Genomic DNA, 54,981 nt, shown 5'->3' with positions numbered 1-54,981 from the left:
ATCCGGTGTAAGACCTGGACGTGTTGCCGACGCTGCTCCTGAGCCGTGATATCTCGTGCCTCAAATACCAGGAAGCTAAGCTCCCCGTGCTGGCTTGAGATCGGCTTGACCGAGAAGTCGAAGCCGGCGAGTCCATCAACGCCTTCTGCTTCCACGTTGAACCGAACGAATGAACCCGAAGATGCTTCAGTAACTGCCTGTCTGATCTGAGTTTGCACTTCAGACGAATGCGCGAACAGAGGACACTCCCAGAGCGGTGTGCCTCTGTTCTCCTCCACTTGCATGCCGCCGAACTCCGTGAGGGGGTCGTTTAGCTCAAGGACTTCACCACTCTGGGTCATCAGTCCCGTCAATTGGAACGTTTGATTGAATACGGATTCGAACTTTTTTGTTTGTTCTCTGATATCACTGATGTCACGTATATATAACAGAAACCCACCAATTGCTTCATCGTCAAAGAGATCCCGTCCACGTGCCTCTACGGTAATCCACTCGTCATCCGCATCCCTTGCTTGGAACTTTAGCTGAACGCTTGAATCGGAATCCTCCACGGCGGCGAAAAACGCTTTCATTACACGTTCCCGATCCTCAGGATGGACAATATCAAAAACACTCTCTTGATTCAGCTGAGTTGGATCATATCCGAGAACCCGTTCGGCAGAGCCACTAAGATAGGTGAAACACCCATCGCGATCTAAGATAGACACGACGTCGACTGATTCCTCAACGAACCGCTCTGTTCTGCGCTGCTGTTGACGCTGGTTAGTAAGATCTCTGATGACCATCCCGTATCCCAGGAACACCCCATCTTCGCTTTGAAGCGGGACGTATGAGACTTCTGCAGGAAACGACGATCCATCCCGACGGATTCGTTGTCCTTCGTGGGCACTTTCTCCCGCGAGTGATGCCTGTGTTAATAGCCGATCAGCAATCCCACGCTTTTGCTCCTGTTCAGGGTGTAACTCCGCTACTGGCATACCAATTGCAGTTCCTTCGTCATATCCAAAGATGTCGGCTGCTCCGTCGTTCCAGCCGTCGATCCGTCCATCGTCATCGAGTAGTACAAAGGCATATTCTTCGAGACTTTCCGAGAGAATCTCAAATCGCTTCCGCTCCTGTTGAATCTGCCGAATCCGTCGTTTTTGCTCCGTTATGTCCGTGGCAATCGCGATCAGCTTCCGTTCACCTTCGTCATCGTGTCTCAGAACAGCGTCCGTGTGTACCCATCGTGTTTGTCCGTCCGTATCAATGACCCTGAACTCCACAGATAAGCTACTGATGTCACCGAGTTGGTCCAGTAAATCACGAACACGGTCCCGATCTTCCGGCGCGACAGTCCGCAAGAACTCCTCTTCGTTGTCCGGATCGTGGCCAAATAACTCGACAAGCGTTTCGTCGAATGACATCCGATCCGTCTCAAGCCTCCACTCTGCAATACCAGTGCCCGTTCCAGAAAGAACCAATTCGAGTTTCCGGTTCTGTTCTGCCAGGCTCCGAGTCCGTTGCCTCCGGCCTGTTACGTCCTGCTGTATGCCAATAAACTTCGAAAGCGCCCCATCTGCATCAGTGACTGGCGTAACAGACAACCGATTCCAGTATTCACTCCCGTCCTTTCGGTAGTTTTTCAGCTCTACCGTCACCGGTTCACCGGCCGCAATCGCCTCTCGAAGTTTCGAAAGTTCGTCTGGGTCTGTCCCGGGCCCCTGGAGGAAACGTGGATTACGACCCAAGGCGTCGTCCTCCTGGTAGCCGGTAATGTCAGTGAACCCGTCATTTATGTACTCGATCGGGTTGTCTTCTCGCTGTGAGTCGGTGATCATGACCCCAACGTTCGACGAGTCGATCGCTTGCTCCTTGAGTTCGAGTTCACGCTCCCGTTCTCGTTGTGCAGTCCGATCGCGCACAGTACAAACGAGGGGACCATCGTCGATGACGCTCAAAGAGAGATCAGCCGGGAATGTGCTCCCGTCCGGTTGGGATCCGGTTACCTTCCCCCGCCAGTGGCCCTCCGACTCAAGCGCAGGGAAGACTTCCGACTCGAGACGCTCTACCTCATCTTCGTCATAGAGCATCCGCCAGGAGTTCCCGAGGAGTTGGTCAGTATCATCGAATTCATACATATCCACGTGTGTCTCGTCGATGTAGGTGTATTCTCCATCCTCGAGGATAGCGAAGCCGTCTCTCGCATCCTCGACAGCCTGCTGGAACGTCTCTAGTTCGCGACGGCGCTGCTCACGAGGAGTTATGTCACGACCGGAAACAACGAGCGATTCGACCCCTGATTCCCCTGCCACGGGACGGATTGTACCCATAATGAACCGACTGTCACCGTCCTGATCCGGGTGTTCAGCTTGATAGCTGATATACTCGCCAGCAGCCGCTCGTTCGATCCAGTCCTTTAGATCTTCCTGTAGGTCCGAGGAATGCGACCACCAGTCTCCTTCCCAGAACGGCTCCCCCAAGATATCGGATTTGTCGTTCGAAGCGTAGTCGAGTGCCGTTTCATTGATATCGATCACTCCGCCATCAGTTTCTAATAGGCCCACCAGCATCTCAGGATCTTCGAACACCGACTCGAAGCGCCGCTCGTTCTCCCGAAGTTCCGCCTGACGCCGATATTTTTCGGACACGTCACGGACGACACAGACGATTCGGTCGTCTTCCAAGCGTGTCAGCGATAGTTCGGTCGGAAATTCTCCCTTGCCTTCTGGAGATGCAGTTACAGTGCCTCTCCACTCTCCATCAGATCGGAGCGCTGAAAGCGCCTCATCCTCTATGCGCTCGACCTCGACGGGATCGGTGTACAACTCATGCCAAGTCTGCCCCAGTAACTCATCTTTGTCCTCGAACCCGTACATTTCGGCATGCGTTTGATCAACGTACGTGTACTCCTCGTTCTCCAAAATAGCAATCCCATCACTCGCGTTCTCGATAGCTGAATTAAATGACTCCAGACGACGCCGGCGTTCCCGCTGTTCCGTCACATCTCTCGCAACGGTATGCATGTAGGCCGTCCCATCGCGCTTGATCCGACGGTTCGAGAACTCCACATCAATCTTACTGTCGTCGCTCCGAAGCAGTTTTGCGTCAGTGGTTGCTGGTTCGCCAGCTAAAATTTGGGCGTGGTAGTCCCGATAGGCATGTAAGTCGACCCCTTCGTGAAGATCGGGAATACGCATCGAAAGGAGTTCCTCTCGCTCATAGCCAGTTAACTCGCAAGCAGCCTGATTCACTCGGACGAAATTCGCATCTGAATCACTAATGAAAATGGCATCGTTGGAGCCTTCAAACAACGTGTGTGTCCAATCACGTTCAGCCTGTAACTCCTCGAAGTGTCGGATTCGTGAAATTACAGGTTCGAGATTCGAGACGACGAGTTTCGCCAGTTCTGAGTCTTTCTCGGTAAACGCATCCACTTCAGTGGCTCCGACACTCAAGACGCCGAAGTCTGAAATTGGCACGAGAATTTCGCTCCGAATCGGGGTGTCTGAATTATACGTGCCGTCGGCCTCGTGGACATCGTCGAACGCTTCCGGACGATTCTGTCTGTACACACGCCCGGCGAGAGAGTCAACTGGAAGGATAGGTGCATCGCCGATCACCTCTTGTGCCTCAGTTGATTCGGCGATTGGGTGGAGTTCGTTTCCCTCCTCATCGTATTCCCAGATCGCCGAAAGAGGCGCATCAAAATTGAGATCCAACATTCGGACAGCAACGACAGAGACGCTCTCGATAGAATCAGCTTGATTCAGTTCCGAAGACAATTCGAGAAGTCCCGCGGGGGTATGTTCCGTGTACGCGTCTCCATCGCTCATACATCCGATGTTGCTGTTCCGCTGTATTATGTTTTCGCTTAGAGAACCATTTCATATCGGCCCCAATAGAATTAGGCCGATAAATATAGGGTACAGTTATTCAGCACTGAGAATCAATTGTGGTAACAAGATGTCGACGGAAGCAGTTGAGGTACTCGGGCAGAAATACAGCGTAGATATACTGCGGGCGGCGAGGCAACCGCGATCAGTTAGCTGGCTGAGTCAAGAGCTAGATATCCCGATTGCCACCTGTTACAGACGTGTGAAGGAACTCTCTGAGAATGTGTATTTAGAAGAGATCACTGCGGACGAGAGCGGGGATAGAACACAGTACTGTCGAACGGCGGATAGTATTGAACTCAACCTTGCATCTGACGTATTACTTAGGGGCTCTCGATCTTGGGAAACTCGAGAAGTACCAAGAGATACAATACCGTTAGATTCCGTTACGCTTGATGAGTTCTCCCAAACGATTGATACTGTCGAAGCCTACTTCGGGAGTCTGATCGACGATGTTGCTGTTCATGCATCCATTTCACGCCGGCAGCTTGTGGCGGTGCTGGCACGCGCTCAGTTCTCGGGTCGTCAACTCGACACCGAGGGACTGACCGGTAACGGCGACATCGTCCACCAGTCGAACGATGAGACACTCTTTTGGCTTGACGGTGATTTCTGGACGGAGCTGGGCGGGCTCCACTACCTGAGCCCGGACGAGGGACGAGCAGCCAGAGAAGTTCATCGCCGACTCATCGAGGCGGTCGCCGGAGACGTCGCCGACTCCAATCGCGAGCGCGATCCGTTTATTCTCATCACGCAAACTCCCAGGTGTTGATATCGTTTTATCCGTTCCGTTCAATGCTCAGTGTATATTGTAAGCTTCGGCGGCTACCGACCGTAGTATGTCGGATAGAACAAGTCCTCGGTTGGGCATCATCGTTCTCACTTCTTGACGAGGTGATTGGCGTTACTTGTGGAAGCGTCGGACTCACTGTTTGAGAAAGACCACTTCGTGCGGCTTGAGCAAATTCGAGTCGTGTCTGTCGAGAACCGAATCCATCCGGTGGCTGGCAGTCTCGACGACTCGACAATGGGCGAGATCGACGACGCGCTCAAATTAACTCACGGGCCCGACTGATCGAGAGACCCTGTGTAAAGAAATCAGTGTCAGATCCGTATGCATTGAGACAACCAGTCTCATCTTCTGGCGACCTGATTTGATATTGCGCTATGCGGTTTATAGGTGCCGCGACGAGGTCGACGACGAGCGCTGGACCGACGAGCGGTGGATCTACGAGGGATCGGCGGAATCGGGTACGATCTGTCGGCGCGGGTGGTGGCTGGACGACGAGAACCTCGAGCCCACGTCGACGATCGGGGACACCTACGGCGATACGGGCTTCCGGCTGTTTTTCAACCACATGATCCGCCGGACGGGGTCGTTCAGCCGCGGGACGCTCACCACCGGTTGCGCTCCTCGATGAACGTCCCGCTGCGCGATGAGTTCCACCGACTGTACAACAGCGATCGGTGGCAGCGGGAACTGCAACCGCTGTTCGAGGCCCGCGACATAACGAACAAGGGCAACAAGCGGGACTACTTCATCAAGACGTACGACGTCGATCAGTCCGGGCTCCCGGAGAGCTACTACGGGACGATCGCGACCGCCTTCGAAGAGTACCTGCCCGTCGTCGGCGTGATAGACAAGATACTCGACGAGGCGCTCGAAACCCACAGCGACGGTTGAAGCTCCCTCCGGAGCGTTCCCCGACGTTCGGCGAACGCGCGGTTCGGCCGACGGTGGCTCCGCCGAGTTCCGCCTCGCCTCCGGTGGGTTCCGGGCGCGCCCTCACTGTGAGGCCACCACCCGAAGCGAACCTCCGTGGGGCCCCGTGGGACGCGATCAACACAGCGTCCTACGGTGTCCGACCGGAGGGCGGCCGGCCTCAACCGGAGGCCGCAGACCGAACGCGGGCCTACCCCCGGTTCAGCCCTCTATCGAGGTGTCGATCCCGTTGATCGTGACGAACCCGTACCCGCAGTCGGTGCAGTGCCACTTCTGTTTCGTCCCGAGTTGGACGCGCATGCTCGCCGCCTTGTAGAACTCCGACCCGTCGCACTCGGGGCAGTCGGCCGTCTTCGAGAGCGCCATGCGCGGTACTGGCGTTCCCAGGGGATTGTATCTTTCTGATAGCGCCGGCCGTCGCGGCCCGGACCCGCATGATAAACCGTATGCCGAGATACGAAACCGGAACGTCCCTCCCGCGGCCCCCGGCGGGCCTCGCTCAGCGGAACTCGTCGAGTTCGGACTGACTCGGCGGCGGCCCGGGGTCCGTCGCGTCCGCACCGAGCAGCCGCGGAAGCGCCGTATCGGCGAAGGTTAGCCCCAACACGAGGACGATCGGAGCGAAAAACAGCCCGTAGAACCCCAGCACGACCGGACCGAAGATGTACGCGAGCATCAGGAGACCGACGTGGGTCCGCTTGCCACTGAGGTAGGGCCGCAAGACGAGATCCGGGATCGTGTCGACGACGACGACCGACAGAAGGAGAAAGCCGGCGACGTAAGTCAAAAGCGCCGGGTCCCCGCCGAACGCGACCGGGACGGCCGCGACCGCCGCGAGCGGGAGGTACACGATCTTCATGCCGACGACCGGGATCAGGCTCGCCACCCCCGTCAGCGCCCCTGCGAGCGCCGGGTAGGGCACCTCGGCGGCCGACGGCGCAACGGTGTTGTACCCGATGAACGCGACGATCGCGATGATCGAGATGACGATGACGTTCAGCAGGTTCCCGAAGAGCACCGCCTCCAACTCCTCGTCGGCGGCCTCGAAGTACTGCCTGGCGATGGCGTCGTCGTCAAACCGCAACAGCCACGAGCGGAACTTCCCGCCGTCGATGAGGAGGTAGTACGTCACGACCGCCACGATGAGCACGTTCAACAGAAACCCGGTGACGAGGCTCGTCAGGAAGGCGGCGTGCTCCCGTACGAACCCGATGAACGCGTCGAAGTCGCCGCCGCGATACGCCTCTAGGAGCCCGGTGATCGACAGCTCGGGGAGCTCGCCGATGCCGTCGAACCACGCGACGCTGTTCGGCGTGGCCTCGAACACCGGGTACGTCTGTATGAAACTCCGGGCCTCGACGGCGACCAACACGAGCGTGTAACTGAGAAGGACCACGAGCGGAACGGCCAACACCGATATGGTGAGCACCGCCCGGACCCGCCTCGGCAGCCGAAACCGGCCGAGCGCGTTGTAAAACCGCCGCGTCGAGTAGTACAGAAAGACCGACACGGTGATCGCCGCGACGAACCGGTAGGCGAGATACCCCGCGATGACCGCCACGAGAAGCCCGAAACACGCGACGACGAAGCGTTTCTCGTCCATACGCTACCCTCTAATGGCGATCAAATAAACGCCTCGGCGCTCGTCCGTCCCTGAAACACCCCGCCTTTACACCCGCCGGAGCACCCACAGCCCGGCGAGCCCGCCGACGCCGACCACGAGCCAGTAACTCGCCAGCCGATAGAGCGTCGTAACGGCCAGCGAATCCGCCGTCGTCATCGCGGTCAGCGCGGTCAAAAGGGCGACCAGCGTGCCCTCGATCGCCGCCAGCCCGCCGGGCAGCGGCGTCGATCCGGCGACGACGCTGACGGGGACGAGAAAGCACACGAGCGCGAACGCCACCGGCGTTCCGAGCGCGAGCCCGGCGAAATACAGCGGGAGCGCAAAGAGGATCCACCCGACGTAGGCGTACGCGATGGCGGCGGCCAGCGCCCGGCGGGACCCGGCGATGATCTCCATCGACTCATACAGGCTGTCGATCCGCTCGCGGGCGGACTCGAGGCTGACCCGGTCGCTCCGGCGCGAAACCGGGGCGAGCGCCCGAAGCACCCACTCGCGGAGCCGCCCCCGAAAGGACCACCCGAACACGACGAGCAGCGGCAGCCCGACGGCCAGGGCGATGAGGAGGTACGCGAAGCGCTCGACGCCGCCGGGCAGTTCGGTCCGCAACAGCACGTACCCCGTCCCGACGCCGCCGGCGGTGAAGAACGGAAGCAGCCTGATCACGTCGCTCGTCACGACGCTCGCGAGGCTCTCCTCGTAGGTCGCACCCGTATCGCGGGCGAGCACGTACGCGACGAACGGCTCCCCGCCGGCGTTTCCCATCGGCGTCACGTAGTTCGCGAACGTCGCGGCCAGCGTGGTCACGAAGAGCCGTCGGTACTCGACGGAGACGTCGAGCGCCTCCAAGACGACCTGCCAGGACTTCCCCCAGGCGGCCAGGCAGGCGATCGTCGAGAGACAGGCGGCCCCGACCCACGCCAACCGCGCGCCCCGGAGCCGCTGGAGCGTCCGCTCCCAGCCGATGACGGCGCCGAGCGCGTAGATGAGCCCGATCGCGACGGCGAACCCGATCGCCGTCTTCAGCGCGGTCGTTCGCCCCGGGCGGAACGATCCGGACGCCTCGACCACGGCTCAGGCGCCACTCTTCGTCACCTGGTACCACTCCCCGTCCCAGGTGAGCGCGTACTCGAAGAGCGCCTTCGCGGTCAACAGCCCGTGGCCCAGATAGACTAACGGCGCGAGCGCAACGGTCCAGGCGAGCAGCCCAACCCGGCCGTCGTAGGCGTCCTTGCTCCAGACCCCGAGTATCAGCCCGAAGATCGCGGCGAGCGGAACCGCGGCGGTCATGACGCCCAGAACGGACAACAGGAGGACGTGCGCGCTCAACACGACCAACACGCCGCCGGCCACCATCGCGCCGACGGCCCGCCCGACCGCGACGAGGTCCTGCGGCGTCGGATCGCCGCTGAGCGCCTCGCGGATGCGGAGGTGCGACACCTGCACGTGGCCGATCCGCCACCGCTTGCGCTGTCCCCAGAGGTCCCGCAGGCTGTGCGGCGCCTCCATCGTGCTCGTGCAGTGGCGGTTCCGCGTCACCGTCAGCCCGGCCTCGTAGCACTGGTGCGAAAAGTAGATGTCCTCCGTCAGCACGTCCGCGTAGCCCCCGACCGTCTCGAAGGCGTCGCGCGTGAACCCCGTCGCGGAGCTCTGACAGTGGGTGAACCCGGCGAGTTCGCCGAGCAGGTAGCCGGTCTGGACGACGATGCGCTCGCAGTACGCGAGCGTGTCGATCGCCCCCGAGGGCCGCGGGACCCGCCGCCCCTGAAACACGTCTGTCTCTCCGGTCAACTCCGCCATCGCTCCGGCGACGAACGTCTCGGAGGCCCGCTCGTCGGCGTCGAAGACGACGAAGTACTCCTCCTCGCAGCGCTCGACGGCGCAGTTGATCGCGTTCGCCTTCGACCCGGGCCGCTCGTTGATCAAACACTCGACGGAGGCGTACCGGCCGGCCAGCTCCATCGCGCGTTTGCGGGTCGGCTCGTCGTCCGGCTCGACGACGACCGTCACCCCAAGGGGGGAGTACTCGTTGGCGAGGAGGCTCTCGACGCTCGCCGCGACGACGTCCGCCTCGTCGTACGCCGGCACGATCGCCCGGACCGGCGGGCCGGCCGTCGGCGCGGCCGTCCGGTCGGTCGGCCGCCAGATGTCGCCGACCAACAGGAGTCCGGAGACGCCGATGACGAGGCTGAACAGCCCGAGATACACCTGGCCCTCGAAGAACGCGATCGGCGCAACGATCGGGGTGACCGTCAGCGTCCAGATGTCCATCCCGGTCACGTATCCCACGAACAGCAGCCCGACGATCCCGGCTGCGGTGGCGACCCGTTCGGCGATACGGCTCCGATCCGGCAGTTCCATACCAAGAACGCTCCCGCGCTCCCAAATCAACTTTTCTCTTGTGGACGATACCGATAAACCGTTACGTCGGTGGCGCGTCCGGGGGGACGATGGGACTCGACGACTGGCTTCGCACCTCCGCGAAGAAGGTCAGACAGCGGGGGATCGAGGGCGCCAGCGACGTCGCGTACGACCTCTACACCGGTCTGTGGTGGCTCGCGTGGCCGCTCTCGCTCGGGACGAACGTCTACGAGCGCGAGTGGGACCTCCTCGTCGTTTTGGACGCCTGCCGCGTCGATCTCCTCCGATCCGTCGCCGACGAGTACGCGTTCCTCGACGGCGTCGACCGGATGACCTCCGTCGGGAGCATGTCCAAGGAGTGGATGGGCAAAACGTTCACCGATGAGTACGCGCGCGAGACGGCGAACACCGCCTACGTCACGGCGAACGTTTTCTCCGAGCGGATGCTCGCCGCCGATCGCTTCCGGGACCTCGATGAGGTGTGGCGCTACGGGTGGGACGAAACGGCCGACACGGTGCCGCCGCGACCGGTCACCGATCGCGCCATCCGGACCGCCCGCGAGACCGACCCCGACCGCCTGATCGTCCACTACGTCCAGCCGCATCACCCCTTTATCGGCCTGGACGCGGGGTTCGACGCCGACCCGTTCGGCCCGGCCGTCTCCGACACCGTCGTCGACGCGCTCCGGAAGGACCGCATCGACGCCGAGCGGTTCTGGGAGGCCTACCGCGACAACCTCCGGTTGGCGCTCGACGACGTTGAACTCCTCCTGTCGAACGTCGACGCCGACCGGGTCGCGATCACGGCCGACCACGGCGACGCCCTCGGCGAGTGGGGGATCTACGATCACCCCGTCGGCTGTCTGCACCCCTCGGTCCGCTCCGTGCCCTGGGCGCGCACGACGGCGACCGACGGGCGGACCTACGAGCCCGAGACCGACCGCGACGGCGTCGACCCCGACATCGAGGCGCGGCTCCGGTCGCTCGGGTACGTGGGCTGATCGCCCCGGTCGGCGCCCGACCGAGCCGAACGACCCGCCCGGCGCTCCCGACGACCCGTCAGGCCTTTCTTCGGTCCGGGTCGACATCACGTATGGACCGAAAGCGGGCGATGACGAGCGTCGACCTCGCCGCGTTGGTCGGCGAGTTGCGCGGCTACACCGGCGCCGTCGTCGACAAAGCCTACCTCTACGACGACGATTTCGTCCGGCTGAAGATGCGCGACTACGACCGGGGCCGCATCGAGCTCGTGATCGAGGTCGGCGACCCCAAGCGCGCACACGTCGCCGTCCCCGAACACGTCCCCGACGCCCCCGGCCGACCGCCGAACTTCGCGATGATGCTCAGAAACCGGATCGCCGGCGCGAACCTCGAGGGCGTCGAACAGTACGGGTTCGACCGCATCCTCACCTTCCGGTTCGAACGCGAGGACGCGACGACGCTTCTCGTCGCGGAGCTGTTCGGCGACGGCAACGTCGCGGCGCTGAACGAGGACCGCGAGGTCATCGGCTGTCTCGAGACCGTCCGGCTGAGCTCCCGGACCGTCGCCCCCGGCTCGCAGTACGGCTACCCCGACGAGCGGTTCAGCCCCCTCGACTGCGGGTACGACGCCTTCGCCGCCAGGATGGACGAGTCCGACTCCGATCTCGTCCGGACGCTCGCGACGCAGCTCAACTTCGGGGGGCTGTACGCCGAGGAGCTCTGCGCCCGGGCCGGCGTCGAGAAGACGACGGCCATCGAGTCCGCCACCGACCGCCAGTACGAGGCGCTTTTCGACGCGCTCGAACGGCTCAGGACCCCGATCCTCGAGGGGCGGACCGACCCCCGGCTCTACGAGGACGACGGCTCCGTGGTCGACGCGACGCCGCTGCCGCTCGAGGAACACGAGGCGGCCGGCTACGACGCGACCGGCTTCGACAGCTTCAACGGCGCGATCGACGAGTACTTCTACCGCCTCGATCGGGACGCACAGGCGGCCCCCGACGCCGGACGCGACCGGCCGGACTTCGAGAGCGAGATCGAAAAACACGAGCGGATCATCGAACAGCAGCAGGGCGCGATCGAGAAGTACGAATCCCAGGCCGAGCGCGAACGGCGGAAGGCGGAGTCGCTCTACGGCCACTACGACCTCGTCGACGAGATCTGCGCGACGGTCCGGGAGGCCCGACGCGAGGACGTCCCCTGGAGCGAGATCGAGGCGACCTTCGCGGCCGGCGCCGAGCGCGGGATCGAGGCCGCCGAGGCCGTCGTCGGCGTCGACGAGGCCTCCGGAACGGTCACGATCGACCTCGGGGACGGCGAGACCGAGATCGACCCGACCGTGGGCGTCGAGAAGAACGCCGACCGCCTCTACACCGAGGCAAAGCGCGTCAGGGACAAAAAGGAGGGCGCACAGGCGGCCATCGAGGACACCCGCGAGGACCTCGCGGACGTCAAGCGGCGCCGCGAGGAGTTCGAGGCCGACGACGCCGAGGACGACACCGAGGAGACGACCGAGGGCGCCGAGCGCGACTACCTCTCGATGGCGTCGGTCCCGGTCCGGTACGACGAGAAGTACTACGAGCGGTTCCGGTGGTTCCGGACGAGCGACGGGTTCTTGGTGTTGGGCGGCCGCAACGCCGATCAAAACGAGGAACTCGTCAGCAAGTACATGGACCCCTCCGATCGGTTCTTTCACGCCCAGGCCCACGGCGCGCCGGTGACGGTGCTCAAGACGACCGCGCCGGACGAACCGGCCCGCGACGTGGACGTCCCCGACCGGAGCAAACGCGAGGCCGCGCGGTTCGCGCTGTCGTACTCCTCGCTTTGGAAGGACGGCAAACTCGCCGGCGACGTCTACGAGGTCGACCCGGACCAGGTGTCGAAGACCCCCGAGAGCGGCGAGTACATCGAGAAGGGGAGCTTCGTGATCCGCGGCGACCGGAGCTACTACCGCGGCGTCTCGGCGGGGGTCGCCGTCGGAATCAAGTGCGAACCCGACACCCGGGTCGTCGGCGGGCCGCCCGCCGCGATCGAGCCGGTCGCCGCGACGAGCGTCCGACTCGAGCCCGGCCGGTACGCACAAAACGACATCGCAAAGCGGCTGTACCGGACGTTCCGCGAGCGCTTCGCCGACACGAGCTTCGTCAGGAAGGTCGCGAGCCCCGACCGGATACAGGAGTTCTGTCCCCCGGGCGGAAGCCGGGCCATCGAGGACTGACCGGGCGCCGACTGTAGGTCGAGCGCCCCCGCCCGTATGCGCAGCCTACCGACCGCCGAACCGACCGGGTCCACGGAATATAAACGCCCGCCCGTCCTCTGCGGTAGTATGTTCCGGGAAGCGCTCGGGTACGCGACCCGACCGCCGACGGGCGGTCGATCCGTGCTCGTCGGCGGGCTCGCCCTCGTCGCCGTCTTCGCCTGTGTCGCCGCCTTCGGCCTCGACGCTCCCTACGCGTATCTCGGCGTCCTCGGCGTCGTCCCGTGGCTTGTCGTCCGCGGGTACTACGTCCGCGTCGTCCGGACGACGATCGGCACCGAACGGCCGACGCCGCCGCGCTTCGAGGACCTCCGCGGGCTGCTCTCCGACGGCGTCGCCGCAATCGGGATCGCCGCCGCCTACCTCCTCGCGCCGGTCGGCTTTCTGGCGCCGCTCGTTGCGCTCCGGGCCACCGGGACCGACCTCTCCGCGATCGCCCCGCTCGGAGCCGTCCCCGACGGCGTTCTCAGCGTGGCCGTTCCGGTCGTCGGCCTCCTCGCCGTCGTGGCGCTCATGACGCTTCTCGGCGCGCTGTACGTCCTGCCGGTCGCCGTCGCCAGGTACGCCCACTCCGGGCGGCTCCGCGACGCCGTTGCGCTCCGGACGGTCGTCGACGGGGCGCTGACCGAGGACTACGCGATCGCGTGGGGGGTGTCGATGCTCCTGCAGGCGCTTTTGTTGCCCGTCGCGTACCTGCTTCGGGTGCTCCTCGTCGGCTTTTTCCTCCAGTTCATCGTCGCCGCGGGCGTCCGGTACTGCTACGGCCGCGGCGTCGGCGCGGCGCTCGGGCTCTCGGCGGTCGAGGCCGACGAACGCACCGCCGGCGATCCGGATGCTCCCCCGGAGGCCGACCTCACGCCCGCCGTCGTCCGCGTCGACACCGAGCGGTGGGGCGTCGGCGCGGACGACCCGACCTCGGAGCGCGAGCCGTACCCCGTCCCCGACCGCGACGCGACGACGAACGGGACCGATCGCCACGGAGCGAACGGCGGTGCGGACGAGGCGCTTCCGAAGCGGGATCGGCCCTCGGCGGTCGGACGCGTCGGCAACGGTGACGGCGACGGCGACGGCGCGAACCCGAACTCGGAGGACGGTCCCGGCGGGTCCCCCGACCGGTAGACACCGCGCGGCGCCGGCCCGAACCCGAGCGCACTTACCGCTGCCCGACGGACGGCCGGTATGCGCATCGCCGACCGCGAGAGCGTCGAGGGCCGCCGCGAGCGGATCACCGTCGTCCCCGAGAGCCTCGACGACCTGTGGCACCTGACGTACGTCGTCGAGCCGGGCGATTCGGTCTCCGGCGACACCACCCGCCGGATCCGGCGCGACGACGACAAGACCCGGGACACGGGCGGTCAGCGGGAGCCGATGTGGGTCGAACTCGAGGTCACCGACGTCGAGTTCGCCAAGTTCGCAAACCGACTGCGCGTCGGCGGCGAGATCACCGACTGCTCGCGCGAGGACCAACTCGGGTTCCATCACACGCTCAACGTCGAGGGCCGCGAGGAACTGACGATCGAGAAGGTCTGGCAGGTCGACCAGCTCGAACGGCTTGAGGCGGCCGTCGAGGCGGCCGAACAGCCCGACGTCGCCGTCGTGACCGTCGAGGAGGGCCAGGCGCACGTCCACACCGTCGCGCAGTACGGCGTCGAGGAACGCGCGACGCTCACCGGGACGACCGGCAAAGGCGAGTACGCCCGGGGGCGATCGGAGCTGTTCGACGAGCTCGCCTCGGTCGTCGAGCGCCTCGACGTCGAGGCGATCGTCCTCGCCGGCCCGGGGTTCACGAAGCGGGACGCCCTCGATCACATCGAGGAGACGGCCCCCGACGCCGCCGGGAAGATACAGGTCGTCGACACCGCAAGCGTCGGCGACCGCGGGGTACACGAGGTGCTCAAACGCGGCGCGGTCGATCGGATCCAAACGGAGACCCGCATCGCGAAGGAAGCCGAGTACATCGACGAGTTGATGGCGCGGATCGCCGACGGCGCGGAGGTCGCCTACGGGATCGAGGCGGTCGCCGAAGCGGCCGAGTACGGGGCCGTCGAGCGGCTGTTGATCCTCGACGAGCGGCTCCGCGTCGAACGGGCCGGCGAGGGCGAGTGGGACGCAGACGTAAACGACGTCGTCGCGAGCGTCGAGCGACAGGGCGGGGAGGTGACGGTGTTCTCACACGAGTTCGATCCCGGCCAACAACTGGCGAACCTGGGCGGCATCGCGGCGCTGCTCCGGTACCGGCTGAACTGAGCCGACCAGCCCCGGTCGTCACCCCTCGTCGCGCCGCCGGAGATCGACGGTCAGCCCGTCGCGGGCGACCCGAACGTCGCCGTCGAAGCGCTTCTCGACCGAGTCCGTCATCTCCTCGTGGCGGCCGTCCGTGTGAGGGTACAGATGCGTCAGGTACACCCGCCCGACGTCGCACCCCGACAGCACCGCCCCCAACTGGCTCGGGGTCGGGTGGTTGTCGACGTCGATCCCGTCGGGAAACGAACAGTCGTGTGCGAGGACCGCAGAGCCCTCCGCGAGGTCGGCGACGGACGCGATCGCTTCGGTGTCGGCCGAAAACGTAAACACCGCGTCGTCGGTCTCGAAGCGGTACGCCAGACAGTACATCGAGTGGACCGTCTCGACCGCGTCGATCCCGTAGCCTCCGACGGCGTGTTCGCCGGGGCCGATCTCCCGCACCGAGAGATCGAGCCGACCGTCCATGTACTCGTGGGCCGCGAACAGCCCGTCGACGAGCGCCTCGGTGCCCTCGGGGCCGACGATCTCGATGTCGGTCTCGCCGGCCAGCCAGCGCGCCTTCAGAAGCGCCATGAGATCCGAGACGTGATCGAGGTGGTGGTGGGTCAACAGGACCGTCTCGATCCCCTCGTAGCCGACGGTACTCGAGGCCAGCCCGTGGAGGACGCCGCTGCCGCAGTCCACCAACAGCGGCGCGGCCTCCCCGTCGGGGTCCTCCAACAGGAGCCCCGTCTGGAACCGTTCGCCGGTCGGCATCGCCGAGCCGGTCCCGAGGAATGTCACGCGCATGCCCCGTTCTTGGGGTCGCCGGACAAATGCGCTGTGGTCGCTCCGAGCCAAACCCACTTGCCGGTGGCGCGAGTACCCCCGGTGGATGAGCGAGGGATCGGTGGCCGAGCAGGCCGTACGCGACCGACTGTCGGAGCGCGACTTCGAGTACGACGCCGAGAGCGTCCCGATCGACGACGCGGCGGCGTTCGACCGGCTCGGGGCCGCCGTCCGGACGTGGTGGATCGAGCAGTTCGGGGAGCACGTCCCGGAGAACGGCGGGCTGTTCACGCCGCCCCAGAAGGGGGCGATCCCCCGCATCGACGACGGGACGAACACGCTCGTCTGTGCGCCGACGGGCAGCGGAAAGACGCTCGCCTCCTTCTGTGCGATCCTCGACGACCTCTTCGAGCGCGCCGTCGACGACGGGCTCGAAAACAGCGTCTACTGCCTGTACGTGTCGCCGCTGAAGTCGCTGGCGAACGACATCCACCGGAACCTCACGGAGCCGCTCGAGGCCATCGCGGCGAACCTGGCCGACCGCGGCGAGTCGACCGACGTGCGCCACGCGATCAGACACGGCGACACGGACGACGCGGAGCGGCGGGCGATGCTCGAAGAGACGCCGCACGTCCTCAACACGACCCCCGAGACGCTCGCCATCCTGCTCAACAGCCCGAAGTTCAAAAAGAAACTCGAGACCGTCGAGTACGTCATCGTCGACGAGATCCACTCGCTGGCGGCGAACAAACGCGGGACGCACCTCTCGGTGTCGCTCGAACGGCTCGAACGGCTCTGTGAGGGCTCGCCGACCCGGATCGGCTGCTCGGCGACGGTCGAGCCACTCGAGACGATCGGCGAGTTCCTCGTCGGGGGGACGTCGACCGACGACGGGTGGCGCCCCCGGGAGTTCGAGATCGTCGACGCGCGGTTCGTCCGGGAGTTCGACATGGAGCTTTGGTGTCCCACCGACGATCTGATCTCGACGCCCAGGGGCGAGATCACCGACCGGTTCTACGACGAACTCGAGGGACTCATCGCAGAGCACACGAACACGCTCGTCTTCACGAACACCCGCTCTGGGGCCGAGCGTGTCCTGCACAACCTCCGGGAGCGCGGCGGCTACGACGAGTCGAACTCCGGGTGTCACCACGGCTCGCTCTCGAAGGAGCGCCGCCGGGACGTCGAGCGGGGGCTGAAGAACGGCGATCTCGACGTCGTGACGACCTCGACATCCCTGGAGTTGGGCATCGACATGCCGTACATCGACCTCGTGGTCCAGGTGGGATCGCCGAAAAGCGTCGCCGCGTTGCTCCAGCGCGTCGGGCGGGCCGGCCACCGCCTCGGCCGGACGGTCAAGGGTCGGGTCGTCGCGCTCGATCGCGACGAGCTCATCGAGTGTGCCGTCATGCTGAAGAAGGCCGAGGAGGGGTTCGTCGACCGCGTGTTCGTCCCAGAGAACGCACAGGACGTGGCGGCCCAACAGGTCTACGGCATGGCGATCAACGGCCCCCGACCCGAGGCCGAGATCCGGGCGATCCTCGAGAGCGCCTACCCCTACCGGGACTACGCCGACGCGGCCTACGAGTCGCTGTTTCGGTACCTGACCGCCGACTACGAGGGGATGGAGGACAGAAACGTCTACGCGAAGGTCTGGCGCGACGAGAACGACGCCCCCGGCGGCGAGCACCACTACGAGGCGTTCGATCCCGGGACGCCGCTCGTCGGCAAGCGCGGCCGCCTCGCGCGGGTCATCTACATGACGAACATCGGGACGATCCCCGACTCCTTTAGCTGCGACGTGTTGACCCGCTCCGGCGAGGAGTGGATCGGCCAACTCGACGAGGAGTACCTCGACACGCTCGAGTCGGGCGACGTGTTCGTCCTCGGCGGGGGGCGCTATGAGTACCGGTACCGCCGCGGATCGAAGGTGTACGTCGACCCGACGAGCGCCCGCCCGACGGTGCCGTCGTGGTTCTCCGAGCGGCTCCCGTTGAGCTACGACCTCGGGCGGGAGATCCTCCGGTTTCAGCGCCGGCTCGCCGACCGCCTCGAGTCCGAGGGCCCGCCGGCCGTCCGCCGGTGGCTCCGGGAGTTCCCGATCGACGACAACAGCGCCCGGGGGCTCGCCCGCATGTTCGACACGCAGCGGCGATACGCCGGCATCGAGAGCGTCTCGACGGACCGCCGGCTCGCGATCGAGATCGAACTCGACCGCGAGCAGTACCGCCGCAACTACTACGTCCACTCGAACTACGGCCGGCGGTTCAACGAGGGGCTCTCGCGGCTGTTGGCGTACCGCTTCGCCCGCCAGGCGAACGCCAACGTGAAGATCGCCGTCGCCGACCGCGGCTTCACGCTCTCGATGCCGCTGAACCGGAAGGTCGACGTCGAGTCGATCCTCCGGGGCGTCCACCCGAGCGACGTCCGGGGCGACCTCCGGGCGGCGCTGTCGGAGACCGACCTCCTCAAGCGGTACTTCCGGATCAACGCGACGCGCTCGCTGATGATCCTCAAGCGGTACAAGGGACACGAGAAGTCGGCGAGCCAACAGCAGGTCTCGAGCGAGATGCTGCTCGGGTTCGCCGAGGACAAGCCCGACTTCGCCGTGATAGAGGAGACCTACCGCGAGATACTGGAGGACAAACTCGCCGTGGGCGCCGTCGAGACGTTCGTGGCGGGCGTGGGCTCCGGCGACGTCGACATCCTCACCCACCGGGTCGACTCGCCGACGCCGATGGCCTTCGGGCTTGCGACGCTCATGGCCAGCGATGTCGTCCTCGCCGAGGACGAGTCCGCCGTCCTGCGGGAGTTCCACGACCGCGTGATGGCCGAGATCGACGGCGACCCCGACCTCGGGCCGATCGACGCCGACGGGTGACGCTGACGCTGACAGCAGGAACGGCGACTATCCGCCGGCGGTCGCCGTCCCGTTGTCCGCGGCGCGCTCGTCGCCGGGTTCGACGATGGCGGTCTCCTGTCCCGGCTCGACGGGGACCCGTTCGATCACGTCGCCGTTCTCGTCGGTCACGATGACGTAGTAGATCGCGTCGGCCCCGTCCCCGCCGTCGTCGATCGGCTCGAGGTCGTCCTCGGCGACCTCGCCGGCGACGAACGACCGGACCGCGGCGTCGTCCCGTATCTCGACGGTCCGCCCCGTGTCGGCGTTGACGAAGACGTTCCGGGTCACGTCGGTGAAGTCGGTCGGCGACACCTTGATGTGCCACCACAGGCTGCCGTCGATCGTCACCGGAACCGGCTCCGTGACGACGAAGTTCTGTCCCCAGTTCGTCCGCGAGTCCGCCGACCGCGCGATGCCCATGGCCCGCTCGGGCCCGGTCAGCGTCTCGTCGCCGGTCCCGAAGAAGGTGTACTCGCCCGTTTCGGCGTCGGCGAACCACACCTCGTCGAGCCCCCGCGTGTCCTGGCCGTAGGGCTCCATCGCGGTCACGTACGACATCCGCTGACCGGCCAGATCGATGACGAACGGCTGGTCGTTGTCGGCCCCCGAGGGGAGTCTCGCGACCTCGATTTCCCCTTCGTGTGCGCCGACGACGGGCAGTTGATTGATGATCCCGTTGCGGTAGCCGAGCGAACCCATCTCCTCGCGCGTCAGCGTCAGGGGGTAGAGCCGCTGGCCCTCGAGTATCGGCTCCGATCGGGCCTCCTCCGGCGTGAGGTGGTCGATCCGCCCGTCGGGGTACAACAGCGCGCCGCCGTCCCAGGTCGGCGTCGTGTGCGGGAACGGCGTCAGGTGCCACTCGTGGCCCGTCTTCGGGTAGTACATGTACGGCCGGCCCTCGTGGCTGAACTCGACGGCGTCGTCGTCGTACTTCGCGAGGTAGTCGGTCTTTTTGAGGTTCCAGTCCGCCGACCGAGTCAACAGCATCCCCTCGCCGTATGTGAAGTCCTCCTCGTAGACGTCGATCTGTCTGTCGTCCATCCGGGTCATGTCGGTGACGAGCACGCCGCGTTGGTTCTCGACGACCGTGTTCCGGAACCCGTCCGGTTCGATCGCGTACGACCACGCGAGCGACCCGTCCTCCATGCGGGCGATGTCGCTCGTTCCGAGCCTGTGTTGGCGGTAGGAGACCGACCCGCGCGTCGTGACGTCGGCCACCCGTCTGGGCACGACGCGGGGGTTCTCCGGGTTGGCCTGCGGGAACTCCTCGACCTCGCTCGCCTCGGCCATCGTCTCCTCGGCCAGCGTCCGCTGTTCTAAGAGCCCGGCCGGCACGCCGACGACGGCGGACAGGACGGCCGCAGCGACGACCGCGCCGACGAACAGCCGCAGTTTCCGCCCGGGCGACCCCTGGAGGTTCAGAAGCACCTCGACGGGGCTGTCGGCCTCTCTGAGCACCCGCCAGACCGATCGGTTCGGGCTCCCGTCCTCCAGCGGCGGCAGGAGCCACAACACGAGCGCCGCGAGGACCGACCCGCCCCCGAACACCGTCAGGCCGGGCGAGTAGAGAACGCCGTACGCGAAACTGTGCCAGAGCGGTCGGGTGAGGTACGCGGCGACGAGGACGATCCCGAGGCCGAACAGCCGCGTCGCGGCGTGGATCGCGAGCGGGCGAACGCCGGACCCGGCGGCCGACCCGTCGTCGCTGGAGGGGCTTGCGTCTGCCATGGGCGTACCAGCACGCGACGAGGCATAAAGCTCGGCACCGACGGGACCGCCGCCCTCTCCGAGACCTGTACAGTTTAATCACCCGGGCTCGTACCGGGCGGTACCGACCGGAACGCATGATCGGGACGCTGCTCTCGCTGTTCGGCGGTGGGCTCGAGGCCGTGGTCGAATCCGCGACCGGCTGGGGTGGAATGGCGGTCGTCTTCGCGTACTCGTTTCTGATCGCCTTTGTGCTCCCGGGACCGAGCGAGGTCGTACTGCTCGCACCCATCGACATCAGCCCGTCGCCGGCCGCGAACCTCCTCGGCATCATGCTCGTGAGCGCGACCGGAAAGGCCGTCGGGAGCCTCTTTGCATTCCACATCGGACAGGAGGCAAAGCGCGCCGGCCCGGTCGTCCGGTGGCTCCGGCGCTCGCGGTTCGACGTCGTCGCGTGGTCCGAAACGCGGTCGGTCCAACTGGCCCGGCGGTACGGCTACGGCGGCCTCGCGGTCGCGCTTTCCGTTCCCTTCTTTCCGGACACGATCTCGATTTACGCGTTTGCCATCCTCGAAACCGACTACGCGAAGTTCGCCGTTGCGACGTTTCTCGGGAGTCTGGGCCGTCTCGCGATCACCGTGGGGCTCTTCGGCGGGCTCACGGCCGTGGTCTGAGCGTCCCGTCGGCGCGTTCAGCCCTTGATGTTACAGACCGGTTCGACGCGAACGACCGGGTCGCCGATCCCGAGGGCCTCCGAGACGCGAACGACCTCGTCGACGTCCTTGTACACGCCCGGCGCCTCCTCGGCGATCGTCGCGCCGTTTTGGGCCTTCAGGTACACCTCGCGATCGCGGAGCTCGTCGCGCACGTCGCCGCCCCGGAACTCGTCTTTCGCCCGCGTTCGGCTCATCAGCCGCCCGGCCCCGTGGGCCGTCGAGCCAAACGAGACGTCGAGCGACCGCGCGCCGCCCCGGAGGACGTAGGATCCGGCGCCCATGCTCCCGGGGATGATGACCGGCTGTCCGACGTCGCGGTACGCCGCCGGCACCTCCGGGCGGCCGGCCGGGAACGCCCTCGTCGCGCCCTTCCGGTGGACGTACAGCTCCCGGTCCTCGCCGTCGACGTCGTGGGTCTCCTTTTTGGCGACGTTGTGCGCCACGTCGTAGAGCAGCTCCATCCCGAGAGCCTCCCAGGGCTCGTCGAACGTCTCGGCGAAGACGGCTCTCGTCCGGTGGGTGATGAGCTGTCGGTTGACCCACGCGAAGTTGATCGCCGCACACATCGCGCCGTAGTACGCCTCGGCGAGCTCCGACCCCGCCGGGGCCGCCGCCAGTTCTTTGTCCGGCAGCCGATCGAGCAGCTCCCCGTGGGCGTCCTCGATCCGCCGGAGGTACTCCGTACAGAGCTGGTGTCCGAGCCCCCGCGAGCCGCAGTGGATCAACACGACCACCTGCTCGTCCCCGAGCCCGTAGGCGTCGGCCGTGGCCCCGTCGAACACCTCGGCGACCCGCTGGACCTCGAGGAAGTGGTTCCCCGACCCGAGCGACCCCATCTGGTTTTGGCCGCGGTCCTTCGCCCGCTGGGGGACGGCGTCGGGGTCGGCGTCCCGCCGAACCCCGTTGTCCTCGCAGTGCTCGAGGTCGGACTCGACGGCGTATCCGGCCTCCAGACACCACTCGACGCCGCGTTCGAGGGCCGCCTCGAGCGCCCCGTGGTCGCCGTCGATCACGCCGCCGCCGCCGAGCCCCGAAGGGATCGCCTCGAAGAGCGCCTCGACGAGTTCCTCCTCGCGGCCGCGCACGTCGTCGTACTCGAGGTCGGTCCGCAGCATCCGGACGCCGCAGTTGATGTCGTAGCCGATCGCCCCCGGCGAGATACAGCCCGTTTCGGCGTCGATCCCGGCGACGCCGCCGACGGGAAACCCGTACCCCTGGTGGCCGTCCGGCATACAGATCGCGTACTTCCGGATGCCGGGGAGGTGGGTCGCGTTCTTCAGCTGCCGGAGGGTCCTGTCGTCGGCGATCTCCTCGAGGAGGGCCTCGCTGGCGAACACCCGTGCCGGCACCTCCATCCCTCCCTCGGCCGGGATCTCCCAGACGTGTTCGCGGACCTCGCGCAACGTGATCTCGCCCGTCTCGAACGTTCTCATACGAAACTGTACGACGGCGACGGTTCAATAACTTACCCACTGCCGTCCGACGGCTCACACTCCGTGACGAGCGATGAGTCCGGACGAGTCTTGATATGGGTACCGCAACATTTCACGGTATGACCGAGTCGGTATTCAACCGCAGTCTCCGGATTCGGCCGCCGTTCGGGGCCGTCCGGACAGCCGGAGCGACGCGAACGATCCCCGGACGAACGATCCGAACGCCATGACACGAACGGTGGCCGCTGACGGGCGCTCGACGACGGAGCTCCGCGCCGTCGTCGTCGACGACTCGCAGTTCATGCGGACCGTCATCGCCGACATGCTCGAGGCCGAATCGATCGCCGTCGTCGAGTCCGCCTCCGACGGGGCCGACGGGATCGAGGCCGTCGAGCGACACGACCCCGACGTCGTCACGATGGATCTCAAGATGCCGGGCACCGACGGCATCGAGGCCGTCGAGGAGATCATGGCGTCGACCCCGACGCCGATACTGGTGCTTTCGGCCCACGCCGGCGACGGCGCGGAACTGACCTTTGAGGCCATGGAGAAGGGCGCGGTCGATTTCTTCGAGAAGCCGAGCGGCGAGGTCTCGGTCGGCATCAAACAACAGCAGGACGCGCTGATCGAGACGGTTCGGTCGGTGGCCGACGCCGACGTCTCAGCCGCCGAGGCGGCCGCCGAGGCGGCGCCGGATCGCGCGACCGCACAGCACGCGACGGCGACGCCCTCGACGTCGACCTCGACGGAGCCGCGATCGGCCTACGCCGCCGACCCGACGCTCGTCATCGGCTCCTCGACCGGCGGCCCGACCGTCGTCGAGGGCGTGCTCGCGGAACTCCCACTCGGGGCCGACCTCCGGATCCTCGTCGTCCAGCACATGCCCGACGGGTTCACGGGGCGTTTTGCCGAACGGCTGGACGCGGCCAGCGAGTACGACGTCCGGGAGGCCTCCGACGGCGACCGGATCGGCGGCGGCGAGGCGCTCGTCGCCAAGGGCGGGTCGCACTTGGAGGTCTCGGGGTACGGCGGCGGGCGCGTCCGGGTCTCGCTTTCGGAGGGCGATCCGGTCAACAACGTCCGGCCGGCGATCGACGTGACACTCCGGACGGCGGCGGCACAGATCGACGGCCCGCTGACGGCCGCGATCCTGACCGGGATGGGGGCCGACGGGGCGGCCGGCGTCCGCGACGTCAGCGCGGCCGGCGGAACGGTGCTCGCACAGGACGAAGAGACATCCGCGGTGTTCGGGATGCCACAGCAGGCGATCGAGACCGGCGTCGTCGACGACGTTCGGCCCCGCGAGGAACTCGCTGCGGGCGTTCTGGACGCGATCACGACGGAGGACCACTCATGAACGAAGACCACATCCACGCGTTCGTCTCCGAATCTCGCGAGAGCATCACCGATCTCAACAACGCGCTCCTCGCGCTCGAGGACGATCCGAACGACGACGAGGCGATCGAATCCGTGTTCCGCACCGCCCACACGCTGAAGGGGAACTTCGGCGCGATGGGCTTTTCCGACGCCAGCGAACTCGCCCACGTGCTCGAGGACCTCTTAGACGAGATCCGCGACGGCGAGATCGACGTGACGCCGGGGATCATGGACGCGGCCTTCGACGGCGTCGATCGGATCGAGAGGATCGTCGACGAGATCGAGGCCAACGGCGAATCGACCGTCGAGACGGAATCGACGACGGCGCGGCTCCGCGCGGCGATCGAGGACGGCCCCGAGGCCGTGGCCGACGCCGCCGCGGACTCCGCGGGCGGGCCTGACGCCGATCCCGCCGTCGACGCTGAATCCGAACCGGAGTCCGAGTCCGAGTCCGGGTCTGCCCCCGACCCCGACCCCGACCCCGGACCCGATGGCGACGGCGCCGACGCGGCGTTCGCACACGCCGACGGGACGCCGGTGTTTGAGGACGCCGACCGCGTCGCTCACGCGCGGGTCGACGTCGATCCCGACGGGATGTTGGGCGTCGACGGGATGTTGGTGCTCGAACCGATCGCAGACGCCGTCGACGCCATAGAGACGGCCCCCGCCAGGGACGCGATCGAGGAGGGCGAGTACGACGGCTCCTTCGATGTGTTCGTCCCCGACGGCGACGCGGGGGAACTGGCCGACACGCTCGGATCGATCGGTGCCGTCGAGGCCTTCGAGACGGCCGAACTCGGGGCCGACCCGGCAGAATCCGCCCCCGAGTCTGACCCTGAATCCAAACCCGAGTCCGACTCCGAGGGCGCCTCTGGGGCGGCTCCGGGCGCCGAGGGCGACGCCGGTGAGAGCGACGAGGAGGGGACCGACGGGACCGTCGAGACGGGCTCCGATGCAGAGGTCGAGGCTGACGCTGACGCCGACGCCGACGAGGACGGCTCGGACTCGACGCCCGATTCCTCCGACTCCTCCGACTCCTCCGATTCCTCCGAGTCCGGCTCGTCGTCCGGCGGTTCGGGCGGCAGCGACATCTCCTCGGTCCGCGTCGACGTCGACAGACTCGACGACCTCCACGGGCTCGTCGAACAGCTCGTCACCGGCCGGATCACGATCCGCAGAGCGATCGAGGACGGCGACTTCGAGACGGCCGAGACGAGCCTCAACGACTTCGATAAGGTGACCTCGCGGCTCCAAAACACCGTCATGGACATGCGGCTGATCCCGCTGCGACGGGTGGTCAGCAACCTCCCCCGCGTCGTCCGCGACGTCGCCCGGAGCCAACGCAAGGAGGTCTCCTTCGAGATGCACGGACAGGACATCGAACTCGATCGCTCGATCCTGACGGAGATCGAGGACCCGCTCATCCACATCCTCCGGAACGCCGTCGACCACGGCGTCGAGTCGCCGGACGAACGCGAGGCCGCCGGCAAGCCGCGCGAGGGGTCGATCGAACTCCGCGCGTCCAGACAGCGCGATCACGTCACGATCACCGTCGAGGACGACGGCGGCGGGATCGACGCCGACGCGATGCGCTCGAAGGCGATCGAGGAGGGGATCGTCTCCGAGTCGGAGGCCGAGGCGATGCCCGACAGCGAGGCGTACGATCTGGTCTTTCACCCCGGCTTTTCGACCGCCGAGGAGGTGACCGACGTGAGCGGCCGCGGCGTCGGGATGGACGTCGTCCACAGCACCGTCGAACAGCTCGACGGGACGGTCAACGTCGACAGCACGCCCGGCAAGGGAACGACCGTCGAACTCCGGTTGCCGGTCTCGGTCGCCATCGTCAACGTCCTGTTCGTCAACGTCGGCGACCAGGAGTACGGCGTCCCGATCAAGAACATCGACGAGTTGACCCACGCGACCGACACCGAGACGGTCAGCGGCGAAACGGTCGTCCGCCACGACGACGAGGTGTACCCGGTCATCCGGCTGGACGAGGCCCTCGAACTCGACCACGGCGGCCCCGAGGCCGCCGGGTCGGCGGTCGCGGCCGACGGTGGCGACCTCGAAGCGCCGGAACCCTCGGACCCGAGCGCCGCGGTCGATGCGGCCGGCGGCGACGACGGCATGCTGATCCGGATCCGCGAGTCGGTCCGGCCGGTCGCGCTGCAGTGCGATTCCTTCAGCGACCAAGAGGAGGTCGTCGTCAAGCCGCTCGAGGGGTCCTTGAGCGGGATCCCGGGGCTCAGCGGGACCGCGATACTCGGCGACGGCAACATCGTCCCGATCCTCGACGTGGTGAGTCTAGAGCGATGAGCCGAAGCGACCCCGACGCCGGAATCGAGCCGGTCATAGAGTACATCGCCGACCGGATGGCCTTCGAGCCGGACTCGTACAACGAGTCGTACCTCGATCGGCGCATCTCCGCCCGGATGCGCCGGACCGACTGCGAGGGGTACTCGGCGTACCTCGACGTCCTCTCCGAGCGGGCGGACGAACGCGAGGCGCTCTTGGACGCCCTGAGCATCAACGTGACGAGTTTCTTCCGGAACCCGAGCGTCTGGGAGGGGATCCGGGAGGTCCTCCGGGGGATGACGGACGGCCGCGGGACCGTTGCGTGCTGGAGTGCGGCCTGTGCGGACGGCCGCGAGCCGTACTCGATCGCGATGCTCGCCCGCGATGACCCCGAGATAGACGACGCGTCCGTCGAGATCACGGCGACCGACATCGACGGGGAGACGCTCTCGGAGGCCCGAGACGGCGTGTACGAGTCGACCCGCACCACGGACATCCGGGCGCAACTGGAGCCGCTGTCGGCGCCCGACGACCACGTCGAGATCTCCGAGGACGGGACGTCCTTCAGCGTCGTCCCGGCGGTCAAGCGGATGGTGTCGTTCGAACAGCACGACCTGATAAGCGGCCGGGCGAAACGCGGCTACGATCTGGTTCTGTGTCGGAACCTGCTCATCTACATCGATCGGTCGTACAAAGAGCCCATCTTCGAGACGCTCACCGACGCGCTGCGGGACGGCGGCGTGTTGACGATCGGCAAATCCGAGACGCTGCCGCGCCCGTTCAGAGAGGCGTACGAACCGTACGACAGGAGCAAACACATCTACCGGAGAGCGTGAGATGTCGCTGTACGAACTAGAGCGACAGCGCGACGTCGACGAACTCGTCGAGACGCTCCGCCGGAGCGACAACCCCTCGATACGCCGCCGGGCGGCCGAGATCATCGGCGGGCTCTTCGAGTCCGACGACGTCGACGAGTCCGAACTCCTGTTGGACTCGGCGACGGAGAACGAACTCGGGATGCGCGTCGACCCCGAGGACGGCTCCGGGGACGAACGCGGGGGCGAATCGGTCGTCGACGTCCTCGTCTCGGTCGTCGCCGGAGACGACAGCGAGGCCGTCAGAGCCGCCGCCGTCGACGCGCTCGATCAACACAGCCGGGACGCGCTCGAGCGGGTCGTCAACGAGCTCTCCGAGAACGACCTCGACACCGCCGCCGACTGGGTCGCCGCACAGACGTTCGAGGAGGTCCTCGACGACGAGAAGCCGGAGCTCCGGATGGCGGCCGCGACCGGGCTGGGGCGGGTCGGCGACCCCGGCGTCACCGCGTCGCTCGTCGAGCGCCTCGGCGACCCCGACCCTCGCGTGCGCTCGCGGTGTGCCCGCGCATGCGGCCGGATCGGCGACCCCCGCGCCGTCGAGCCGCTCGAAGCGCGCCTCCGCGAGGACGCGAACGCCGAGACGCGGCGGGCGGCCGCGGCGGCCCTCGGCGAGATCGGCACCGAGGCCGCGCTTTCGGTGCTTTTGGATGCCGACGACGACCCGGAGGCCTCGGTCCGTCGCGTCATCGCCGACTCCCTCGGCGAGTTCGGAAGCGTCAAACCGGTCGAGACGCTCGTCGAGTACCTCGAGGACGAGTACGAGGCGATCCGCCGGACCGCGATGTTCTCGATGGTCGAGATCCTCTCGAACGCCCCCGCACAGCGGAGCCACGACGTCCGGGAGGCGACCGCCGACAGGCTCGAATCGGCGATGGCCGACGAGGTGGTCCCGCCGCTCTCGGAGATTCTCACGAAGAGCTCCGGGACGCCGCAGCGACGGAACGCCGCGTGGCTGCTCGGTCGCGTCGTCGGAACCGACCACCGCGACACCGCACGCGACGCGCTCATCGACGCGCTCGACGCCGAGGACGCGATGACGGCCCAGTTCGCCGCGACGAGTCTCACCAGACTCGACGATCCGGACCTCGAGACCGAACTCCTGGCGTTGGTCCGAAACGAACGCGGCGAGGCGCCCGAGACGGCCCGCGCGAAGGCGCTTTTCATCCTTGGAAAGGTCGGCGGCGACGAGACCCGCGAGGAGCTCGGCGAGTTCGTCGACCGGACCGAAAGCGACACCCTCCGCGAGCAGGCCTTCTCCGCGCTCTCGAAGCTCGGCGGGATCGGGGGTGAGGTGCCGTGAGCAGATCCGAGCGCAAGCTCCTCGATACGACCGGGCGGTTCACCCGGGTCGTCCGCGACGGCGAGAAGCTCAGCGACATCGACTGGACCGACGGCCGGATCCTGCTGTCGAACCGCCGGCTCGTCCTCGCGGGGGCGAGCGGGAAACGGACGCTGCAGCTCTCGAAGATCGACCGGATAGAGGGCCGTTACGACGTCAACCGGGCGATCGCGCAGGTCTCGGACTACGTGAGCGTCCGGATCGGTACCGACGTGTATCTCGTCTCGACGGGCGAATCCGAGAGCTTCGAGCGGACGCTGCACAAGACGATCCTCGACGGCGAGATCGTGTTGATCAAGCACCCGGCGATCGAGGGCGGCGTCGTCCAGGACGTCGAGTGGCGGAAGGCCAGGGTCAAGATCGACGAAGACGCGGTCAACCTCGCCGTCGAGGACGGATCCTTCGTCCAGATCGAAATCGACGACGTCGGCACCATCGAGGGGACCGAACGGACGGTCAACTCGAAGGAGCGCCGCGTCCTCGAGACCGAACACACCGAGGACGGCACGAGCGTCGAGACGCACCTCTCGGGCAGCGACAAGCACTGTTCCGTGCTCGGCTCCGTGCTGCGGCGGGGCGCCGAGCAGAACGCCTCCTCGATCGACCTCAACAAGGACGAGACCGAGGTGCTGATGGCGCTTTATTCGGGGGTGTCCTCGTTCGAGGTGCCGGAGTTCCTCGATATGGACCCCGACGACGTCGAGGAGATATACGAGCGACTCGTCGAGTTGGACGTCCTCCAGGAGGTCCGCATCCGCCGCGAGGTCGCGCTGAAACCCCGCGGGCGAAACATCGCGAGCGAATCGATGAACAACCAGTAGCGCTCGTCCGCTCGCGGACGGATACCACGGAACGCAGCCGCGCCGTCCGGCGCAGCGGGTCCCCGTCAGCTCGACGGTCGGGGGCGGTGGCCGATGGTCGAGGGCCGAGGCCCGGCGGCCGACGACCGGCCTCTCAGTCGTCCGCGCCGGCCGCCGACTGTTCGGGGCTCGGCACCGCGACGTCGGGCAGCGATCGCTCGATCTCCTCGCGGCGGGCCTCGAACTCCCCCGGGAGGACGAGCCGTCCGCCGAGGTCCTCGAGCGGCTCGTCGCTGTCGTAGCCCGGGCCGTTCGTCGCCAACTCGAAGAGCACGCCGCCGAACTCCCGGAAGTACACGGAGCGGAACCAGTGGCGGTCGATCTGCTCCGTCGGGCGGAGCCCGGCCGACCGGACGGCCTCCCGCATCGCCGCCTGATCCTCGTCGGTCGGCGTCTGGAAGGCGACGTGATGAACCGTCCCCGAGCCCTGCCGGCCGCCCTCGATCGTCGGCAACACGTCGACGTAGGCGCCGACCGGGCCGGCGGCCGCAAACCGGGTCCGCTCGTCGCCGGGGGTGTCGCCCTCCGCCCGCTCGGTGCCGACCTCCTCGAAGCCCATCGTCCGGAGGAGATCCTGCGTCGGGTCGGGATCGCCGAGCCAGAGCGTCACCGAGTGGAACCCCCGGATCGCGGCCGACTCGGGGACGAACGCCGTCCACGGGACCGTCGGGTCCTCCTCGTCCACCTCGACTTCGACCAGCTCCACCGGGAGCCCCCCGGGGTCCTCGAAGGGGAGGACGGTCTCCCCGAAGCGCTCGAGGCGGTCGCCGTACTCGACGCCGTGTTCCTCGAAGCGTTCCTCCCAGTACCCGAGGCTGCCCTCCGGCACCCGGAAGGCCGTCCGGCTGACCTGTCCGGAGCCGACCTTCCCGCGCGAGAGGTCCTCCCACGGGAAGAAGGTCATGCTCGTCCCGGGCGTCCCCTCCGCGTCGGCGAAAAAGAAGTGATACGTCCCGGGATCGTCCTGGTTGACCGACCGCTTGACGAGCCGGAGCCCGAGGGTCTCGATCCAGAAATCGAGGTTCCCCTGCGGGTCGTTCGTGATGCACGTGACGTGGTGGATGCCGGGCGTCGGTGGTGGCGTTGACATTACCGTCCCTACGGGCCAGAGGGACTTGAATACGCGCTGACACCGGTGTTACCGGGCGTCGCTCGGACCACTCGGATCGGGCGCACGGAGCGGACCCGACGGACCGGAGCGGCCGGCAACGCCTGCGGCTGTGAGGGCGCCGGTCAGATGTTGACGTCCTCGAGCCGCTGGCTGACGATTATCTGCCCGCTCGAGGTGAGCGATATCGCGTCCTCGTCCTCTCTGATCAGGCCCTTCTCCCGGAGCGCGTTGAGCACGTTCGTGGCCCGGGCGGCGTCGCCGCTGAGGACGCTGCCGAAGTCGATGTCGCCGCCCGTGGCGTAGATTGTCACCAGGAGCCGCTTCTGTGACTCCGTGAGGCCGATCTCTCCGACCTCCTCGAGCAGTTCGCTGTACTCGATCCGGAGGAACCGCCCGAGGAGGTTCAGCCGCCGCGCCGACAGCGGCGCGACGAGCGACGTCGACACCTGCCCCTCGTCGGCGTGCTTGACGAGAAGCGTCGGCCCGGTCGACTCGCCGATCGACTGCTCGACCCGCTGGAACTCGATGACGCTCGTGATGTCGATGCGGTCGGTCCCGGCCCCGGTGCGGAACAGCACCCGCTCGGGTTCGATCGTGAGCTTCGCCTTCCTGACCGGCTCGTCCGTCACCCGGCCGCCGACGCGTGCGGGGTGTTTGATCCGTGCTTTCGTCCCGCCGAGCAGACACCGGAACAGGACGGTCCGGAACTTCGAGACGGTCCCCTCGTCGGCCTCTACGAGGACCGTCTCGACGGTGTCGCCCGATCGGTACCCGATCGTTACCGTGCTGTCGAACAGATCACGGAGGTGCGGCGGAACGCTCCCGACGACGACGTCGACGACGTCCGAAAGCGAAATCGTGAGCCGCTCGTCGTCGCCGGCGACGACGAGGCGCCGCTGGCTCATCACGATCCGGCCCTCCGCCGGCTCGCCGTTGCCGCCCGTATCGGGGTTCCGTGCGAACCGGCCGACGAAGTCCGCGACGGCCTGTTCGTCGCTCATAGGTCCACATCCAGTAGCGTGTTAATCAACGTCTCGGTCGCAACGGCGGTCAGACAGCCGACCCAGATCAGAACCACGAAGTGCAACAGCGCGTTCCCGTAGTGGCCGCCGTCGGCGGTCCGGATCGTCAGCGACGAGATCACCGCGTTGAACAAAAGCACCAACAGCAGGAGATAGCGGAGCAAGGGCACGTTGTACATGTCGGTGTGGATGAGCGTTCCGAACTCGACGCCGCCGCTGATGTCGATCTCGAAGCCGGACATGATGATCGCGATCTCCAGGCCGGTGAAAAAGGCGAACGTGGACGCGGCGCTGATGCCGTACAGCAGGCCGACGAGCGTCACCGTCACCTGTCGGCGCTGCTCGCGGAGCTGTGCGAGTTGGTTCATGTTCTCGCTTATCAGCTCCCCGAGCAGCTTCGGCTCCCCGCCCATCTCCCGGCCGATGAGGTACATCTCGCTGAACTTCTGGATGACGTAGGACTTCGTGTCCTCGGCGAAGTACCGCCAGGCGCTCTCGGTGTCGAGCCGCATGTTGAGCCGCCGGTACAGCGAGTCGATCGTCCCGGTCAGCGAGCCGAAGTCCTTCTTCCGGAGCGTCCGAAGCACCGTCGAGGTCGTCGATTGCTTCGCGCTCTCGCTTGCCCCCAGCGCGCGGATGAAACTCGGGAACTCCTCGTCGCGCTCGACTATCGCCCGCTCCTGTCGGCGGAACACGACGGCGGGAAACAGAAACGGCACTGTCGGGATCGCGAGATACAGCGGCGTCGGGATCGATCCGAGCGGTACGAGAAGCCCGAACGGCGGCACGCCGAACGCGCTCGCAAGCATCGAGAGGGTGATGAGCGCGAACAGCACGACGCCGGCGATCGTGCTGCCCAAGATGAGCTGTTTCGAGCGCGTCCGGTAGCCCTCCTCGAGGTACCAGACCGGATCGTACGGCACGATGGCGCGGATGACGAGGAAGAACCCGATCTGGACGAAGACGAACATCGCGATGACCGCGCCGACGGTGAACGTCGGGTTCGTCCCCGTCAGGATCGGGAGGACGATGGCGAACACCAACGCGAACGTCATCGAGAGCACCATCGAGAGGTACAGGTCCTTCATCACGTCGAGGTTGTCGAGCGACTGCTGGTAGATCGTCCGGTAGTTCTCGATGATGACGCCCTGCTCCTCGAAGAGGAAATCCGACATCTCCTGGCCGGCCCCGAGGGTGTACGCGAGCCGATCGAACAGGTCCGTCAGTGACTCACTCGGGACCGACTTCGCCCGACGCCGGAGCGCGTCGTCGAGGCTCTGGTTCCAGGTGTCGACCAACTGCACGACCCGGCTGTTCTCGACGGTCAACTCGCCGTACTCCTCCTCTTGGGCGAGCTTTCTGAATACCTCCACGCGGTCGATGTTGGTCGTCGACAGCACCGTCATGTGCGTGACCATCAGGTGAAACCGGTTTTCCATCTCGATGCGGCGGCTATCGAGAGACACCTTCGGATATGCGACCCCGACCCCGAGAAACACCGCGCCCAACACCGGCAGGAGGAGTCGAACGAAGTCCAGCGTCTCCCAGACGAGCGCGAGGACGATCGTCCCGAGAAACAGCGCCGTCGTGGGAACGAGGACGGCCAGCACGTACGTCCTGGCGTCCATCTCCATCCGGTCGTATGCCTCGAGCACCGACCCGATCGCCTGCGTCGCCTGTGCGGTCCGTCCGGTGACCCCCATCGGTCAGTCCCTCCTGGTGATGGTGAACGGCAGCCCCTCGATCCCGTCGCGCTGGAAGTTCTCGATCGCCTCGTTGACCTCGTGGTACCCGAGGATGTCCTCTTGGATCATCCGCTCGATGAGGTCCGCGCGGTACTGGAGGTCGTCGTAGATCTTCCGCGTGTCCGGGTACCCGAGCAGCTCCGCGATCTGCTCTTCGAGCACGTAGGAGTTGTTCATGCCCTGAAAGACGATCTCGTCCTCGACGGGGTCCCAGTAGAACACCTGCCGGGTGACGACGCCTTCCATCTCCTTCGAGTACCCCTCGATCTCCTGGACGCTCGTCACCCGACGCAACACGTCGTCGCCCTGCTTGACGCGGTTCTGGAACAGCGCCACGTCCGCGTTGTCCATGAACGTCTCTGGGACGTTGATCGGTTCGCCCGTGAACCGCTGGATCATCGAGACGATGTCCGAGGCGTGAAACGTCAGCATGACCGGGTGGCCGGTCTGTGCGGCCTGAAACGCCATCCGCCCCTCTTCACCGCGGACCTCGCCGACGACGATGTACTCGGGCCGCGAGCGCAGCGCCGCCTCGACGAGGTTGAACATGTCGACGTCCTCGGTGTCCTCGCCGCCGCCCTCCCGGGTGAGCAGCTGCTGCCAGGTGTCGTGCGGCGGGAGCACCTCGGCGGTGTCCTCGGCCGTGTAGATCTTCGAATCCCGGGGGATGAACGACATGATGCTGTTGAGCGTCGTCGTCTTTCCCGACGCCGTTTCGCCGACGACGAACACCGTCCGCTCGTTCTCCAAACAGAGCCACAGGTACGCCGCGAGTTCGGGCGACAGCGTCCCCCACTTCGTGATCTGGTTGATCGACAGCGGGACCTCTGTCCCCTGTCGGATCGTCAGGCTCGGCCCCTTCAGGCTCACGTCGTCGCTGTAGATGACGTTCAGACGGGAACCGTCGGGGAGCGTCGAGTCGACGATCGGGTCCGAGTCGCTGAGCGGATCGCCGATCCGCTCGCCCATGTTCCGCAGCCAGTTGTCGAACTCGTCCTCGCTCCCGAAGTCCACCGTCGTCTTCAACATCCCGTAGACCTCGTGGTCGACGTAGCACTCGTCGGGCCCGATGACGTGGATGTCCTCGTTCGCCGGGTCGCGCATCACCGGCTCCAGCGGGCCGAGCCCGACGATGTCGCGGTTCAGCCGGTAGCGGATGTCCTCGAAGGTGCCCTGGGCGATCTCCTCGGTGTTCGGGTCGAGTTTGAAGCGGATCCGCTCGAAGAGGTCCTCCGGCTCGTCGCCTTTGATCTTCGTCGACTCCGAGAGCAGCTCCTCGATCCGATCGCCGTACTCGGCCTCGCTCTCCGGGGCCTTTTTGCTGACGCTGCGGCGGAGCAGCTCGTCTTTGATGTGGTCGTACATCTCGGCCTCGCTCTCCGAGAGCGTCGGCTCGATCGCGTAGTACTTCATGTCCCGCCCGACGTCCCCGTAGATGTGACAGTAGATCGGGCCGCCGACCGGGTAGAGCACGTTCGGGTAGTCGGTCTCGTACTCGTCGTCGGCGCTGTCGATGAAAAGCGGGAACTCCCCGGTGATCTGTTTGAACTTCTTGAGGTGCTCCTGGAGGTGGGGCCGCTTGGCCGCGGCCTGTCGGAGCTCGTCGGACGGCTTTGCGGTTCCCAATTCAGTCATGATCAGGCGACGCTACGGCTCTCGATCACGATCCCGGTCCCCGACCGGACGGAGAACCCGATCGTGTCTCCGACCTGTTCGCCCATCCCCGCGAACCGCTTGACGTTCACCTGCCGGCGGACGTCGTTGCCGACCTCGACCATCTCCAACTCGATGAACACGTCGGCGATCGCGCGGAAGGGGCCGATCGCGTCGCCGTCGACGGTGGAGGGGTCGACGGTCAGTATGATGATCTTCCCCTCCGAGATCATGTCTCTGAAAAACGAGATGATCTCGAGGGCCGCCTGGCGCTCCTCGTTTTTCCTGATCAGCGACTCGAATGTCGGGTCGTTCCGGAGGATGGCGTCGAACGTGTCGATGATGATCGCGTCGGCCGTCCACATCGTTTCGGCGTCCATCAGCCGGGTCAGGAGGTCCATGCGGCTGTCCTCCTCGCTGTCCCCCGACAGGACGCCGCCGGTGTCGAGGTCGGCGTGGAGAAACAAAAGCTCCTCGTCGAGCAGGTGATCGACGACGTCGTACGACAGCGAGTTCATCTGGTCTAAGAACCCGCTGACGGTCAGTTCCGTCGACAGGAGACTCACCGTTGTTCCCTCCCGGCAGAACCCGTAGGCCATCCGCTGGCTGATCGCGCTCTTGCCGGCGCCGTAGTCGCCCTCCATGAGGACGATACTCCCCCGCGGGATCCCGCCGCCGAGCTCCTTGTTCAGTCGGTCGTGGTCGTCGAGGCCGAGCGAGCGGATGTTGCGTTTGCGCTGCATGCGTTACTCGATCCCTCCGTCGTTCCACTCGAAGCTCCCCGCACGCGGGCGGTGCTCGTCCGGTTCGGTCCCCCGATCGCCGTCCCCGCCACCGGCGGCCGGCGGTTCGCGCCCGCCGTCGGACTCGATGCCGCGGTATCTCGCCTCCGGACCGCTCCGGGCGCTCTCGGGGGTCGCCCCGGCTGGACCGGTGTGAGCGTTTCGACGGCCGCCCCGGTCGGCGGAGGGTCGCTCCCTGCGGCCGCCCGCCTCGCCGAACGACACCATCTCCATGTCCGGGTTCGCGATCCGACTGATGAACCGGAGGCTGGTGTTGTGGTGGTTGACGGTCAGCGACGACCGGGGCTCGGGGTCGGCCTCGACGTCGCCGCCGAAGCCGTTCAGGAACGTCTGGAGCGTCTCGGCGGCCGGCTCGTCGACCCACTCGATGGCCTCGTAGTACGCGATTGTCCGCGCCGCCCCGTCGATGCCCGCCTCCTCGACGAGGAACTCGAGCCAGTCCATGACGACGACGTCGGCGGCGTACCCGGAGGGCAGCCGTTCGAGGTACGGCTTGCCGCCCGCGACGGCACCCACGGACTCGCCGCTCGCTTCGGCCTCCGCGACCGCCGGCTCCGTCGCGTCGGCGCTGGCCGCCTCCTCGAGACCGCCGTCGAAGCCCTCGCCGTCCATCGTGTCGTCCTCACCGCTCATCGTGTCGTCCCCGCCGCCACCGATCCCCGCTCCCGACTCGTCGCCGAGCGGGTCCGCCTCGACGCCCGCCGCGTCGTCGATCGGTCCGTCCGCCCCGTCGGTTCCGACCCCGGCCACACCGTCCTCGGCCGACGCCTCGCTTTCGTCTCCGTCCCCGTCGGAGCCGTCGTCCCAGTCGGCATCGCCGGACTCGTACTCCGCTTTGAGTTCCTCGAAGGACTTCCCGCCGCCGCCCTCGTCGCCGCCGTCGTCGATCTCGTCGTCGAACTCATCGCCGTCCCCGAAGCTGTCCTCGCCGTTCTCGGCGAAGCCGTCCTCGCCGTCCTCGAAACCGCCGTCGTCGAAGTCGTCGAATCCATCGCCGTCCTCGCCGCCGTCGTCGTCGATCTCGTCGATTTCGTCGTCGAAGTCCGCGAAGTCGTCGCCCCCCCCATTGAGGTCGTCGTCGGCGTCGAAGTCGTCGTCGAAGAACTCGTCGGCGTCGGCGTCGGCGATCGAGTCGTCGACGTCCGACTCCTCGGACTCCGCGTCGTCGTCACCGAACAGGCTCATCGAACCACCGTCGCCCGCGCCGCCGCCGCCAGCGCCGCCACCACCGCCACCGCCGAAGGCGTTCCCCATCTCGTTTTCGTCCACGAAGGGGTTCACGCCGCGGGTCACCATCTCGTAGACTTCGAGAAGCTTTCTGACGTTCTCCTCGACCTCCTCGACCGTTTCGTTTATCTGCTCATTCTCGCTTTTGACCGTGTTGACCGTCGAGGACAGCGACGCGACCTCGTTTTCGAGTTCGTCGATCCTGTTGTCCATCTCCGCGGAGGTGGCGCTGCCGCCGTCCTCCATGTCGTCGAACGTCATACCGTCGTCGCCGTCCATCAGGTCGTCCTCGCCGTCCATCAGATCGTCGCCACCGTCCATCAGATCGTCCTCGCCGCCCAGATCGCCGCCAGCGCCTCCCTCCTCCCCCTCGAAGAGGCCGCCGTCCATGTCCCCACCCGTGGAGCTTTCGTCCGGTTCCTCGTCATCGTCTCCGCCGAGTATATTGTCGATCATTGTATATGCCTCGTGTCGCGGCCCCGCTCGCCTCCGGCGGGCCGACGACAGCGTTTGCGACCGACGGCGAAACGCCGACGCCGCCCGTGGTCGGGTTACTCCACGGTACGCCGAGATCGGCTAATTAAGTTTGGGGCATTTCACCGTTCGTGTCGCCGGTAGAGTCGCCGCCGAGTACGGCCGCAGTATCCGGGTTTTCTCCCGATCGTTCGGTCGGCCGATCCGGGCGCGATCCCCGGCGTTTATACCGGCTCTCGGACCGCCCCGAACCGCCCCGGTCCGCCCCGATCCCCCCGGCCGAGCCGACGCCTGCCGCCGCGTCTCTCAGTGTCTGAACACGTACACGGCGTCGGACTCGTTGAGGAGACAGAACCGCGAGCCGTCGTTCTCCGGAAACGACGTCGCCGCGCGCTCGGTCACGAACAACCGCTCGAACGCCGTCCGGCAGGCCGGGCACTCGACGCCGTCCCTGTTCGTAAAGAGCTTGGTGTTGCCGTCGTCGGTGAGCTGTTTGAGGCGGTGTCGCTCGCCGCGGAGGTCGAACGCCGTCACTGTCCGCCCCCCCGGCGATCCTCGGGGTTTCGGTCCGCGTGGCTTTGGGGGTCGTGTCCGAGAACGACGGCGCCGGTCGGCGGCCGCCGCCGGTACACCACGAGCCACCCGAGGGCGCCGATCGCCCAAACGCAGAGCGACAGCGCGGCGAACGCCCCCTTTGCGACCGCGGTCGCGATCACGTGAATCCGGGTCGCCCCGGCGACGAGCGTTCCGAGGAACACGCCGATCACGGCCGGCCACAGAAGCGAGTCGACGCCCGGCCGAAACAGGAGGACCGCGGCCGTGACGACGCCGGGAAGCGTCACGAGCGCGGTCCGAAACCGCGTCTTGAACGGGCGGCTCCCGGCCCGCGGGAACGCGACGATCCCGGCGGCAAGCGCCCCGATCGCGACCGCCGTCGCCGCCCACAGCACGGCGCCGGGGTCCCCGGCGAGGAGGGGCTCGTACAGCTCCGCGACCGTCGTCGCCTCCGAGACGGGCTCTCTCGCCAGCATCCACACGAAGTAAAACGCCGTCAGCCAGACCAAGACGACGACGTCCAACAGCGACTCCACGGTCAGGCCCTCCAGGCCGACCCGGAGGATACGGTGGGCGAGCGCCAGGGCGGACAGGAACGCATACGACGTGAACACGAGCGTGAGCCAGTCGCCGCCGACGATGACGTCGCCGTGTCGGCCCGTGACCGTCCCGACGACGTAGTACCCGAGCCAGGCGTACGGAACGGCGACGAGCAGGACCGCCGCGCTCCGGCCCGGCGCGGCGACGAGCGCAGAGAGCGCCGCCCGTCCGGCCTCGCGGACCGACGGCCACCGATCGGGGCCGATCGTTCCGCCGTCGGTCGACGACCCGGTAGCCATACCCGCAGATATCGGGTGCCGTTTCAAAGCGTTTCGGGTCGTTTCGGGCGCCGAGCGCCCCGCGGCCGCCGGTTTCGAGGTCAGTCCTTCCGCTTGACGACGTCGCCGAGCGTCGTGCCGCCGGTCGAGGAGCCGCCGGACCACTCGTCGTCGCCGCCCGAGCCACCCATCGAGAGTTCGATGCCGAGCGAGCGTTCGAGCTTGCGCTGGATCGTGTCGCTCGGAAGCACGTCGCCGCGCTCCAGTTTCCGGATGAGACTCGCCTTCTCGTTGAGCTGATCCGCGAGTTCCTCCTGTGTGAGCCCCTCGGACTCGCGGGCGCTTCTGATCCGGTCGTCGTAGTCCTGGGCCACCTCGTCCATCTCGTCGAACATGTCCCGACGGCTGCCGCCACCGCTCGAGGAACTCCCCGAGGACCGGCCCGAGGACCCCGAGTCGGACGAGCCCGACGACGTGGAGTACTTCGTCGAGGTCGAGGACGTCTCGTCCGTTTTCACCTCCGTGCCGAAGTCGGCGCAGTCGTCGCACACGTCGAGTTCGGCCCCCTCGATCTTGACCGTCTTCGGCGACCCGGTCTCGGTACCGCACATCTCACACTGGACCATAGGTGAGGTTACCGGGGCGGGACAAAAGGGTTTTCCGCCGGCCCGCCCGGCGGTCAGTCGATCGCCCGCATCGAGTAGTAGAACCGCTGGAGCGCGGTCAGGTGCCCGACGACGGCGAGAAACACCAACAGCCACACGGCGAGCGGCCGCCCGCCGACCGGCGCGCCGTAGCCGGCCGCGACGGCGGTGACGATACCGATGATCGCGAGGCGGTCGGCGCGGCCGACAACCCCGCCGTAGACCCGATCGAGCCCCACCGCCTGCGCTTGGGTTCCGAGATAGGAGGTCATCAACACGCCCGTCACCGCCACCAGACCGATCAGGTGTGCGCCCGTCCCGACCGCGAGCCCCGCGACGATGACGATGTCCGCGTAGCGATCGAGGACGTGATCGAGCAGGTCGCCGGCCGAGGAGTCCGATCCCTGCCTGCGCGCGAGCGCGCCGTCGAGGAGGTCCATCCACCCGTTGCAGAGCACGAACACCGCGCCGACGAGATACAGGGCCGGCCCCGCCCCGAGTCCGACCTCAGGCCCGACCGCGTCGACGCCGGCGAGCGCGTAGGCGACCCCCGCGAGCGAGGCGAACCCGAACGCGATGACGCTGACGCCGTCCGGGGTCAGTCCGATCCGGTCGGCGATCCCCACGAAGGGCTCGAGGATCCGCTCTGCGACGGGCCTGAAGCGATCGAGCGTCATGTCATAGGTACCCCGTGAAATCGACGGCGCCGGCGGTCGGGTCCCGGTCGCCGTCGAGCACCGCCTCGATGTCGCCCGCGACCGCCTCGGGGTCCCGTCCGGTCGTATCGATCTCGTAGACGCGATCGAGTCCGTGGCGCTCGACGGCCTCCGAGAGGATCACGTCGAGGGCCTCCGCCTCGGCGTTTTCGGCCGCCTCACGCTCGGGCGCGCCCCGACCGCCCAAGCGCCGTGTTAACGCCTCGGGGTGACAGCGCAACACGACGACCCGGTCGGCCTCGAGGTGGTGTGCCAGGTGGGACTCGACGAGGACGCCGTCCCGACCGGAGAGGCGGGCCGCGACGGCGTCGATGTCCGCGATCGCGCTGTTTCGCTCCTCGTCGGTCCCGGCGATCAACCCCGCGTCGTGGACGAGGTCGTTCAGCGCGATCACCTCGAGGTCCGTCCCGACGCGCCCCACGGCGGTCGTCTTGCCCGTCCCCGGGGTTCCGGTCACGCAGACTCTCATACGAGGCCGTTGAGCACCTCCACGGCCCGCTTCGTTCCCTCTCTCGTCCCGCAGGTGATCCGGATACACCCGGGGAGACCGAACGAGGTCGTGTCCCGGACGATGACGCCCTCGCGCTGGGCGGCCGCCGCGACGTCGCCGCCGTCGCCGACCTCACAGAGAACGAAGTTCCCGGCGCTCTCCCAACTCGGACACGCCAGGGTCTCGTAGACGTACTCCCGCGCCCACGCCGCCGTCTCGACGGTCTTCTCGACGTGGGCCTCGTCGTCGAGGGCGGCCAGCCCCGCCCGGCAGGCGATCTCGGAGGCGGCGAACGGCGTGTTGATCCGGGCGTAGGCGTCGGCCCACTCCCCGGGGACGATGGCGTACCCGAGACGCAGCCCCGCGAGCCCGTAGGCCTTCGAGAACGTCCGAAGGACGGCCACGTCGTCGCGCTCCTCGGTGAGCGCGACCGCCGACGGCGACCCGGAGAACTCCCCGTAGGCCTCGTCGACGAGCACGAGCGTCTCCTCGTCGGTCCCCTCGGCGACGGCCTTGATGCCGGTGAGCGAGATCTCGCTTCCGGTCGGGTTGTGCGGCGTCGTCAGGTAGACGATCCGCTCGCCGGCGTACGCCTCGAGGATCGCCTCGGGGGACTGTTCGAACCCCTCGGACTTCCGGAGAGGGTACTCGTTGACGACGCCGTGGTGGTACCGCGCGCTCATCGCGTAGTACGCGAACCCCGGCGTCGGGACGAGCACGCCGTCGCCGGGGCGCAGTGTCGCCCGGGCGAGGTAATCGAGCGCACCGTCGCCGCCGTTGGCGAGCCAGACCTGCCCGGCGTCGACGGCGAACTCCCCGGCGAGGCGCTCTCTGAGATCGGCCGCCGATGACTTCGGGTAGCTGTGTACCGACGGCGCGTGCCGCCGGATCGCCTCGACCGCCTTCGGAGCGGGGCCGAAGGGGTTCTCGTTCGAGGAGAGCTTGACGAGGCTCTCGGGATCGAGACCCAACTCCCGGGCGACCTCCTCGATCCCCCGGCCGGCCTCGTAGGCGGTGTGGTTCGATAGGTCCCGCGGTTGCATGGCTGGACTAAACGCGTCGCGCGTCTTAAGCGTGCTCAACCGCCGACGCCGCTCGGACCGAACGGATTAAGCCCGCGACGACGGACCGTCACGGTGTGCGCGATCGAACCGGGGTTATCGTCGCCGGCGGCCGGTCGGTGCGGACGGGCGGGACCGAAACGACCGTCGCCGACGTCGCCGGCACCCCGCTCGTCAGACGCGTCGCCGACCGCCTGCTCGGGGCCACCGATCGGTTGGTCGTCAACTGCCGGGCCGACCAGCGCCCGGCGATCGAGGAGGCCCTCGCTGGGCTCGACCCGACGTTCGCGGTGGCCTCCGAGCCGGACCGGGGCGCACTCGAGGGGATCTCGACCGGGCTCGAAGCCGCCACGACGGAGTACGCCGCCGTCGTCGCCGCGGACCTCCCGCTTCTCGATCCGGGCATCGTCTCGTATCTCTTCGAGCGGGCCGCCGGACGCGAGGCGGCCGTCCCGCGTCCGAGCGCGTGGTTCGAACCGCTACACGCCGTCTACGAGCGGGCGCCGACGATCGAGGCCTGCGATCGCGCGCTCGAGGGCTCCGATCCGCGGACCATCGATCACCTCTCCTCGCTCGATCGCGCCGTCGTTGACCGGGCTGTCCTCCTTGATCACGGCTCTCTCGACAGCTTCGAGAGCGTCGACACGCCCGCGGACCTCCGGTGGGCGATCGAGCGCTGTCGGGCCGACGGCGACGGTGCGTGATTATAAGTCCGGGCGGGGCGGCGGTACGGTATGGTCGTAGACACCGCGATCTACACGGTCCATACGGGCCTTTCGGCGCTTTGGGTCGGATCGGTGCTGTTCGTCGCCTCGGCCGTCCTGCCGCTCGCGATGGACGGGGACATCCGACCGGCGGCGTTCGGCCGCGTCGTCTCGAAGCTCCGGTGGGTGACGCGGATCAGCGCGCTGCTGTTGTTTCTCACCGGCGGGCACCTCGCCGGGACGCTGTACGACCCGGCGTCGCTGACCGGCACGACCGGCGGCTATCTGGTGTTGACGATGCTCGCCTTCTGGTTCGGCCTCGCCGCCGTCGTCGAGATCGGGAGCGCACGCGCCGCCCGGGGCGTCGAGAACGACAAGATCCGCGAGCCGGCACGGGAGGCGAGGCCCTTCTACTACGCCGGCGTCCTCTTTTCGATCGGGCTGCTCGTCGTCGCCGGACTGCTCGGGACGCCGGCGACGATCCTCTGATCGCGACCGCGCAGCCGCCGCGGCCCCGAACCGACGGGGGTCGCGGGTTACCCGATCCGGACGTCGTTTCTGAGCGTCCCGACGCCCTCGATCTCGATCTCGACGGTGTCGCCGTCCGAGAGCGGTCCGACCCCCGCCGGCGTCCCTGTCGAGACGACATCGCCCGGCTCTAAGGTCATATACGAGGTGATCTCGGCGATCAGCTCCGGGACCGAGAAGATGAATTTATCGCGCGTCGAGTCCTGTCGCAGGTCGCCGTTGACGCGACACCGGACCGCGGCGTCGGCCGGAACGTCCTCCGGGGACGCGATCACCGGACCGATCGGCGCGGCGTCGTCGAAGGACTTCCCGCGGACCCAGTTCGTCTCGACGCGCTGGTCGTCGCGGTTCGAGACGTCGTTGACGCAGGTGTACCCCGCGACGACGTCTTCTGCCTCCGAGCGCGGGACGTCCCGACACCGCCGTGCGATCACGACGCCGAGTTCGGCCTCGTGTTCGATCCGCTCCTTTCCGGGGGGCAACTCGACTGTCGCCCCGTGGCTCGCGACCGTGTTCGGGGTCTTGAGAAACAACAGCGGCCGGTCGGGGACGTCCGCGCCCTGCTCGGCCGCGTGATCCGCGTAGTTCAGCCCGACACAGACGATCTTCGAGGGATCACAGGGGGCGAGGACGTCGACCGAGGACGGATCGAACGTCGCCACCTCGTCGGTGACCCGGCCCTCCCGCTTTGGGTCCGCCCGGATCGTCCCGCCGTCGGTCCACTCGCCGTACCGAACGTCGCCGTCGGGATCGGTGAATCGAACCTGTCGCATGGTCCCACCGTCGCGGGGTACGATCATAAGGCTTCTCGGATCGTCGCCCCCGGTCGCGCCCGACTCAGAGCGGCTTTTCCATCCGCTGGTGGTCGATCCCGGCCTCCTCGAAGCGCTCCCCGACGGTCTCGTAGCCCATTCGCAGGTAGAACGCCACGACCGACGCCTGCGCGTGGAGGACGACCCGCCGGTACCCCTCGCGCGCCGCGGCGTCCTCCGCGGCCGACATCAGCCGCCGTCCGATCCCCTCGCCGCGCCGCGCCGGGCGGACGGCGACCCGCTCGATCTTGGCCGCACCGGCTTCGGCCTCCCGGAGGCGTGCGGCCCCGATCGGATCCCCGTCGTCGTACGCGACGAAGTGGATCGCTTCGGCGTCCTTGCCGTCGCGCTCTACGTCCTCCGGGACGCCCTGCTCGTCGACGAACACCGCCCGCCGGACGGACATCGCGTCGGCGACGTCGCCCTCGCCGCCGCCGTCCTCGTCGCCCTTACCGTCGATCCGTTCGATCTCCATGCGTACCCCGACCGTCGGTCCGCTCGGCCCTAACGCCGACGATCGACACGCAACAGTGAACTACCCCACCCCACTCGCTCACCGCTGACGAGGTTCGCTCGCCGAAGATGGGGCTTCCTGCTTCCACGACGCGCTTTGCAGATACAGGTGTATCCGCAGGGAGCGCAGTCTCTACAGGCGTTGATTGACGTGGGCCTGTGGCCCGGCCGCCACGGAGTGTCTGGGAGATGATAACGGCGCTGTATCCCCTCGCTACTGCGCTACTCGGTCACTTCGCTCCCTGCGTTGCTCCTTGAGGAAATGGAGTTAGCGCCTGAATAGAATTAAGAGTCCGACAGGCGTAGCGTCTCCCGTCATGGAACTCACCTGGCACGGCCACTCAACGTGGTACGTCACCGTCGACGAGACAGCCCTGCTCATCGACCCGTTCTTCGCGAACCCCAAGACGGACCTCGAGCCAGAGGACGTCGAGGACCCGGACTACGTCCTCCTGACGCACGGCCACGAGGACCACGTTGCCCACGCCGGCGCGTTCAGCGACGCGACGCTGGCCGCGACGCCGGAACTCGTCGCCTACGCCGAGGAGCACTACGGCTTCGAGGACGCCGTCGGCGGCATGGGGATGAACCTCGGCGGCACCGTCGAGTGCGGCGACGCCTGGGTGACGATGGTCCGCGCCGACCACTCGAACGGCATCGAGACGGGCTATGAGACCTCCGCGGGGATGCCCGCCGGGTTCGTCGTTTCCGAGACGAAGCCGACGCAGGAACCCGACGCCGACAGCACCGCCTTCTATCACGCCGGCGACACCAGCCTCATGGTCGAGATGCGGGAGGTCATCGGGCCCTTCTTGGAGCCCGATTTCGCCGCGCTTCCGGCCGGTGATCACTTCACGATGGGGCCGGCACAGGCGGCCATCGCCGCCGACTGGGTCGGGGCCGACTACGCCGCCCCCATGCACTACGACTCCTTCCCGCCGATCGAGATCGACACCGACACCTTCGAGCGCGAGCTGTCGGCCTCCGGGGCCGCGGCCGACCCCGTCGTCCTCGAGGGCGACGAGACGTTCACCCTCGAGTAGGGCGACGGCCGCGGCCGACCGCCCTGTCTCTTTATGTAGCCCGCGGGCCTACCGCCCTCGTATGAGCAACCCGGACATAGAGACGACGACGGTCAACGAAGCGAAGTACCACGCGCTCAGTCGGGCCGGCGACTTCGAGCTCAGCATCGACGCGACCGGCTCCGACGGGCCGACGCCGAACGAGGTGCTTGTTGCGGACTACGCCTCCTGTTTCGGCTTCGCCTGCCGGGCGGGGGCCGACAGACAGCTCGACGTCGATCTCGGCCGGATCGAAACGACGGCTGAAGCCGACCTCGACGACAGCGACGACCTCTCGGCGATCCGGCTTCACCTCCGCGTCGAGGCCGACCTCGGCGACGACGAGATCGCCGACGTCGTCGACCTCGGCGAGGAGATCTGTCACGTCCACGCCGCGATGAAGGAGTCGCTGCACGCCGACATCGAGGTCACCGCCGACGCGTTCTGAGACGGTGTGGGCGATCCCGTCTGCGTTCGCCCGCCTTTTCATCTCTCTGGCTCTGTTTTTCCGACTGCCCGGCCCCCTGTGACGCCGACCGGTCGCCGGTCTATAAGAACACCGGGGCCCTACTACCTCTATGACCGACTGGCAGGACATGATCGTCGGCGACCGGATGACCGTCGACGAGGAGTTCTCCCCCCGCATCGACGACTCGCAGTTCTCCCGCCAGGAGTGGGGGCTCATCATGACGGCGATCGAGTTCGAAATCGAAAACCCCGACAAGGAGGAGGCGGCGGCGCTCGTCGCCGACACGTCCGAACTCCGGTCGATGATGCCCGAGATCGAGAAGGTCTCGGAGATGGGCCCGATGGGCACCCCCGGCGGGGACCCGGACTCCGGCGGCGGTCTCCTCGACGGGATCGTCGACGCCCTCGGGTTCGGAAACGGCAGCGACTCGGGCCCTGAGGTCGACGAGAAGAAGCTCTCGGAGGCCGAGCGGCTCGTCTCGGCGTACGCCGACGAGCTCCAGGCCAGCCTCGAGGCCGACGGGCGCTGGGAGGACGTCAGGCGGACGGCCGCCGAGGAGTGATCACAGCCGCTCAACGATCGCCTCGGTGACCGCCGACGTCGACGCGTCGCCGCCGAGGTCCGGCGTCCGCGGCCCCTCCGCGAGGACCGTCTCGACGGCATCTCGCACCGTCGCCGCGGCCGCGTCGTACCCGAGATGCTCGAGCAACATCGCCGCCGAAAGCACGGTCGCCGCGGGGTTTGCGATCCCCTCGCCCGCGATGTCCGGGGCCGAGCCGTGGACGGGTTCGAACAGGGCGTTGTCCTCGCCGACGTTGGCGCTCGGGAGCAGCCCGAGACCGCCGACGAGCCCGGCGGCCAGATCCGACAGCACGTCGCCGGCGAGGTTCGGACAGACGATGACGCCGTACGATTCGGGGCGAAGCACGAGATGCATCGCGAGCGCGTCCATCAGCGCCTCGTCGTACTCGTAGCCGCCCGCCTCCGCGACCGTTGCGACGCTGTCGAGGAACTGCCCGTCGGTCGTCCGCATCACGTTCGCCTTGTGTGCGACCGTCACGTCGTCGTAGCCGTTCGCCTCGGCGTACTCGAACCCGAACTCCGCGATCTTCCGGGAGGCCGAGTCAGTGATGACGCGGGTCAGCGTCGTGACGCCGTCGGCGATTTCGCTTTCGATGCCGGCGTAGACGCCCTCGGTGTTCTCCCGGACGAAGACGAGATCCGTCTCCGGTCGCACCGAGTCGACGCCGGGGTACGCCCGAGCGGGACGGACGTTCGCAAAGGAGCCGACCGCCTCCCGAAGCGGGAGGATCACGTCGGCCGCCGTCTCGCCGGCGGCCCCGAAAAGCGTCGCGTCCGCCTCCGCGGCGAGGTCGTAGGTCTCCTCCGGAAGCGCCTCCCCTCGCGATTCGAGGACGCGATCGCCCGCGACCCCCTCCCGGAACTCGAAGCCGAGATCCAGCGCCTCGAGGACCTCGAGCGCCGCCGGCACGACTTCCCGTCCGATCCCGTCGCCTGGAATGACCGCGATCTCCTCGCTCATACCCCGTCTCCGCGAGGAGCCGAAAAGAGCATGTCGGTGTGTCGCGTCGACGCCACAGCGCCGCCCGATCCGGCCGTCGCTCTCAGGCGTTCTCGACGTACGGCAGCGACGCCGCGGTCGTCTCGACTTTGCTCATGTTCGAGTACATGAGCGTCGTCGTGTCCCAGATCCCCTCGACGAGCGCCTCCTGCATCGCGTCGGTGATGTCGACGTCGATCGTCCGCCCGCCGTAGCTGACGGTCTCGCCCTCGACGTCGATCTCGACGTCGCCGTCGGGGTTGTCCTCGATCCACGCCTGCAGTTCCGTCACCGTCTCGTGGTCCGTCGTCACCGCCGGGATGCCGATCGACTTGCAGTTGTCCCGGAAGATCTCGGCGTAGGACTCGCCGACGACGCCGTCGACGCCCCACCGCATCATCGCCTGGGGCGCGTGCTCCCGCGAGGAGCCACAGCCGAAGTTGGAGTTGACGACCGCGATCGACGCGCCCTCGAAGCGGTTCAGCGGGTGCTCGTTGCGCTCGCCGTCGTCGTCCCGCCGCGCGTCATAAAAGAGGTAGTCGGCCATGTTGTCGAAGGTGACCTCCTTCATGAACCGCGCCGGGAGGATCTGGTCGGTGTCGATGTCGTCGCCCGGGATCGGAACGCCGGTGCCGGAGACCTCGGTGATGTGCTGTTCGTCGGCCATCAGTCCGCGACCTCCCCGTCGCCGACGCCGCCGGCGGAGCCGGTCGGGTCGTCGTCGAGATACTCGCGGGCGTCCGTCACGGCCCCCTCGATCGCCGCGGCGGCGACCATCGCGGGGTTCATGAGGACGGTCCTGCCGTCCTTCGAGCCCTGCCGGCCGACGAAGTTCCGGTTCGACGAGGAGGCGCACACCTCGTCGCCCTCCAACGCGTCGTCGTTCATCGCGAGACACATCGAACAGCCGGCGCGCCGCCACTGGAAGCCGGCGTTGATGAACGTCTCGTCGATCCCGCGGCGCTCGCACTCGGCGCGGACGGTCTCGGACCCGGGGACGGCGAGCGCGCGCACGTCGCCGTCGATCGTGTTGCCCTCGAGGACGCGGGCCGCCGCCTCGAAGTCGGACACGCGACCGTTCGTGCAGGTGCCGAGGAAGGCCACGTCGACGTCGTACCCGAGCATGGACTGTCCGGGTTCGATGTCCATGTGCTTGAGTGCCCGCTCGGCGGCCTCCCTGTCGGTCCGGGCGTCGAAGTCCGCCGGCGAGGGGACCGCGTCGCCGATCTCGATGACCTGTCCGGGGTTTATGCCCCAGGTGACGAGGGGGTCGATCCCGTCGGCGTCGATGGTGACGACGTCGTCGTACTCCGCGCCGGCGTCCGAGGCGATCGACTCCCAGTACGCCTTCCGCTCCTCGAAAGCCTCGCCCTCCGGGACGTACTCCCGCCCGCGGAGGTACTCGTAGGTCGTCTCATCGGGGTTGATGTACCCCGCGCGGGCGCCGCCCTCGATCGACATGTTACAGACCGCGAGGCGGCCCTCCATGTCGAGAGCGTCGATCGCGGAGCCACCGTACTCATAAACGTGCCCGACGCCGCCGTCGACGCCGAGGTCCTGGATGATCTTGAGGATGACGTCCTTCGCGTAGACGCCCTCGCCGAGGGTTCCCTCGACGTTTATCCGCCGGACCTTCTGTTTGTCAGCCGCGATACACCCGGTCGCCAGGACGTCGCGGATCTGCGAGGTCCCGATGCCGATCCCGATCGATCCGAACGCGCCGTGGGTCGCGGTGTGGCTGTCGCCGCAGGCGACCGTCATCCCAGGCTGTGAGAGCCCGAGTTCGGGCGCGACGACGTGCGTGATCCCCTGTTTGCCCGAGTCGAACCCGAAGAAGGTGATCCCGCTGTCGGCGGTGTTGCGTTCGAGCGCCGAGAGCATCTCCTCGGCCTCCCGGTCCGGAAACGGCCGCTGTCGCTTGTCGGCCTCCGTCGGGACGACGTGGTCGGTCGTCGCGAAGGTCCGATCGGGGAAGGCGACGTCGAGATCGCGCTCCTCGAGCATCCCGAACGCCTGCGGGCTCGTGACCTCGTGGACGAGATGCAGCCCGACGAACAGCTGATCCTGCCCGTTCGGCAGCTCCGTCACCTTGTGTTTCTCCCAGACCTTGTCGTACAGCGTTCCGTCGCTCATCGGCCGCCACCGCGATCGAACGTCCGCTGTGAGGCGTTGCCGTCCCCGCCGGCGTGCTCGACGTCGGCGAGCGTTTCTGTCTCTGTCTCGGACTCCCATTGGGCCTCCCCGTCCGTTTCGGCCCCGCCGCCGGGTTCCTCGTGGGCCTCCCGGCCGCCGTCGGCCGCGACCGTCCGCCCGCGGCCGTACGTCTGCGTGTCGCCGAAGACGGCCCCCGTGTAGGGGTTGGTGTGGCTCAGGTCGCCGAGCGTGTCCGGCCGTTCGGTCATCGTCACTCCTCACCCCACGCGAACAGCGATCGGAGGTCCGCCCCGACGTCCTCGATCTCGTGGTTCTGCTCGGCGTTTCTGAGCTGTCTGTAACTCGGCCGCCCGGCCTGGTTTTCGGAGATCCACTCGCGGGCGAAGGTCCCGTCTTGGACGCCCTCGAGGACCTCCTCCATCCGCTCGCGGGCGTGCTCGTCGATCACGCGGTCTCCCCGGGTCAGCCCGCCGTACTCGGCGGTGTCGGAGACGGAGTTCCACATCTCCATGTTGCCGCCCTCGTACATCAGGTCGACGATGAGCTTCATCTCGTTGAGACACTCGAAGTAGGCCATCTCGGGGCTATAGCCCGCGTCGACGAGCGTCTCGTAGCCCGTCTTGACGAGCGACGTGATGCCGCCACAGAGCACCGCCTGCTCGCCGAAGAGGTCGGTCTCGGTCTCCTCGCGGAACGTCGTCTCGACGACGCCGGCCCGCGTGCAGCCGATCGCCTTCGCGTAGGCGAGGGCGGTGTCGTGGGCCCCGCCGGTCGCGTCGCGATACACCGCGAGCAGGCCGGGCGTCCCCTGGTCGTTCTCGTAGTTCCGGCGGACGAGATGGCCCGGGGCCTTCGGCGCGACCATCGTCACGTCGACGCCCTCGCCGGGTTCGATCTGCCCGTAGTGGATGTTGAACCCGTGGGCGAACTGGAGGGTGTCGCCCTCGGTGAGCACGCCCTTGATGTTCTCGTAGACGTCCGGCTGGACCGTGTCCGGAACGAGCACGCTCACGATGTCGGCCTGCTCGGCCGCGTTCCGCGGCGTCGTCACGTCGAGTCCGTCCGACCGCGCGGCCTCCCGCGACGAGGAGCCCTCCTTGAGCCCGACGACCACGTCGACGCCCGACTCGTCGAGGTTCTGGGCGTGGGCGTGGCCCTGGCTTCCGTAGCCGAGTACGGCCACTGTTCTGTCGTCGAGTACGGTGCTGTCCGCGTCGTCGTCGTAGTATATTGTTGCGTCTTCGGTCATTGTTCGCTATGTGTGTTTCTCGTCGACCCGCGCCGTCTCCTCCGCGCCGCGCGCCAGCGCCGCCTGGCCGGTCCGGGCGATCTCGCGGATGTTGAACTGCTCGTAGGCGTCGATCGCGTCGTCGATCTTGCCCTCGGTGCCGGTGATCTGTACCGTGATCGTCTCCGGGCCCGCATCGAGGGTCCGACCGTCGTACATCTCGGTGATCGCCTGCACCTTGTCCGGTTCGTCGCCGTCTATCTTCAGGATTACGAGTTCGCAGGCGACCGGGTCCGAGTCGAGCTCCCTGACGTGAACGACCGGAACGAGCTTGTTCAGCTGCTTTTTGATCTGGTCGATGCCGGGGTCCGGCTCCTCGACGACGAGGGTGATCCGCGAGTACCCCTCGTTTTGCGTCGGCCCGACGGTCAGCGACTCGATGTTGAACTGGCGCCGGTGAAACAGCCCCGAGACCCCCGCGAGCACGCCGGGCTCGTTTTTGACGTACGCCGAGATGGTCGTCCGCCGCGGCTCCGGCTCCGCCGCGACCGCCGGGTCGATCCGGATGCCCTGCGAGTTGCGGCGGCCGATCGGTCGGCGTCGCTCTTCCGGGCTCGGGCCCTTCAGCCCCTGTCGTTGGACCTCCTCGCGCCGGCTCATAGCTGGCCCTCCGTCAGCGCGAACAGCCCGTTGTCGCCGCCGCTCGGCACCATCGGGTAGACGTTCTCGTCGGGGTCGATGTGCGCGTCGACGACGCTCGGACCGTCGTAGCCCATCGCTTCCTCGATGACCTCGTCAACCTCGTCGTAGGTGTCGATCCGGAACCCGCGGGCGCCGAACGCCTCCGCGAGCGTGTCGAACTCGGGGACCCACGGGTACTCCGAGGCCATGTGTCGCTCGCCGAAGAAGGCGTCCTGCCACTGTCTCACCATCCCGATCGCGTCGTTGTTGAGGACGACGACGGTGATGTCGAGGTTCTCCCGAACGGCGACCGACAGCCCCTGACACGTCATCAGAAAGGAGCCGTCGCCGTCGAAACAGACGACGTCGCGCTCCGGGGCGGCGAACTTCGCGCCGATCGCCGACGGGAGCCCGTAGCCCATCGCGCCCAGCCCGTGCGAGGTCACCCACGTCCGGGGGACCTTCCAGGTCCAGTACTGCCAGGCCCACATCTGGTGTTGGCCGACGCCGGTCGTGACGATCGTGTCGTCGTCGGTCGCCTCGTCGAACCGCTCGACGAGGTACTGCGGCTTGACCGGCTCGTCCTCCGGGGCGGCGTACTCCATCGGGTACTCCTCTTTCCAGGTCTCACACTGCTTGAGCCACGCGTCCGTTGAGGGCGACCCGGGCATCGCGTCGGCGAGCTGCCCGAGGACCGCCTTCGCGTCGCCGACGAGCGGGTGATCGGCCTCGATGTTCTTCGAGATCTCGGCGGGATCGATGTCGACATGGATGATCTGTGCGTCCGGCGCGAACGTCTCGACGCCGCCCGTCAGCCGGTCGTCGAAGCGCGTGCCGACCGCAAGCAGGCAGTCGGTCACCGTGATCGCCATGTTCGCGTAGCCGGTGCCGTGCATGCCGGCGATCTCCAGGGAGAGCTCGTGGTCCTCCGGGAACGCGCCCGTCCCCGGCATCGTCGTGATGACCGGGATCTCGTGCTCCTTGGCGAACGAGCGAAGCGCCTCGCTCGCCTCCGCCTTGATCACGCCGCCGCCGGCGAGGATGGCCGGCCGGTCGGCCCGGACGAGTTCCTCGGCCGCCGCCGACACCGCCTCCGCGTCGGCTGTCTCCGGGGGATCGTACGTGTCCGGAAGCTCCGGCACGCCGGGGGTCGTTTCGGTGTCGCCGTTCGTCACGTCCTTCGGGAGATCGACGAGGGTCGGCCCCTGCCGGCCGCGATCGGCCAGCGCGAACGCCGTCCCGACGTCGGTGCCGACCGTATCGGAGTCGTCGGCGAACACGTTCGCCTTCGTCACCGGGCCCGTCACGCCGATGGTGTCGGTTTCCTGGAACGCGTCGTTGCCGACGAACTCCGTCGGGACCTGTCCGGTCAGCGCAACGACCGGGTCCGAGTCCATGTTCGCGTCGGCGATGCCCGTAACGAGGTTCGTCGCCCCGGGCCCCGACGTCGCCATGCAGACGCCCGGATCGCCGCTGACGATGCCGTAGGCGTCGGCGGCGTGGGCCGCGCCCTGCTCGTGGGCCATCGTGACGTGTCTGATCTCCGAGTGGTACAGGGCGTCGTACACCGGCATGATCGCGCCGCCCTGGACGCCGAAGACGTGCTCGACGCCGGCGTTCTCCAGGGACCGAACCACCGCGTCGGCCCCGGTTTCGACCTCTCTCGGCGCCGTTTCGGTCTCGATGTCGGTCTCGCTCGACGCCTGCGTCTGCTCTCCGCTCATGCTGTTCCTCCCGTTCGATGCCGTCGGTCGACGTTTCCTGTGTGCATTGTTCTGCCTGTGGGCTGCTCTGCGTCCGGTACGATCCGCGCCTCGAAGGAGTGTGGTGTCGGTATCGGGGCTACGCCCCTACGATACCGAGCGCAACGCCGACGGTGTCCGCGCGCGCCGTTTCGGCCCTCGCGTCCGTCGTCATAGACGGTACTGTACCGTCGGGCAAAATAAACGTTCCCGTTCCGCGCCGTCGCTCGCGCGCCGACGCCCGCCTGAGGACGGTGCACCGGCGGCTCACTCCGGGGATGAACGCCCGAAACGGGCATTCTCAGATCCGAACCTCCTCGCGTTGGACGCCCACCTCGCGGGCGAACTCCTTGAGCAACTCGAAGGTGATCTCCTCCTTTTGCGCCCCGCGGTCTTTGACCATGCGGGTTACCTCCCGGACCTCGGCCTCCGTCGGCTCGAAGCCCGCCTCCTCGAGTCGCTCCTGTACCGAGTGGGTCCCGGTGTGTTTGCCCAACACCAACTGCCGGGTCGCACCGACCATCTCGGGCGTCATCACGCCGGGCTCGAACGTGTCGGAGTTCTCGATGACGCCGGCGGCGTGGATACCGGACTCGTGTGAGAACGCGTTATCGCCGACGATCGGCTTGTTCGCCGGCACCGCGATGTCGCTTTTGGCCTCAACGATCCGGGCCAACTCCGTGATCCGGGTCGTATCGACGCCCGTGTCCACGTCGTACAGCGACTCCAGCGCCATGACGACCTCCTCGTAGGCCGCGTTGCCGGCCCGCTCGCCGATCCCGTTGACCGAGACCTGCGATTGGGCCGCGCCCGCCTCGTACCCCGACAGGGCGTTCGCGGCCGCCAACCCGAAGTCGTCGTGCGTGTGCACGTCGACGTCCGCGTCGGTGTGCGCACAGACGGTGTTGATCATCTCGTAGAACCGCCGCGGCGTCGCGACGCCGACCGTGTCGGGGATGTTGATCCAGTCCGTCCCCGCCTCGGAGACGGCCTCGATGACGTCGATCAGGAACTGTTCGTCCGTGCGCGTGGCGTCCATCGGCGAGAACATACAACTCGCGCCGGCGTCCGTGACGCGCTCGACGGCCTCGACGGAGCGCTCGAGGGCCTCCTGGCGCGTGGCGTGCATCGAATCCTGCAGTTGCACGTCGCTGGTGGACGCGAACACGTGCACCATCTCGACGCCGGAATCCAACGCGGCGTCGATGTCTTTGTCCACGACGCGGGCGAGCCCACAGACCGTGGTGGCGGTCGCTTCGGCGATGTCCCGGACGGCCTCGAACTCCGCCTCGGAGTTCACCGGGAAGCCGGCCTCGATGACATGGGTGCCCATGTCGTCGAGCAGCGACGCGATCTCGCGTTTGTCCTCGTAGGAGAACGAGGTTCTGGGGGACTGTTCGCCGTCGCGCAGCGTTGTGTCGAAAATTCGGGCCTCACTTATCTCTGAGGTACTATCTAGTGTGCCCTGGAAGAACTCGATCCGCCGGCGAAGCCGACGCACCCTCGTGCTGTGTCATTGCAAGTAAAGTGGGGACGTGCCGCGTATTTAAATCTGTCTGTAGCCGCTCGGAACCGTCCGGTCACCGTCGGTGGATCTCCCGACCCGCGGTGATCTAATTCCGGCGGCGAGAAACCCTCCGGCGTGATACGCAGCTTCGACGGCACGATCCCGGAGATCCACGACAGCGCGTACGTCGACCCGACCGCGGTCGTCATCGGCGACGTGACGGTCGGCCCCGAGGCGAGCGTCTGGCCGAACGCGACGCTCCGCGGCGACCACGGGGCGATCGAACTCGCCGAGGGGGCCAACGTCTAGGACAACGCGGTCGTCCACGAACGCGTCGAGATCGGCCCGTACGCGACCGTCGGCCA

The 54,981-nt window shown here is 67.1% G+C and carries 50 protein-coding genes and 2 pseudogenes; 21 read left to right on the top strand and 31 right to left on the bottom strand.

Annotation, left to right across the window (positions count from 1 at the left end):
- A partial coding sequence (locus Q0916_RS04580; protein WP_299235004.1) for a PAS domain S-box protein occupies positions 1-3,815 on the bottom strand: 3,815 nt, incomplete at its 3' end.
- A 430-nt stretch (positions 3,816-4,245) separates the two neighbouring features.
- Here Q0916_RS04580 and Q0916_RS12140 point away from each other — a divergent pair.
- The 4 genes from Q0916_RS12140 (at position 4,246) to Q0916_RS04565 (ending at position 5,559) form a co-directional block, all read left to right on the top strand.
- Entirely contained in the window at positions 4,246-4,647 is a 402-nt protein-coding gene (locus Q0916_RS12140; protein ID WP_349254507.1) for a hypothetical protein, read from the top strand.
- Between the two features lie 138 nt (positions 4,648-4,785).
- Positions 4,786-4,950, top strand: a complete 165-nt coding sequence (locus tag Q0916_RS12135) for a type II toxin-antitoxin system PemK/MazF family toxin (RefSeq protein ID WP_414689308.1) — start codon at positions 4,786-4,788, stop codon at positions 4,948-4,950.
- Between the two features lie 85 nt (positions 4,951-5,035).
- Positions 5,036-5,296 carry a hypothetical protein gene (locus tag Q0916_RS04570; protein ID WP_299235001.1) on the top strand — a complete coding sequence of 87 codons (261 nt, stop codon included), beginning with the start codon at positions 5,036-5,038 and terminating at the stop codon, positions 5,294-5,296.
- On the top strand, positions 5,293-5,559 hold the full coding sequence (locus tag Q0916_RS04565; RefSeq protein ID WP_299235000.1) for a hypothetical protein: 267 nt from the start codon (positions 5,293-5,295) through the stop codon (positions 5,557-5,559). The genes Q0916_RS04570 and Q0916_RS04565 overlap by 4 nt, the downstream gene beginning before the upstream one ends.
- 240 nt (positions 5,560-5,799) lie before the next feature.
- Here Q0916_RS04565 and Q0916_RS04560 read toward each other — a convergent pair whose 3' ends face one another.
- From Q0916_RS04560 to Q0916_RS04545, 4 genes are all read right to left on the bottom strand, one after another.
- Positions 5,800-5,964: a hypothetical protein gene (locus tag Q0916_RS04560; RefSeq protein ID WP_299234997.1), complete on the bottom strand. Its 165-nt coding sequence runs from the start codon at positions 5,962-5,964 to the stop codon at positions 5,800-5,802.
- Positions 5,965-6,097: 133 nt separating this feature from the next.
- Positions 6,098-7,201, bottom strand: coding sequence for an AI-2E family transporter (locus Q0916_RS04555; RefSeq protein ID WP_299234995.1), 1,104 nt, complete (start codon positions 7,199-7,201; stop codon positions 6,098-6,100).
- Between the two features lie 66 nt (positions 7,202-7,267).
- Entirely contained in the window at positions 7,268-8,290 is a 1,023-nt protein-coding gene (locus tag Q0916_RS04550) for a lysylphosphatidylglycerol synthase transmembrane domain-containing protein (RefSeq protein ID WP_299234993.1), read from the bottom strand.
- A 3-nt stretch (positions 8,291-8,293) separates the two neighbouring features.
- Entirely contained in the window at positions 8,294-9,580 is a 1,287-nt protein-coding gene (locus Q0916_RS04545; RefSeq protein WP_299234991.1) for a glycosyltransferase, read from the bottom strand.
- An 89-nt stretch (positions 9,581-9,669) separates the two neighbouring features.
- On the opposite strand from Q0916_RS04545, the gene Q0916_RS04540 reads away from it, so the two are divergent.
- The 4 genes from Q0916_RS04540 (at position 9,670) to Q0916_RS04525 (ending at position 15,065) form a co-directional block, all read left to right on the top strand.
- Positions 9,670-10,581: a hypothetical protein gene (locus tag Q0916_RS04540; protein WP_299234989.1), complete on the top strand. Its 912-nt coding sequence runs from the start codon at positions 9,670-9,672 to the stop codon at positions 10,579-10,581.
- A 92-nt stretch (positions 10,582-10,673) separates the two neighbouring features.
- Entirely contained in the window at positions 10,674-12,779 is a 2,106-nt protein-coding gene (rqcH, locus tag Q0916_RS04535; protein ID WP_299234988.1) for a ribosome rescue protein RqcH, read from the top strand.
- 108 nt (positions 12,780-12,887) lie between these two features.
- Positions 12,888-13,937 carry a DUF4013 domain-containing protein gene (locus Q0916_RS04530; protein ID WP_299234987.1) on the top strand — a complete coding sequence of 350 codons (1,050 nt, stop codon included), beginning with the start codon at positions 12,888-12,890 and terminating at the stop codon, positions 13,935-13,937.
- A gap of 60 nt (positions 13,938-13,997) precedes the next feature.
- Positions 13,998-15,065, top strand: a complete 1,068-nt coding sequence (locus Q0916_RS04525) for an mRNA surveillance protein pelota (RefSeq protein WP_299234985.1) — start codon at positions 13,998-14,000, stop codon at positions 15,063-15,065.
- Between the two features lie 18 nt (positions 15,066-15,083).
- On the opposite strand, the gene Q0916_RS04520 is transcribed toward Q0916_RS04525, so the two are convergent.
- Positions 15,084-15,851 (bottom strand): MBL fold metallo-hydrolase, encoded by a 768-nt coding sequence (locus Q0916_RS04520; protein WP_299234983.1) that lies wholly within the window; start codon positions 15,849-15,851, stop codon positions 15,084-15,086.
- A gap of 85 nt (positions 15,852-15,936) precedes the next feature.
- Here Q0916_RS04520 and Q0916_RS04515 point away from each other — a divergent pair, with 85 nt between their 5' ends.
- A complete protein-coding gene (locus tag Q0916_RS04515; protein WP_299234980.1) occupies positions 15,937-18,711 on the top strand; it encodes an ATP-dependent helicase in 2,775 nt (924 codons plus the stop codon).
- 27 nt (positions 18,712-18,738) lie between these two features.
- Here the strand turns inward: Q0916_RS04515 and Q0916_RS04510 are convergent, their stop codons facing one another.
- The gene (locus Q0916_RS04510; RefSeq protein WP_299234978.1) at positions 18,739-20,460 is read right to left on the bottom strand and encodes a hypothetical protein; all 1,722 of its coding nucleotides are present in this window, start codon (positions 20,458-20,460) and stop codon (positions 18,739-18,741) included.
- Positions 20,461-20,576: 116 nt separating this feature from the next.
- Here Q0916_RS04510 and Q0916_RS04505 point away from each other — a divergent pair, with 116 nt between their 5' ends.
- Positions 20,577-21,113 (top strand): YqaA family protein, encoded by a 537-nt coding sequence (locus Q0916_RS04505; protein ID WP_299234976.1) that lies wholly within the window; start codon positions 20,577-20,579, stop codon positions 21,111-21,113.
- A 17-nt stretch (positions 21,114-21,130) separates the two neighbouring features.
- Here Q0916_RS04505 and Q0916_RS04500 read toward each other — a convergent pair whose 3' ends face one another.
- The gene (locus Q0916_RS04500) at positions 21,131-22,588 is read right to left on the bottom strand and encodes an RtcB family protein (protein ID WP_299234973.1); all 1,458 of its coding nucleotides are present in this window, start codon (positions 22,586-22,588) and stop codon (positions 21,131-21,133) included.
- 226 nt (positions 22,589-22,814) lie between these two features.
- Between Q0916_RS04500 and cheB the strand changes: the two genes are divergently transcribed.
- The 5 genes from cheB to Q0916_RS04475 are packed head-to-tail and all read left to right on the top strand — an operon-like array spanning position 22,815 to position 29,298.
- Positions 22,815-23,945 carry a chemotaxis-specific protein-glutamate methyltransferase CheB gene (gene cheB / locus Q0916_RS04495; RefSeq protein ID WP_299234972.1) on the top strand — a complete coding sequence of 377 codons (1,131 nt, stop codon included), beginning with the start codon at positions 22,815-22,817 and terminating at the stop codon, positions 23,943-23,945.
- Positions 23,942-26,281 carry a chemotaxis protein CheA gene (locus tag Q0916_RS04490; RefSeq protein WP_299234971.1) on the top strand — a complete coding sequence of 780 codons (2,340 nt, stop codon included), beginning with the start codon at positions 23,942-23,944 and terminating at the stop codon, positions 26,279-26,281. The genes cheB and Q0916_RS04490 overlap by 4 nt, the downstream gene beginning before the upstream one ends.
- Entirely contained in the window at positions 26,278-27,096 is an 819-nt protein-coding gene (locus tag Q0916_RS04485) for a CheR family methyltransferase (RefSeq protein WP_299234970.1), read from the top strand. The genes Q0916_RS04490 and Q0916_RS04485 overlap by 4 nt, the downstream gene beginning before the upstream one ends.
- A 1-nt stretch (position 27,097) precedes the next feature.
- Positions 27,098-28,438 carry a HEAT repeat domain-containing protein gene (locus tag Q0916_RS04480; protein ID WP_299234968.1) on the top strand — a complete coding sequence of 447 codons (1,341 nt, stop codon included), beginning with the start codon at positions 27,098-27,100 and terminating at the stop codon, positions 28,436-28,438.
- Complete coding sequence (locus Q0916_RS04475; protein ID WP_299234966.1) at positions 28,435-29,298, top strand: CheF family chemotaxis protein; 864 nt, start codon at positions 28,435-28,437, stop codon at positions 29,296-29,298. The genes Q0916_RS04480 and Q0916_RS04475 overlap by 4 nt, the downstream gene beginning before the upstream one ends.
- Before the next feature lie 133 nt (positions 29,299-29,431).
- Here the strand turns inward: Q0916_RS04475 and Q0916_RS04470 are convergent, their stop codons facing one another.
- The 12 genes from Q0916_RS04470 to hisC all read right to left on the bottom strand — a co-directional run bounded on the left by Q0916_RS04470 (position 29,432) and on the right by hisC (position 41,638).
- Positions 29,432-30,427 (bottom strand): ring-cleaving dioxygenase, encoded by a 996-nt coding sequence (locus tag Q0916_RS04470; RefSeq protein WP_299234964.1) that lies wholly within the window; start codon positions 30,425-30,427, stop codon positions 29,432-29,434.
- Between the two features lie 143 nt (positions 30,428-30,570).
- The gene (locus Q0916_RS04465; RefSeq protein ID WP_299234962.1) at positions 30,571-31,449 is read right to left on the bottom strand and encodes a CheF family chemotaxis protein; all 879 of its coding nucleotides are present in this window, start codon (positions 31,447-31,449) and stop codon (positions 30,571-30,573) included.
- Positions 31,446-33,173 (bottom strand): archaellar assembly protein FlaJ, encoded by a 1,728-nt coding sequence (gene flaJ, locus Q0916_RS04460; RefSeq protein WP_299234961.1) that lies wholly within the window; start codon positions 33,171-33,173, stop codon positions 31,446-31,448. The genes Q0916_RS04465 and flaJ overlap by 4 nt, the downstream gene beginning before the upstream one ends.
- A gap of 3 nt (positions 33,174-33,176) precedes the next feature.
- A complete protein-coding gene (locus Q0916_RS04455; protein WP_299234959.1) occupies positions 33,177-34,850 on the bottom strand; it encodes a type II/IV secretion system ATPase subunit in 1,674 nt (557 codons plus the stop codon).
- 2 nt (positions 34,851-34,852) lie between these two features.
- On the bottom strand, positions 34,853-35,611 hold the full coding sequence (locus tag Q0916_RS04450) for an ATPase domain-containing protein (protein ID WP_299234957.1): 759 nt from the start codon (positions 35,609-35,611) through the stop codon (positions 34,853-34,855).
- 3 nt (positions 35,612-35,614) lie between these two features.
- Positions 35,615-37,354 carry a FlaD/FlaE family flagellar protein gene (locus tag Q0916_RS04445; protein ID WP_299234954.1) on the bottom strand — a complete coding sequence of 580 codons (1,740 nt, stop codon included), beginning with the start codon at positions 37,352-37,354 and terminating at the stop codon, positions 35,615-35,617.
- A 324-nt stretch (positions 37,355-37,678) separates the two neighbouring features.
- Complete coding sequence (locus tag Q0916_RS04440; RefSeq protein WP_299234952.1) at positions 37,679-37,906, bottom strand: DUF7385 family protein; 228 nt, start codon at positions 37,904-37,906, stop codon at positions 37,679-37,681.
- Positions 37,903-38,766 (bottom strand): hypothetical protein, encoded by an 864-nt coding sequence (locus tag Q0916_RS04435; RefSeq protein ID WP_299234949.1) that lies wholly within the window; start codon positions 38,764-38,766, stop codon positions 37,903-37,905. The genes Q0916_RS04440 and Q0916_RS04435 overlap by 4 nt, the downstream gene beginning before the upstream one ends.
- A gap of 80 nt (positions 38,767-38,846) precedes the next feature.
- A complete protein-coding gene (locus Q0916_RS04430; RefSeq protein WP_299234946.1) occupies positions 38,847-39,371 on the bottom strand; it encodes a multiprotein bridging factor aMBF1 in 525 nt (174 codons plus the stop codon).
- Between the two features lie 53 nt (positions 39,372-39,424).
- On the bottom strand, positions 39,425-40,066 hold the full coding sequence (locus Q0916_RS04425) for a CDP-alcohol phosphatidyltransferase family protein (protein WP_299234943.1): 642 nt from the start codon (positions 40,064-40,066) through the stop codon (positions 39,425-39,427).
- A gap of 1 nt (position 40,067) precedes the next feature.
- On the bottom strand, positions 40,068-40,574 hold the full coding sequence (locus Q0916_RS04420; RefSeq protein WP_299234940.1) for an adenylate kinase family protein: 507 nt from the start codon (positions 40,572-40,574) through the stop codon (positions 40,068-40,070).
- A complete protein-coding gene (hisC, locus tag Q0916_RS04415) occupies positions 40,571-41,638 on the bottom strand; it encodes a histidinol-phosphate transaminase (protein ID WP_299234937.1) in 1,068 nt (355 codons plus the stop codon). The genes Q0916_RS04420 and hisC overlap by 4 nt, the downstream gene beginning before the upstream one ends.
- Before the next feature lie 95 nt (positions 41,639-41,733).
- Between hisC and mobA the strand changes: the two genes are divergently transcribed.
- Positions 41,734-42,360: a molybdenum cofactor guanylyltransferase gene (gene mobA / locus Q0916_RS04410; protein ID WP_299234934.1), complete on the top strand. Its 627-nt coding sequence runs from the start codon at positions 41,734-41,736 to the stop codon at positions 42,358-42,360.
- A 30-nt stretch (positions 42,361-42,390) separates the two neighbouring features.
- Positions 42,391-42,849, top strand: a complete 459-nt coding sequence (locus tag Q0916_RS04405) for a transporter (protein WP_299234932.1) — start codon at positions 42,391-42,393, stop codon at positions 42,847-42,849.
- Positions 42,850-42,896: 47 nt separating this feature from the next.
- Here the strand turns inward: Q0916_RS04405 and Q0916_RS04400 are convergent, their stop codons facing one another.
- The 3 genes and pseudogenes from Q0916_RS04400 to Q0916_RS12185 form a co-directional block, all read right to left on the bottom strand.
- Complete coding sequence (locus Q0916_RS04400; protein ID WP_299234929.1) at positions 42,897-43,661, bottom strand: fumarylacetoacetate hydrolase family protein; 765 nt, start codon at positions 43,659-43,661, stop codon at positions 42,897-42,899.
- A 64-nt stretch (positions 43,662-43,725) separates the two neighbouring features.
- Positions 43,726-44,175 (bottom strand): GNAT family N-acetyltransferase, encoded by a 450-nt coding sequence (locus Q0916_RS04395; RefSeq protein ID WP_299234927.1) that lies wholly within the window; start codon positions 44,173-44,175, stop codon positions 43,726-43,728.
- A gap of 73 nt (positions 44,176-44,248) precedes the next feature.
- Positions 44,249-44,371 (bottom strand): annotated as a pseudogene (locus Q0916_RS12185) (RNA-guided endonuclease TnpB family protein); the annotation flags it as partial.
- Between the two features lie 159 nt (positions 44,372-44,530).
- Here Q0916_RS12185 and Q0916_RS04390 point away from each other — a divergent pair.
- The 3 genes from Q0916_RS04390 to Q0916_RS04380 all read left to right on the top strand — a co-directional run bounded on the left by Q0916_RS04390 (position 44,531) and on the right by Q0916_RS04380 (position 46,305).
- The gene (locus Q0916_RS04390) at positions 44,531-45,256 is read left to right on the top strand and encodes a metal-dependent hydrolase (RefSeq protein ID WP_299234924.1); all 726 of its coding nucleotides are present in this window, start codon (positions 44,531-44,533) and stop codon (positions 45,254-45,256) included.
- A gap of 61 nt (positions 45,257-45,317) precedes the next feature.
- A complete protein-coding gene (locus tag Q0916_RS04385; protein WP_299234922.1) occupies positions 45,318-45,722 on the top strand; it encodes an OsmC family protein in 405 nt (134 codons plus the stop codon).
- Positions 45,723-45,852: 130 nt separating this feature from the next.
- Positions 45,853-46,305 (top strand): DUF5799 family protein, encoded by a 453-nt coding sequence (locus Q0916_RS04380; RefSeq protein ID WP_299234920.1) that lies wholly within the window; start codon positions 45,853-45,855, stop codon positions 46,303-46,305.
- On the opposite strand, the gene Q0916_RS04375 is transcribed toward Q0916_RS04380, so the two are convergent.
- The 8 genes from Q0916_RS04375 to Q0916_RS04340 form a co-directional block, all read right to left on the bottom strand.
- Positions 46,306-47,286 carry an isocitrate/isopropylmalate dehydrogenase family protein gene (locus tag Q0916_RS04375; protein WP_299234917.1) on the bottom strand — a complete coding sequence of 327 codons (981 nt, stop codon included), beginning with the start codon at positions 47,284-47,286 and terminating at the stop codon, positions 46,306-46,308.
- Positions 47,287-47,368: 82 nt separating this feature from the next.
- On the bottom strand, positions 47,369-47,971 hold the full coding sequence (locus tag Q0916_RS04370) for a 3-isopropylmalate dehydratase small subunit (protein WP_299234915.1): 603 nt from the start codon (positions 47,969-47,971) through the stop codon (positions 47,369-47,371).
- On the bottom strand, positions 47,971-49,437 hold the full coding sequence (leuC, locus tag Q0916_RS04365) for a 3-isopropylmalate dehydratase large subunit (protein WP_299234912.1): 1,467 nt from the start codon (positions 49,435-49,437) through the stop codon (positions 47,971-47,973). Before leuC ends, Q0916_RS04370 begins: the two co-directional genes overlap by 1 nt.
- Positions 49,434-49,706, bottom strand: coding sequence for a hypothetical protein (locus Q0916_RS04360; protein WP_299234909.1), 273 nt, complete (start codon positions 49,704-49,706; stop codon positions 49,434-49,436). Before Q0916_RS04360 ends, leuC begins: the two co-directional genes overlap by 4 nt.
- Before the next feature lie 2 nt (positions 49,707-49,708).
- Positions 49,709-50,707 (bottom strand): ketol-acid reductoisomerase, encoded by a 999-nt coding sequence (ilvC, locus tag Q0916_RS04355; protein WP_299234906.1) that lies wholly within the window; start codon positions 50,705-50,707, stop codon positions 49,709-49,711.
- Between the two features lie 6 nt (positions 50,708-50,713).
- Positions 50,714-51,346 (bottom strand): acetolactate synthase small subunit, encoded by a 633-nt coding sequence (gene ilvN, locus Q0916_RS04350; protein WP_299234903.1) that lies wholly within the window; start codon positions 51,344-51,346, stop codon positions 50,714-50,716.
- Positions 51,343-53,091: a biosynthetic-type acetolactate synthase large subunit gene (gene ilvB / locus Q0916_RS04345; protein WP_299234900.1), complete on the bottom strand. Its 1,749-nt coding sequence runs from the start codon at positions 53,089-53,091 to the stop codon at positions 51,343-51,345. Before ilvB ends, ilvN begins: the two co-directional genes overlap by 4 nt.
- Positions 53,092-53,410: 319 nt before the next feature.
- A complete protein-coding gene (locus tag Q0916_RS04340) occupies positions 53,411-54,610 on the bottom strand; it encodes a LeuA family protein (RefSeq protein WP_299234897.1) in 1,200 nt (399 codons plus the stop codon).
- Positions 54,611-54,751: 141 nt separating this feature from the next.
- Between Q0916_RS04340 and Q0916_RS04335 the strand changes: the two are divergent.
- Positions 54,752-54,922: pseudogene (locus tag Q0916_RS04335) on the top strand (gamma carbonic anhydrase family protein); the annotation flags it as partial.
- Positions 54,923-54,981: the final 59 nt, after the last annotated feature.

The sequence above is a fragment of the Natronomonas sp. genome, assembly GCF_028274965.1.
In the GTDB taxonomy this organism is placed as follows: domain Archaea; phylum Halobacteriota; class Halobacteria; order Halobacteriales; family Haloarculaceae; genus Natronomonas.
Note: the sequence above shows the minus strand (reverse complement) of the source record. Positions and strands in the feature narration are given on the sequence as shown.

What these genes read in the sequence shown, in the direction of transcription:
- Q0916_RS04565 (WP_299235000.1), top strand. Translation starts at nt 5,293, where the DNA reads ATGAACGTCCCGCTGCGCGATGAGTTCCACCGACTGTACAACAGCGAT.
- Q0916_RS04560 (WP_299234997.1), bottom strand. Translation starts at nt 5,964, where the DNA reads ATGGCGCTCTCGAAGACGGCCGACTGCCCCGAGTGCGACGGGTCGGAG.
- Q0916_RS04555 (WP_299234995.1), bottom strand. Translation starts at nt 7,201, where the DNA reads ATGGACGAGAAACGCTTCGTCGTCGCGTGTTTCGGGCTTCTCGTGGCG.
- Q0916_RS04545 (WP_299234991.1), bottom strand. Translation starts at nt 9,580, where the DNA reads ATGGAACTGCCGGATCGGAGCCGTATCGCCGAACGGGTCGCCACCGCA.
- Q0916_RS04540 (WP_299234989.1), top strand. Translation starts at nt 9,670, where the DNA reads ATGGGACTCGACGACTGGCTTCGCACCTCCGCGAAGAAGGTCAGACAG.
- rqcH (WP_299234988.1), top strand. Translation starts at nt 10,674, where the DNA reads ATGGACCGAAAGCGGGCGATGACGAGCGTCGACCTCGCCGCGTTGGTC.
- Q0916_RS04530 (WP_299234987.1), top strand. Translation starts at nt 12,888, where the DNA reads ATGTTCCGGGAAGCGCTCGGGTACGCGACCCGACCGCCGACGGGCGGT.
- Q0916_RS04525 (WP_299234985.1), top strand. Translation starts at nt 13,998, where the DNA reads ATGCGCATCGCCGACCGCGAGAGCGTCGAGGGCCGCCGCGAGCGGATC.
- Q0916_RS04520 (WP_299234983.1), bottom strand. Translation starts at nt 15,851, where the DNA reads ATGCGCGTGACATTCCTCGGGACCGGCTCGGCGATGCCGACCGGCGAA.
- Q0916_RS04515 (WP_299234980.1), top strand. Translation starts at nt 15,937, where the DNA reads ATGAGCGAGGGATCGGTGGCCGAGCAGGCCGTACGCGACCGACTGTCG.
- Q0916_RS04510 (WP_299234978.1), bottom strand. Translation starts at nt 20,460, where the DNA reads ATGGCAGACGCAAGCCCCTCCAGCGACGACGGGTCGGCCGCCGGGTCC.
- Q0916_RS04505 (WP_299234976.1), top strand. Translation starts at nt 20,577, where the DNA reads ATGATCGGGACGCTGCTCTCGCTGTTCGGCGGTGGGCTCGAGGCCGTG.
- Q0916_RS04500 (WP_299234973.1), bottom strand. Translation starts at nt 22,588, where the DNA reads ATGAGAACGTTCGAGACGGGCGAGATCACGTTGCGCGAGGTCCGCGAA.
- cheB (WP_299234972.1), top strand. Translation starts at nt 22,815, where the DNA reads ATGACACGAACGGTGGCCGCTGACGGGCGCTCGACGACGGAGCTCCGC.
- Q0916_RS04490 (WP_299234971.1), top strand. Translation starts at nt 23,942, where the DNA reads ATGAACGAAGACCACATCCACGCGTTCGTCTCCGAATCTCGCGAGAGC.
- Q0916_RS04485 (WP_299234970.1), top strand. Translation starts at nt 26,278, where the DNA reads ATGAGCCGAAGCGACCCCGACGCCGGAATCGAGCCGGTCATAGAGTAC.
- Q0916_RS04480 (WP_299234968.1), top strand. Translation starts at nt 27,098, where the DNA reads ATGTCGCTGTACGAACTAGAGCGACAGCGCGACGTCGACGAACTCGTC.
- Q0916_RS04470 (WP_299234964.1), bottom strand. Translation starts at nt 30,427, where the DNA reads ATGTCAACGCCACCACCGACGCCCGGCATCCACCACGTCACGTGCATC.
- Q0916_RS04465 (WP_299234962.1), bottom strand. Translation starts at nt 31,449, where the DNA reads ATGAGCGACGAACAGGCCGTCGCGGACTTCGTCGGCCGGTTCGCACGG.
- flaJ (WP_299234961.1), bottom strand. Translation starts at nt 33,173, where the DNA reads ATGGGGGTCACCGGACGGACCGCACAGGCGACGCAGGCGATCGGGTCG.
- Q0916_RS04455 (WP_299234959.1), bottom strand. Translation starts at nt 34,850, where the DNA reads ATGACTGAATTGGGAACCGCAAAGCCGTCCGACGAGCTCCGACAGGCC.
- Q0916_RS04450 (WP_299234957.1), bottom strand. Translation starts at nt 35,611, where the DNA reads ATGCAGCGCAAACGCAACATCCGCTCGCTCGGCCTCGACGACCACGAC.
- Q0916_RS04445 (WP_299234954.1), bottom strand. Translation starts at nt 37,354, where the DNA reads ATGATCGACAATATACTCGGCGGAGACGATGACGAGGAACCGGACGAA.
- Q0916_RS04435 (WP_299234949.1), bottom strand. Translation starts at nt 38,766, where the DNA reads ATGGCTACCGGGTCGTCGACCGACGGCGGAACGATCGGCCCCGATCGG.
- Q0916_RS04430 (WP_299234946.1), bottom strand. Translation starts at nt 39,371, where the DNA reads ATGGTCCAGTGTGAGATGTGCGGTACCGAGACCGGGTCGCCGAAGACG.
- Q0916_RS04425 (WP_299234943.1), bottom strand. Translation starts at nt 40,066, where the DNA reads ATGACGCTCGATCGCTTCAGGCCCGTCGCAGAGCGGATCCTCGAGCCC.
- Q0916_RS04420 (WP_299234940.1), bottom strand. Translation starts at nt 40,574, where the DNA reads ATGAGAGTCTGCGTGACCGGAACCCCGGGGACGGGCAAGACGACCGCC.
- hisC (WP_299234937.1), bottom strand. Translation starts at nt 41,638, where the DNA reads ATGCAACCGCGGGACCTATCGAACCACACCGCCTACGAGGCCGGCCGG.
- Q0916_RS04405 (WP_299234932.1), top strand. Translation starts at nt 42,391, where the DNA reads ATGGTCGTAGACACCGCGATCTACACGGTCCATACGGGCCTTTCGGCG.
- Q0916_RS04400 (WP_299234929.1), bottom strand. Translation starts at nt 43,661, where the DNA reads ATGCGACAGGTTCGATTCACCGATCCCGACGGCGACGTTCGGTACGGC.
- Q0916_RS04395 (WP_299234927.1), bottom strand. Translation starts at nt 44,175, where the DNA reads ATGGAGATCGAACGGATCGACGGTAAGGGCGACGAGGACGGCGGCGGC.
- Q0916_RS04390 (WP_299234924.1), top strand. Translation starts at nt 44,531, where the DNA reads ATGGAACTCACCTGGCACGGCCACTCAACGTGGTACGTCACCGTCGAC.
- Q0916_RS04385 (WP_299234922.1), top strand. Translation starts at nt 45,318, where the DNA reads ATGAGCAACCCGGACATAGAGACGACGACGGTCAACGAAGCGAAGTAC.
- Q0916_RS04380 (WP_299234920.1), top strand. Translation starts at nt 45,853, where the DNA reads ATGACCGACTGGCAGGACATGATCGTCGGCGACCGGATGACCGTCGAC.
- Q0916_RS04375 (WP_299234917.1), bottom strand. Translation starts at nt 47,286, where the DNA reads ATGAGCGAGGAGATCGCGGTCATTCCAGGCGACGGGATCGGACGGGAA.
- Q0916_RS04370 (WP_299234915.1), bottom strand. Translation starts at nt 47,971, where the DNA reads ATGGCCGACGAACAGCACATCACCGAGGTCTCCGGCACCGGCGTTCCG.
- leuC (WP_299234912.1), bottom strand. Translation starts at nt 49,437, where the DNA reads ATGAGCGACGGAACGCTGTACGACAAGGTCTGGGAGAAACACAAGGTG.
- Q0916_RS04360 (WP_299234909.1), bottom strand. Translation starts at nt 49,706, where the DNA reads ATGACCGAACGGCCGGACACGCTCGGCGACCTGAGCCACACCAACCCC.
- ilvC (WP_299234906.1), bottom strand. Translation starts at nt 50,707, where the DNA reads ATGACCGAAGACGCAACAATATACTACGACGACGACGCGGACAGCACC.
- ilvN (WP_299234903.1), bottom strand. Translation starts at nt 51,346, where the DNA reads ATGAGCCGGCGCGAGGAGGTCCAACGACAGGGGCTGAAGGGCCCGAGC.
- ilvB (WP_299234900.1), bottom strand. Translation starts at nt 53,091, where the DNA reads ATGAGCGGAGAGCAGACGCAGGCGTCGAGCGAGACCGACATCGAGACC.